The sequence below is a fragment of the Pseudomonas sp. S3(2024) genome (genome assembly GCF_036861315.1).
GTDB lineage: Bacteria > Pseudomonadota > Gammaproteobacteria > Pseudomonadales > Pseudomonadaceae > Aquipseudomonas > Aquipseudomonas putida_A.
The window spans coordinates 482,801-539,117 of sequence record NZ_JAZAQQ010000004.1 but is presented as its reverse complement, the minus strand read 5'-3'; the positions used below and the strand labels follow the sequence as shown (position 1 = coordinate 539,117).

At 62.0% G+C, this 56,317-nt stretch carries 52 protein-coding genes (1 of these 52 only partly in view); 21 read left to right on the top strand and 31 right to left on the bottom strand.

What is annotated here, in order from left to right:
- The first annotated feature begins 366 nt into the window (after window positions 1-366).
- From VLA07_RS14115 to VLA07_RS14105, 3 genes are all read left to right on the top strand, one after another.
- On the top strand, window positions 367-1,440 hold the full coding sequence (locus tag VLA07_RS14115) for a BMP family ABC transporter substrate-binding protein (RefSeq protein ID WP_333989486.1): 1,074 nt from the start codon (window positions 367-369) through the stop codon (window positions 1,438-1,440).
- 144 nt (window positions 1,441-1,584) lie between these two features.
- Window positions 1,585-2,550, top strand: coding sequence for a 2-oxoglutarate and iron-dependent oxygenase domain-containing protein (locus VLA07_RS14110; RefSeq protein WP_333989485.1), 966 nt, complete (start codon window positions 1,585-1,587; stop codon window positions 2,548-2,550).
- Window positions 2,551-2,632: 82 nt separating this feature from the next.
- A complete protein-coding gene (locus VLA07_RS14105; RefSeq protein WP_003221371.1) occupies window positions 2,633-3,586 on the top strand; it encodes an adenosine deaminase in 954 nt (317 codons plus the stop codon).
- A 118-nt stretch (window positions 3,587-3,704) separates the two neighbouring features.
- Here VLA07_RS14105 and VLA07_RS14100 read toward each other — a convergent pair whose 3' ends face one another.
- The 3 genes from VLA07_RS14100 to VLA07_RS14090 form a co-directional block, all read right to left on the bottom strand.
- Window positions 3,705-5,087: an MFS transporter gene (locus VLA07_RS14100; RefSeq protein ID WP_333989484.1), complete on the bottom strand. Its 1,383-nt coding sequence runs from the start codon at window positions 5,085-5,087 to the stop codon at window positions 3,705-3,707.
- 125 nt (window positions 5,088-5,212) lie between these two features.
- A complete protein-coding gene (locus VLA07_RS14095; protein ID WP_097089938.1) occupies window positions 5,213-5,944 on the bottom strand; it encodes an ArsR/SmtB family transcription factor in 732 nt (243 codons plus the stop codon).
- 315 nt (window positions 5,945-6,259) lie between these two features.
- Window positions 6,260-7,189 (bottom strand): LysR family transcriptional regulator, encoded by a 930-nt coding sequence (locus tag VLA07_RS14090; RefSeq protein WP_007962958.1) that lies wholly within the window; start codon window positions 7,187-7,189, stop codon window positions 6,260-6,262.
- A gap of 118 nt (window positions 7,190-7,307) precedes the next feature.
- Between VLA07_RS14090 and VLA07_RS14085 the strand changes: the two genes are divergently transcribed.
- From VLA07_RS14085 to VLA07_RS14075, 3 genes are all read left to right on the top strand, one after another.
- Window positions 7,308-7,601 carry a putative quinol monooxygenase gene (locus tag VLA07_RS14085; protein WP_096794850.1) on the top strand — a complete coding sequence of 98 codons (294 nt, stop codon included), beginning with the start codon at window positions 7,308-7,310 and terminating at the stop codon, window positions 7,599-7,601.
- 32 nt (window positions 7,602-7,633) lie between these two features.
- Window positions 7,634-8,647, top strand: coding sequence for a zinc-binding alcohol dehydrogenase family protein (locus tag VLA07_RS14080; protein WP_027613632.1), 1,014 nt, complete (start codon window positions 7,634-7,636; stop codon window positions 8,645-8,647).
- 153 nt (window positions 8,648-8,800) lie between these two features.
- Window positions 8,801-8,974, top strand: coding sequence for a hypothetical protein (locus tag VLA07_RS14075; RefSeq protein WP_166496092.1), 174 nt, complete (start codon window positions 8,801-8,803; stop codon window positions 8,972-8,974).
- Between the two features lie 5 nt (window positions 8,975-8,979).
- Here VLA07_RS14075 and VLA07_RS14070 read toward each other — a convergent pair whose 3' ends face one another.
- Window positions 8,980-10,182, bottom strand: coding sequence for a multidrug effflux MFS transporter (locus tag VLA07_RS14070; RefSeq protein ID WP_027613631.1), 1,203 nt, complete (start codon window positions 10,180-10,182; stop codon window positions 8,980-8,982).
- Between the two features lie 217 nt (window positions 10,183-10,399).
- Complete coding sequence (locus VLA07_RS14065) at window positions 10,400-10,600, bottom strand: heavy-metal-associated domain-containing protein (protein WP_027613630.1); 201 nt, start codon at window positions 10,598-10,600, stop codon at window positions 10,400-10,402.
- Between the two features lie 148 nt (window positions 10,601-10,748).
- On the opposite strand from VLA07_RS14065, the gene VLA07_RS14060 reads away from it, so the two are divergent.
- The 3 genes from VLA07_RS14060 to cueR all read left to right on the top strand — a co-directional run bounded on the left by VLA07_RS14060 (window position 10,749) and on the right by cueR (window position 14,130).
- Entirely contained in the window at window positions 10,749-11,132 is a 384-nt protein-coding gene (locus VLA07_RS14060) for a hypothetical protein (protein WP_027613629.1), read from the top strand.
- Between the two features lie 194 nt (window positions 11,133-11,326).
- Window positions 11,327-13,720, top strand: a complete 2,394-nt coding sequence (locus VLA07_RS14055) for a heavy metal translocating P-type ATPase (protein WP_333989483.1) — start codon at window positions 11,327-11,329, stop codon at window positions 13,718-13,720.
- Entirely contained in the window at window positions 13,717-14,130 is a 414-nt protein-coding gene (gene cueR / locus VLA07_RS14050; RefSeq protein WP_027613627.1) for a Cu(I)-responsive transcriptional regulator, read from the top strand. Before VLA07_RS14055 ends, cueR begins: the two co-directional genes overlap by 4 nt.
- Here the strand turns inward: cueR and VLA07_RS14045 are convergent.
- The 3 genes from VLA07_RS14045 to VLA07_RS14035 form a co-directional block, all read right to left on the bottom strand.
- Window positions 14,084-15,286: an MFS transporter gene (locus tag VLA07_RS14045; RefSeq protein WP_333989482.1), complete on the bottom strand. Its 1,203-nt coding sequence runs from the start codon at window positions 15,284-15,286 to the stop codon at window positions 14,084-14,086. The genes cueR and VLA07_RS14045 overlap by 47 nt on opposite strands.
- A 230-nt stretch (window positions 15,287-15,516) precedes the next feature.
- Window positions 15,517-16,413, bottom strand: a complete 897-nt coding sequence (locus tag VLA07_RS14040; RefSeq protein WP_003221347.1) for a PA4780 family RIO1-like protein kinase — start codon at window positions 16,411-16,413, stop codon at window positions 15,517-15,519.
- Window positions 16,414-16,649: 236 nt separating this feature from the next.
- Window positions 16,650-17,927: an acetyl-CoA C-acetyltransferase gene (locus tag VLA07_RS14035; RefSeq protein ID WP_183783578.1), complete on the bottom strand. Its 1,278-nt coding sequence runs from the start codon at window positions 17,925-17,927 to the stop codon at window positions 16,650-16,652.
- Window positions 17,928-18,162: 235 nt separating this feature from the next.
- Between VLA07_RS14035 and VLA07_RS14030 the strand changes: the two genes are divergently transcribed.
- The 4 genes from VLA07_RS14030 to VLA07_RS14015 all read left to right on the top strand — a co-directional run bounded on the left by VLA07_RS14030 (window position 18,163) and on the right by VLA07_RS14015 (window position 24,060).
- Window positions 18,163-19,515: a 3-oxoacyl-ACP reductase gene (locus VLA07_RS14030; protein WP_333989481.1), complete on the top strand. Its 1,353-nt coding sequence runs from the start codon at window positions 18,163-18,165 to the stop codon at window positions 19,513-19,515.
- Between the two features lie 2 nt (window positions 19,516-19,517).
- Window positions 19,518-20,372 (top strand): MaoC family dehydratase, encoded by an 855-nt coding sequence (locus tag VLA07_RS14025; protein WP_333989480.1) that lies wholly within the window; start codon window positions 19,518-19,520, stop codon window positions 20,370-20,372.
- Window positions 20,373-20,674: 302 nt separating this feature from the next.
- The gene (locus VLA07_RS14020) at window positions 20,675-22,255 is read left to right on the top strand and encodes a collagen-like triple helix repeat-containing protein (RefSeq protein WP_333989479.1); all 1,581 of its coding nucleotides are present in this window, start codon (window positions 20,675-20,677) and stop codon (window positions 22,253-22,255) included.
- A 134-nt stretch (window positions 22,256-22,389) separates the two neighbouring features.
- The gene (locus VLA07_RS14015; RefSeq protein WP_333989478.1) at window positions 22,390-24,060 is read left to right on the top strand and encodes a ShlB/FhaC/HecB family hemolysin secretion/activation protein; all 1,671 of its coding nucleotides are present in this window, start codon (window positions 22,390-22,392) and stop codon (window positions 24,058-24,060) included.
- Window positions 24,061-24,229: 169 nt separating this feature from the next.
- Here VLA07_RS14015 and VLA07_RS14010 read toward each other — a convergent pair whose 3' ends face one another.
- The 9 genes from VLA07_RS14010 to cpaB all read right to left on the bottom strand — a co-directional run bounded on the left by VLA07_RS14010 (window position 24,230) and on the right by cpaB (window position 34,318).
- The gene (locus VLA07_RS14010; protein WP_333989477.1) at window positions 24,230-26,635 is read right to left on the bottom strand and encodes an autotransporter family protein; all 2,406 of its coding nucleotides are present in this window, start codon (window positions 26,633-26,635) and stop codon (window positions 24,230-24,232) included.
- A gap of 226 nt (window positions 26,636-26,861) precedes the next feature.
- Window positions 26,862-27,134 (bottom strand): DUF3613 domain-containing protein, encoded by a 273-nt coding sequence (locus VLA07_RS14005; protein WP_333989476.1) that lies wholly within the window; start codon window positions 27,132-27,134, stop codon window positions 26,862-26,864.
- A gap of 17 nt (window positions 27,135-27,151) precedes the next feature.
- Window positions 27,152-27,874, bottom strand: a complete 723-nt coding sequence (locus VLA07_RS14000) for a tetratricopeptide repeat protein (protein ID WP_333989475.1) — start codon at window positions 27,872-27,874, stop codon at window positions 27,152-27,154.
- A 23-nt stretch (window positions 27,875-27,897) separates the two neighbouring features.
- On the bottom strand, window positions 27,898-28,782 hold the full coding sequence (locus VLA07_RS13995; RefSeq protein WP_096794837.1) for a type II secretion system F family protein: 885 nt from the start codon (window positions 28,780-28,782) through the stop codon (window positions 27,898-27,900).
- Between the two features lies 1 nt (window position 28,783).
- Window positions 28,784-29,668: a type II secretion system F family protein gene (locus VLA07_RS13990; protein ID WP_330207397.1), complete on the bottom strand. Its 885-nt coding sequence runs from the start codon at window positions 29,666-29,668 to the stop codon at window positions 28,784-28,786.
- An 18-nt stretch (window positions 29,669-29,686) separates the two neighbouring features.
- Complete coding sequence (locus VLA07_RS13985) at window positions 29,687-30,955, bottom strand: CpaF family protein (RefSeq protein WP_330207398.1); 1,269 nt, start codon at window positions 30,953-30,955, stop codon at window positions 29,687-29,689.
- On the bottom strand, window positions 30,952-32,142 hold the full coding sequence (locus tag VLA07_RS13980) for a pilus assembly protein (RefSeq protein WP_333989474.1): 1,191 nt from the start codon (window positions 32,140-32,142) through the stop codon (window positions 30,952-30,954). The genes VLA07_RS13985 and VLA07_RS13980 overlap by 4 nt, the downstream gene beginning before the upstream one ends.
- A complete protein-coding gene (locus tag VLA07_RS13975; protein ID WP_096794833.1) occupies window positions 32,139-33,362 on the bottom strand; it encodes a type II and III secretion system protein family protein in 1,224 nt (407 codons plus the stop codon). Before VLA07_RS13975 ends, VLA07_RS13980 begins: the two co-directional genes overlap by 4 nt.
- Window positions 33,363-33,382: 20 nt before the next feature.
- Window positions 33,383-34,318, bottom strand: coding sequence for a Flp pilus assembly protein CpaB (cpaB, locus tag VLA07_RS13970; protein WP_333989473.1), 936 nt, complete (start codon window positions 34,316-34,318; stop codon window positions 33,383-33,385).
- A 336-nt stretch (window positions 34,319-34,654) separates the two neighbouring features.
- On the opposite strand from cpaB, the gene VLA07_RS13965 reads away from it, so the two are divergent.
- From VLA07_RS13965 to VLA07_RS13955, 3 genes are all read left to right on the top strand, one after another.
- The gene (locus VLA07_RS13965) at window positions 34,655-34,861 is read left to right on the top strand and encodes a Flp family type IVb pilin (RefSeq protein ID WP_095138203.1); all 207 of its coding nucleotides are present in this window, start codon (window positions 34,655-34,657) and stop codon (window positions 34,859-34,861) included.
- Between the two features lie 117 nt (window positions 34,862-34,978).
- Window positions 34,979-35,191, top strand: coding sequence for a Flp family type IVb pilin (locus tag VLA07_RS13960; protein WP_096794831.1), 213 nt, complete (start codon window positions 34,979-34,981; stop codon window positions 35,189-35,191).
- Window positions 35,192-35,257: 66 nt separating this feature from the next.
- A complete protein-coding gene (locus tag VLA07_RS13955; protein ID WP_095138201.1) occupies window positions 35,258-35,665 on the top strand; it encodes a response regulator in 408 nt (135 codons plus the stop codon).
- Between the two features lie 59 nt (window positions 35,666-35,724).
- On the opposite strand, the gene VLA07_RS13950 is transcribed toward VLA07_RS13955, so the two are convergent.
- Window positions 35,725-36,510, bottom strand: coding sequence for a response regulator transcription factor (locus VLA07_RS13950; RefSeq protein ID WP_096794830.1), 786 nt, complete (start codon window positions 36,508-36,510; stop codon window positions 35,725-35,727).
- Window positions 36,511-36,628: 118 nt separating this feature from the next.
- On the bottom strand, window positions 36,629-37,099 hold the full coding sequence (locus VLA07_RS13945) for a prepilin peptidase (protein ID WP_097089922.1): 471 nt from the start codon (window positions 37,097-37,099) through the stop codon (window positions 36,629-36,631).
- Window positions 37,100-37,174: 75 nt separating this feature from the next.
- On the opposite strand from VLA07_RS13945, the gene VLA07_RS13940 reads away from it, so the two are divergent.
- Both VLA07_RS13940 and VLA07_RS13935 read left to right on the top strand, forming a co-directional pair.
- Window positions 37,175-37,621, top strand: a complete 447-nt coding sequence (locus VLA07_RS13940; protein ID WP_007963015.1) for a TadE/TadG family type IV pilus assembly protein — start codon at window positions 37,175-37,177, stop codon at window positions 37,619-37,621.
- Window positions 37,618-40,365: a PAS domain-containing protein gene (locus VLA07_RS13935; RefSeq protein WP_333989472.1), complete on the top strand. Its 2,748-nt coding sequence runs from the start codon at window positions 37,618-37,620 to the stop codon at window positions 40,363-40,365. Before VLA07_RS13940 ends, VLA07_RS13935 begins: the two co-directional genes overlap by 4 nt.
- On the opposite strand, the gene VLA07_RS13930 is transcribed toward VLA07_RS13935, so the two are convergent.
- From VLA07_RS13930 to VLA07_RS13910, 5 genes are all read right to left on the bottom strand, one after another.
- Window positions 40,362-42,362 (bottom strand): pilus assembly protein TadG-related protein, encoded by a 2,001-nt coding sequence (locus VLA07_RS13930; RefSeq protein WP_333989471.1) that lies wholly within the window; start codon window positions 42,360-42,362, stop codon window positions 40,362-40,364. The two genes, VLA07_RS13935 and VLA07_RS13930, sit on opposite strands and share 4 nt — an antisense overlap.
- 252 nt (window positions 42,363-42,614) lie before the next feature.
- Entirely contained in the window at window positions 42,615-43,172 is a 558-nt protein-coding gene (locus VLA07_RS13925) for a DUF4136 domain-containing protein (protein ID WP_333989470.1), read from the bottom strand.
- Between the two features lie 50 nt (window positions 43,173-43,222).
- Complete coding sequence (locus tag VLA07_RS13920; protein WP_134785349.1) at window positions 43,223-43,831, bottom strand: DUF4136 domain-containing protein; 609 nt, start codon at window positions 43,829-43,831, stop codon at window positions 43,223-43,225.
- A gap of 12 nt (window positions 43,832-43,843) precedes the next feature.
- Window positions 43,844-44,593 carry a methyltransferase gene (locus VLA07_RS13915; RefSeq protein WP_222016751.1) on the bottom strand — a complete coding sequence of 250 codons (750 nt, stop codon included), beginning with the start codon at window positions 44,591-44,593 and terminating at the stop codon, window positions 43,844-43,846.
- A complete protein-coding gene (locus tag VLA07_RS13910) occupies window positions 44,593-44,895 on the bottom strand; it encodes a MazG-like family protein (protein ID WP_007951009.1) in 303 nt (100 codons plus the stop codon). Before VLA07_RS13910 ends, VLA07_RS13915 begins: the two co-directional genes overlap by 1 nt.
- A gap of 160 nt (window positions 44,896-45,055) precedes the next feature.
- Between VLA07_RS13910 and VLA07_RS13905 the strand changes: the two genes are divergently transcribed.
- Together VLA07_RS13905 and VLA07_RS13900 are read left to right on the top strand one after the other, a co-directional pair.
- A complete protein-coding gene (locus tag VLA07_RS13905) occupies window positions 45,056-45,349 on the top strand; it encodes a hypothetical protein (RefSeq protein ID WP_007963021.1) in 294 nt (97 codons plus the stop codon).
- Window positions 45,350-45,506: 157 nt separating this feature from the next.
- Window positions 45,507-46,856, top strand: coding sequence for an MATE family efflux transporter (locus tag VLA07_RS13900; protein ID WP_333989469.1), 1,350 nt, complete (start codon window positions 45,507-45,509; stop codon window positions 46,854-46,856).
- On the opposite strand, the gene VLA07_RS13895 is transcribed toward VLA07_RS13900, so the two are convergent.
- The 7 genes from VLA07_RS13895 to VLA07_RS13865 all read right to left on the bottom strand — a co-directional run bounded on the left by VLA07_RS13895 (window position 46,850) and on the right by VLA07_RS13865 (window position 54,418).
- A complete protein-coding gene (locus VLA07_RS13895; RefSeq protein WP_115988290.1) occupies window positions 46,850-47,725 on the bottom strand; it encodes an alpha/beta hydrolase in 876 nt (291 codons plus the stop codon). The two genes, VLA07_RS13900 and VLA07_RS13895, sit on opposite strands and share 7 nt — an antisense overlap.
- Window positions 47,726-47,737: 12 nt before the next feature.
- The gene (locus VLA07_RS13890) at window positions 47,738-48,532 is read right to left on the bottom strand and encodes a DUF4123 domain-containing protein (protein ID WP_333989468.1); all 795 of its coding nucleotides are present in this window, start codon (window positions 48,530-48,532) and stop codon (window positions 47,738-47,740) included.
- Window positions 48,529-49,866: a contractile injection system protein, VgrG/Pvc8 family gene (locus VLA07_RS13885; protein ID WP_115988292.1), complete on the bottom strand. Its 1,338-nt coding sequence runs from the start codon at window positions 49,864-49,866 to the stop codon at window positions 48,529-48,531. Before VLA07_RS13885 ends, VLA07_RS13890 begins: the two co-directional genes overlap by 4 nt.
- 230 nt (window positions 49,867-50,096) lie before the next feature.
- On the bottom strand, window positions 50,097-52,010 hold the full coding sequence (gene speA, locus VLA07_RS13880; RefSeq protein WP_003221289.1) for an arginine decarboxylase: 1,914 nt from the start codon (window positions 52,008-52,010) through the stop codon (window positions 50,097-50,099).
- Between the two features lie 219 nt (window positions 52,011-52,229).
- Complete coding sequence (locus VLA07_RS13875) at window positions 52,230-52,601, bottom strand: translation initiation factor Sui1 (RefSeq protein WP_007914613.1); 372 nt, start codon at window positions 52,599-52,601, stop codon at window positions 52,230-52,232.
- Window positions 52,602-52,789: 188 nt separating this feature from the next.
- On the bottom strand, window positions 52,790-53,347 hold the full coding sequence (locus VLA07_RS13870; RefSeq protein ID WP_333989467.1) for an NUDIX hydrolase: 558 nt from the start codon (window positions 53,345-53,347) through the stop codon (window positions 52,790-52,792).
- Window positions 53,348-53,350: 3 nt separating this feature from the next.
- Complete coding sequence (locus tag VLA07_RS13865; protein WP_007963034.1) at window positions 53,351-54,418, bottom strand: DUF2333 family protein; 1,068 nt, start codon at window positions 54,416-54,418, stop codon at window positions 53,351-53,353.
- A gap of 426 nt (window positions 54,419-54,844) precedes the next feature.
- Here VLA07_RS13865 and gcbA point away from each other — a divergent pair, with 426 nt between their 5' ends.
- Window positions 54,845-56,317, top strand: the 5' portion of a protein-coding gene (gene gcbA, locus VLA07_RS13860) for a diguanylate cyclase GcbA (RefSeq protein WP_027613596.1). It continues 198 nt past the right edge of the window; only the first 1,473 of its 1,671 coding nucleotides appear in the window; the start codon lies at window positions 54,845-54,847; its stop codon lies off the right edge, out of view.

The window sequence follows — 56,317 nt, the reverse complement described above, 5'->3', positions numbered from 1 at the left end:
AGTGTTCCAGCGGATAAGCGATGCACGCGGCAATCACCGCCAGCAGCAGAAAGCTTTCTTGCTTGAGGATCGTGAGCATGGCGGGCCTTTTTGCAGAGAGATTCGAATGAGCTACTGACTGCGGCGCGGCGCTAACGTTTCGTTACACCTTAGCGCACCAACCGATTGCAGCTGGTTTCAGGCATGCACTTTTATCGTTCCTGCCGGCCTCTTCGCGAGCAAGCCCGCTCCCACAGGGAATCGCATTCCAATGTGGGAGCGGGCTTGCTCGCGAAGGCCGCGCCTCGGTTTCGGATTGTTTGTTGTCCTGTTGGTCAGCAATTTGCATTGCCCCTGACCACACACAACAAAATGGAGCTCCAATTCATGCAAATACGTCCGCTGCACAAACTGCTGTGCGCCGCCATCGGTCTGGGGATCAGCCTGAGCGCCAGCGCTGCCGATCCGCTGAAGGTCGGTTTCGTCTACATCGGCCCGATCGGCGACCACGGCTGGACGTATCAGCATGAACAGGGGCGCAAGGCGCTGGCGGAGAAATTCGGCGCGCAGATCAGCACCAATTACGTCGAGAACGTGGCCGAGGGCGCCGACGCCGAGCGGGTGATCCGCAACATGGCCAAGGACAATTACGACCTGATTTTCACCACCTCCTTCGGCTACATGAACCCGACGCTGAAAGTCGCCAAACAGTTTCCCAAGGTCACCTTCGAACACGCCACCGGCTACAAGCAGGACAAGAACCTCGGCACCTATCTCGCGCGCACCTACGAAGGTCGTTATGTCGGCGGTTTCCTTGCAGCGAAGATGACCAAGAGCAAGAAGGTCGGTTACGTCGCCTCGTTCCCGATTCCGGAAGTGATCCGCGACATCAACGCCATCCAGCTGGCGCTGAACAAGTACAACCCTGGCACCGAGATCAAAGTGGTGTGGGTCAACTCGTGGTTTGACCCGGGCAAGGAAGCCGACGCCGCCAACGCCCTGATCGATCAGGGTGTGGACGTAGTGTTCCAGCACACCGACAGCCCGGCGCCGATTCAGGCCGCCGAACGGCGTGGCGTGTACGCCGTGGGTTACGCCTCGGACATGGCGCACTTCGGCCCGAAAGCGGTGCTGACTTCGATCGTCAACGACTGGGCACCGCACTACATTCAGGCGACCCAGAGCGTGATCGACCACAACTGGAAATCCCAGGACTACTGGGGCGGGCTGAAGGAAGGCACGGTTGAACTGCCGATCAGTGATCTGGTACCGGCACCGGTGAAAGCCGAGGCCGAACAAATTATCGCCGACATCAAGAGCGGCGCGCTGCAACCGTTCACCGGGCCGATCAAGGATCAGGCCGGCGTGGAGAAGATCCCTGCTGGGGTGAGCGCAACCAATGCCGAATTGGCGTCGATGAACTATTACGTGGAAGGGATGAAGGCAGAGATGCCGAAGTAATTCCGGCCCCACCACCATTCCCCTGTGGGAGCGGGCTTGCTCGCGAAAGCGGTGTATCAGCCAACGCATGTATTGACTGACACGGCCCCTTCGCGAGCAAGCCCGCTCCCACATTTGGATCTTCAGTGTTCTCAAGGATTGTGTATGGATCAGCTCCCGATCATCGACATCAGCCCGCTCTATTCCACCGACCGAAACGCCTGGCCCGCCGTCGCCGCGCAGATCGACCAGGCCTGCCGCGAATGGGGCTTTTTCTACATCACGGGCCACCCGATTTCCGCGCAGCGCATCGACGCCGTGCTCGATCAGACTCAACGTTTTTTTGCTCTGCCCTCAGCGGAAAAACTCAAGATCGACATCACCCAGACCCGCCACCATCGCGGCTACGGCGCCATCGCCACCGAACAGCTCGACCCGGACAAACCCAGCGACCTCAAGGAAACCTTCGACATGGGCCTGCACTTGCCGGCGGATCATCCCGACGTGCTCGCGGAAAAACCGCTGCGCGGGCCGAATCGTCATCCTGCACAAGCTGGCTGGGAGGCGCTGATGGAGCAGCATTACCTCGACATGCAGGCGCTCGCGCAAACCCTGCTGCGGGCGATGACGATTGCGCTGGGGATCGAACGCGACTTCTTCGATTCGCGCTTCGTTGAGCCGGTCAGCGTACTGCGGATGATCCACTACCCACCACGCCACACCGCCAGCAGCGCCGAACAGCAAGGCGCCGGAGCGCACACCGATTACGGCTGCATCACCCTGCTCTACCAGGACAGCGCCGGCGGCCTGCAAGTGAAGAACATCAACGGTGAATGGATCGACGCGCCACCGATTGACGGCACCTTCGTGGTCAACCTCGGCGACATGATGGCGCGCTGGAGCAACGACCGCTATCGCTCGACCCCGCACCGGGTGATCAGCCCGCTGGGGGTGGATCGCTATTCGATGCCGTTCTTCGCCGAGCCGCACCCGGACACCCGTATCGAATGCCTGCCCGGTTGCCAGGACGCACAGCATCCGGCGAAATATCCGACCACCACCTGCGCCGAATTCCTGCTGTCGCGCTTCGCCGATACCTACGCCTATCGGCGCGAGCCGCAAGCGGTGTGATGGATCGCTTGGTCAGGTTTTGCCAATTGTTTCGGCGCGCATCTGTAGAATGGCCGCCATCTGCACCTGATGAGAAAAGAATATGTACGATTGGCTCAACGCCCTTCCCAAGGCCGAACTGCACCTGCATCTGGAAGGCTCGCTGGAGCCTGAGTTGCTGTTCGCCCTGGCCGAACGCAACAAGATCGCCCTGCCGTGGAGCGATGTCGAAACCCTGCGCAAGGCCTACGCCTTCAACAACCTGCAGGAATTCCTCGACCTGTATTACCAGGGCGCCGACGTGCTGCGCACCTCGCAGGACTTCTACGACCTGACCTGGGCCTACCTGCTGCGCTGCAAAGCGCAGAACGTGATTCACACAGAACCGTTCTTCGACCCGCAGACCCACACCGACCGGGGCATCCCGTTCGAAGTGGTGCTCAACGGCATCGCTGCGGCACTCAAGGATGGCGAACAGCAACTGGGCATCACCAGCGGTTTGATCCTGAGCTTCCTGCGCCACCTGAGCGAAGACGAAGCACAGAAAACCCTCGATCAGGCGCTGCCGTTCCGTGATGCGTTTGTCGCCGTCGGTCTCGACAGCTCGGAGATGGGTCACCCACCAAGCAAGTTCCAGCGTGTGTTCGACCGCGCCCGCCACGAGGGTTTCCTGACCGTCGCCCACGCCGGTGAAGAAGGCCCGCCGGAATACATCTGGGAAGCCATCGACCTGCTGAAGATCCAGCGTATCGACCATGGCGTACGCGCCATCGAAGACGAGCGCCTGATGCAGCGGATCATCGACGAGCAGATCCCGTTAACTGTGTGCCCGCTGTCGAACACCAAGCTCTGCGTGTTCGATCACATGTCGCAGCACAACATCCTCGACATGCTAGAGCGTGGGGTGAAGGTCACCGTCAACTCCGATGACCCGGCGTACTTCGGCGGCTACGTCACCGAGAACTTCCATGCGCTGCATGAACACCTGGGCATGACCCAGGATCAGGCCAAGCGCCTGGCGCAGAACAGCCTGGATGCGCGTCTGGTAAAACCGTAAGTACAAAGCAAATCCCCTGTGGGAGCGGGCTTGCTCGCGAAAGCGGTGTGTCAGTCGACATATTGGTTGAATGACACACCGCTTTCGCGAGCAAGCCCGCTCCCACAGGGTGCTGTGTTCAGCCAGCGATCTCTGCTTCAGTCAGCTCTTCCAGGGTTTTACCGCGCGTCTCCATCCCGAACAGCCACACCACCCCCGCCGCAATCGCAAAGCACAGCGCCCCCAGCGCAAACACCCCGCCCTGCCCGGTAATCGGGAACACCAGCCCGGTCACCAGCGGCCCGAGCAACGAGCCGACACGGCCAATCGCCGAGGCAAAGCCCGAGCCTGTGGCGCGCGCCGAAGTCGGGTACAACTCAGGCGTGTAGGTGTAGAGCACCGCCCACATGCCGAACAGGAAAAACTGCATCAGCAGCCCCGAGCTGATCAGCAACGCGACGTTGCCGCCGAACACCGCACTCTGCCCGTAGAGAAACGCCATCACTCCGCCGCCGAGCAACGTCACGATGCACACCGGTTTGCGCCCCCAGCGTTCCACCAGCCACGCGGCCATCAGGAACCCGGGAATCCCGCCCAGAGAAATCAGTACGGTGTAATACACCGACTGGGTCACGGCGAAACCCGACTGTTGCAACAACGCACTGAGCCACGATGTCAGCCCGTAGAAACCGAGCAAGGCGAAAAACCACAGGCTCCAGATCATCGTGGTGCGCTGGCGATATTGCGGCGACCAGATCTGCTTGAGCGCCGAGAAGAAGTTGCCCGGCGGCGTCACTGTTCTTGGCAGGCGCACCGGCTCCGGCAGCGTCGCCCCCCCGAGCGACGTGCGCACGCGCGTCTCTATTGCGCTCAGGACCTTGTCCGCCGCCTCAAGGCGTCCGGCTTGCTCCAGCCAGCGCGGTGATTCGGGGATAAAGAAACGGATCGCCAGCACAAACACCGCCGGCACCGCCAACACCAGGAAGATATCGCGCCAGCCAATCAGCGGCAGCAGAAAGTACGACAGCACCCCGGCGGCGACGAAACCCAGCGGCCAGAAACCGTCCATCAATGCAATGTAGCGCCCGCGCCGCTGCGCCGGGATCAACTCCGAAAGCATCGACTGTGCAATCGGAAACTCCATGCCCATGCCGATCCCCAGCAGGATCCGGAACAGCGTCAGGCTCTCGACCGTTTGCGCGGTCGAACACAGATAACTGGCCACGCCCCACAGCACGATGCTCCACTGAAACACCGGTTTGCGCCCGAAACGATCGGCGAGCATCCCCGATAAAGACGCCCCCAGCACCATGCCGAAAAAACTCGAACTGGCGAGCAGGCCGGCTTGTGCACTGCTCAAGCCGAACTCGGTTTTGATCGAGCCGAGCAGGAACGTCATCATGGCCAAGTCCATGGAGTCGAAAAAGAACGCCAGGGCAATGATGATGAAAATAACCCGGTGATAACCGCTGAGCGGCAGCCGTTCCAGGCGTTCTGCCGCGCTGAAGTCTCGCGTATCCATGCCCATCCCCTCCGCAATGTGTGCGGATCGAGTGTGCGCGATAACGCCTCAGCGCTTTTTCTGGATACGACCTGTTCGCAGTCACAGGCGACGCCAGCGCGAAGTGTCGGTCGGCGAACGCTCTATCACGCCAATTCCAGCTCGGTTTCCTTGGCGAACCGCTGGATTTCCCGCTGCCCGGCCGGGGTCACTTGCAAGGCTCGGGAGTCCTTGGGCAGCACCAGCCAGCCGGACTGCATGAACAGTTGCAGCACCGCCGCGCCGAGTGAACCGCCCAGGTGCGGGCGACGTTCACTCCAGTCCGGACAGGCGCACGCCACCTGAGCCTTGCGATGAGCGAGGGCCTGGATGAACACACCGCGGTTGGCCAGTTGAGTCGAGCCTTTGAGGGTCACCACGACCCGCTGCTCGATCTGTTCGAGCCAGCCGGCATCGAGCAGACGCTGATACAGATCGGCGGCCAGCGTGCCACCCAAATGATCATCGCAAAAGCGCGCACGCAGCAGTGAAGACGGCGCAGTCCGGGGATTGGCGCTCGGTGCCGAGCGTTTGAATACGTGAGGAATTTCCCGCGGTGCGCTGGCGATCGTGGCACTGGCCAACGCTTCGATGGCCGCCGCGATCTCCGGGGCTGCCAGACGGAAAAAGCGCTTGCGCCCACGGACCTCGACTTTCAACAGGCCCCCGGCGGACAAACGCCCCAGATGCGCACTGGCCGAAGATGGCGACAACCCTGCCAGCAGCGCCAGCTCTTCGGTCTGGCGTGCCGAGCCATCCATCAACGCCCACATCATCGCACTGCGCTTGGGGTCGGCCAGCAGCGTGGCGATCTGGCTGATGCAAGGTGCATGTTCCATGTATTCACTCCCTGTTGAATCGTATCGTCTACTGCTCGAAGACATCTTGACCAGTAATGGGTCATCGGCCAAGACGGGTAAAACGCCATGAACCGGAGCAAGCCAGGCCGGTGCTGCGGCACCCGTCAATGGAGTGTCCGCGGCGTTTGTGCAGCACTCGCCCGGCTCTGAAAAACCGGCCGGATTCAGTCCTGACCGGTTATCGGTGCAGGTTTGAGGCGGTCGCTAGTATAAGCGGGATGCACGCTGCTTCCTGCGCCGTGGCTGACACGAATGGTGATAGTTCCTGAGTGAAATTTCGCTAATTGCCTGCGACTAATGATCAACTTTCGGGAAATGGGGAAATTGACTACTCAATTCGGCGCATCGGCTGGCGAGCATTTCCCTCAAAAGGTTCACCGGCTTACTCAATTGTGCGCGATGGGCGCACAACAGATTCAGCGGAGCACGCTCACAGAGCAGCTCTGGCAGCAACACTTTGAGGCGCCCGGCGAGCACATCCGCGCCGACATCGAGCCACGATTTGTAGGCGATGCCCGCCCCCGCCACCGCCCACAACCGGACGACGTCGGCGTCATCACTGAAGCGATCGCCACTGACCGTCAGGCCGACTTCACGTTTGCCGTCATGAAAACTCCAATGGTCGTGCACGCGGCTGCCGAGCATGTACAGCAGGCAATTGTGCTGCGCCAGTTGTTCGAGCTGACGCGGCTCACCGTGGCGCGCCAGGTATGCCGGCGATGCGCAGAGCACGCGGCGATTGTCCGGGGCGATGGGCAGGGCCACCAGGCTCGAATCCTCGGGTTCGCCATAACGCAGGGCGATGTCCACCGGCTGGCGGAACAGGTCGGCGATCCGGTCACCGAGCAGCAGGCGCACGGTCAGCTTCGGATGCTCGCGCTGAAACTCGTCGAGCCACGGCAACAGCAGGTTGCGCCCGAAATCCGAAGGCGCCGACAACTGCAGGATGCCGCTGACCTGATCCTGCGCGCTGGAGAGAAATCGCCGGCCTTCGTCCAGCGAACTCAACGCGGCCCGCGCGTATTCGAGGAAGCCTTCGCCCTCGGCGGTCAGACGCAGACTGCGGGTCGAGCGCGCCAGCAAACGCACGCCCAGTTGCTGTTCGATGCGTTTGAGCGCGGCGCTGGCCACAGCGGCGGACATGTCCATCACCCGCGCCGCTGCCGATAGGCTGCCCAGATCCGCCGCGCGAACGAACAACTGTAAATCGTCGAAACGCAGCATTCTCAGCCTCGATTATCAAAAAAATATTGAAAGAGACTGCTCTTTTAGCCGGTTTTATCGCGCCGAGAAATAGCCAATGATGGGTTCAAGCAAATTTATCCCGCGACTGGAGCCGCACATGTCCCAAGCATTCACCGCCATCGCCACACTGATCGCCAAACCCGGCCAGCAGGACACCCTCGAAAACGCCCTGCGCGCACTGGTTGAGCCGAGCCGCGCCGAGGAAGGCTGCAGCCAGTACGACCTGCACCGCGACCTCGCCGATCCGCTGACCTTTTATGTGATCGAACACTGGGCCAGCGAGGAAATCCTTTCGGCGCACAACGCCAGCGCGCATTTTCAGAACTTCCAGGCCGCCGCCGGCCACTGCATCGAACACTTCCAATTGAAACGTCTGGGCGCCATCGCCTGAGCCCTTCTTCTATTACCGTTACGGAGCAAGTCATGAAAGCCATCGCCTATTACGCCTCCCTGCCGATCAGCGACGAAAAATCCCTGCAAGACATCGAACTGCCGGAGCCGGTCGCCGGCCCGCGCGACCTGCTGGTGGAAGTCAAAGCCATCTCGGTCAACCCGGTCGACACCAAGGTGCGGCAGAACGTGGCGCCGGAAAACGGCGCAGCAAAAGTACTGGGCTGGGACGTCGCCGGTGTGGTCAAGGCCGTCGGCAGTGAAGTGACGCTGTTCAAGGCCGGCGACAAAGTGTTTTACGCCGGCTCCATCGCCCGTGCCGGTGGCAACAGCGAGCTGCACGTGGTCGATGAGCGCATTGTTGGCCACATGCCCAAATCCCTCGGTTTTGCCGAAGCCGCCGCGCTGCCGCTGACCGCGATCACCGCGTGGGAACTGCTGTTCGAACGCCTGCAGATCCGTGAGGGCAAGACCGATGAAGGTCAAAGCCTGCTGATCGTCGGCGCCGCTGGCGGCGTCGGTTCGATCCTAACCCAACTGGCCAGCCAGTTGACCGGCCTGAAGGTCATCGGCACCGCGTCCCGCGCACAGACTCGCGACTGGGTGACCGAGCTGGGCGCCGACCTGGTGATCGACCACAGCCAGCCGCTGAGCGAAGAACTGAAACGCGCCGGCATCGATCACGTGACCCACGTCGCCAGCCTGACCCAGACCGATCTGCACCTGGAGCAACTGGTCGAGGCGTTGGCCCCGCAAGGCAAACTCGCGCTGATCGACGATCCGAAGTCGCTGGACGTGAGCCAGCTCAAGCGCAAGAGCCTGTCGCTGCACTGGGAGTTCATGTACACCCGCTCGCTGTTCGAAACACCGGACATGATAGAGCAGCACAAGCTGCTCAACCGAGTGGCCGAGCTGATTGATGCGGGGACGTTGAAGACCACCGTCGGCGAGCATTTCGGCACGATCAACGCGGCGAACCTGCGCCGGGCGCATGAGCTGCTGGAAAGCGGCAAGGCCAAGGGCAAAATTGTTTTAGAAAGTTTCTGAAAACCCGGACGTCGTAATCAGCGCCAGTCCTTTCAAGGGCTGGCGCTATTTTTTGCCGTCAGTCAGATGCTTGATCGTTGTCACAAATCCGATCGTATTCAGGTCTACACTCGAAGCCTCTGCGATGCATCTTTTACACAAGGGAGGTCAGTAATGAAGATCCTGATAAAAGAAGTGGCAAAGTCCCAATGGCAGGTTCGCCTGGACCAGCACGCCGTGACCTTTCGCAGTGAAGCCGAGGCGCTCGCCTTCACCCGCACCCTCGAAGCGCGCCTGCACGCGCCCCATCGGATTCCCGACCCCGGACAGCAACGCGCCGTCGGCTGAGGCAGTCAGGCTTCGGCCTGTGCTTGCGCCAACGCCCGGGCATTCTGCAAATGCCGGGTGTACATCGCGACGCTCACCACCAGCAACCCGCACAGGCTGATGACCATCGCCATCGGCATGGCGCTGCCGTCGTGCAGAACGCCCACCAGCGAAGCCGCGCCGGAAGCCACGCTGAACTGCAGGCAGCCCATCAGTGCCGACGCACTACCGGCACGCGCACCCTGGCCATTCATTGCACACGCCGCTGCGTTGGGCAGGATGCAGCCGAGGCTGGCGATACACACGAACAACGGGATCAACAGCGGCCACAACGCTTCGGTGTGCAGCGAGCTGACCGCGAGCAAAGAAACCCCGGCCAACAGATACACCCACACCGCCCGTGCCAGCAGGAATGCCGGACCGCGCTTGGCCAACAGCCGTGCGTTGACCTGGGCCACCAGAATGAAACCCGCCGCATTGGTGCCGAACAGCCAGCCGAAATGCTCGGCCGGTACGCCGTAGAGCTTGATGAAGACGAACGGCGAACCGGCGATATAGGAAAACATCCCGGCGACCGCGATCCCACCGGTCAGGGCGTGCCCGAGAAACACCCGGTCGCCGAACAACCGGCCGTATTGGCGCAACGCACCGGACAGTGGTTGGCGCGGCACATGGGCCGGCAGACTTTCTGGCAGCCCCAACGCCACAGCCAGGCCGGCCAGTGCGCTGAAGCCCGTCAGTGCGAGGAAGATCGACTGCCAGCCCGTGGTGTTGACCAGCAGACCGCCGAGCAACGGCGCGAGAATCGGCGCCAACCCCATCACCAGCATCAGTTGCGAAAAGACTTTCGCCGAACCGACCGCATCGCACTTGTCACTGACCACCGCCCGGGAAATCACCATCCCCGCGCAGCCGCCCAGCGCCTGAACGAAACGCGCGCCGATCAGCCATTCCAGATTCGGTGCATAAGCACAGGCCAGCGAGGCCAGGGTGAACAGGCCGACACCGACCAACAGCGGCAGGCGCCGCCCAAACCGGTCGGCCACCGGGCCATACAGCAGCTGCCCGATCGACAGACCGGCGAAATAGGCCGCCAGGGTCAGTTGCACATGCTTTTCATCAGTGCCAAAGGCCAGCGCCATCGACGGGAACGCCGGCAAATAGAAGTCGATCGCCAGCGGACCGAAGGCGCTCAGGGCACCGAGAATCAGAATGGTACGGAAGTTCATCAGGCATCCAGGTGGGATAGAAGTCGGCAGCCCGACAGTCTAGCCGCGCTGAGACACCTTGAACATTCCGATAGCTCGCTAACTATTAGAAATCAGATGACCTACACCTGAAATCTGCTCCCGCTGGACTGCGCAGCAGGCCCAGTGTTTTTCAATTGAAAAAAGGGCCGCTTCGCGCCCCGGCGGCAGCAAGCTCCCTCGCCACAGGGGTCTATCGTTAACCGGCCAATTTCACCGGGTAGCCCTCATCCTTGATGACCTCGATCACCTGCTCCGCGCTGAGCGAACTCTCGACGCCGACTACTTTGGCCGCCAGATCGACTCGCACGCTGGCCGCCGGATCCTTCGCCTGCACGGCGTTGGTGATGGCTTTGACACAGTGGCCGCAGGACATGCCTTGAACGTTGAACACTTGCATGGATGGACTCCTTTGAGTGAGGTTGCCCGCAGTGTCGAGCTTGCCACCATGGCAAGGTCAAGTTCTGCAGAAAACTGCCGGGCTGGCAATCGGCGTCGCGCTCAGCCAAGCTGCGTGCATCAATGACTCAAATTCAGGAGATTCAGCCATGCGCTGGTCAGCTTTCAGCCTGTTTGGCTTGCTCAGCCTCTTTGCCGCCCTGCCCCAGGCCAACGCGACCGGTGAGGACTACGCCGTTCTGATCATCTCGCGCGAGCGTCTGGAAGTGCCGACTCCCTGCGAGATTGGCGTGTACGTCAATGATGAACTGGCAGCGCGCCTGCTTCAGGAACAGACCACTTCGTTCAACCTGCCCCACGGGACGATTTCCATCCGTCTGAAACAATTGCCTGGCCAAGTGCCGGGTTGCCAGGCAGGCATGCTCGCGCCGCCGGCGCAGGAGATCTCGCTCAAGGCCGGCGATGTGCTCAAGTACCGGATCGCGGCAAATGCCAAAGGCTTGTACCTGCGACCTGCCGCCCTCGAATACTAAGCAAAACTCCAAATGTGGGAGCGGGCTTGCTCGTGAATGCGCTGTGTCATTCAGCGATGATGTTGACTGACACACCGCATTCGCGAGCAAGCCCGCTCCCACACTGTTTTTGTAGTGAGTCAAATATTGGCGCTTGACCTTGCCCGCGTGGCAAGGTTGATCCTTGTAGGCATCTTCTACAGGGAGTAAGACCGATGTCCGATTCCATCACTTTCGATCTGCCGATTGCCGGCATGACCTGCGCCAGTTGCGCCGGGCGTGTCGAGCGGGCGTTGCGCAAAGTCAGCGGCGCCAGTGCCGTCAGCGTCAATCTCGCCACCGAACAGGCCCGCGTCCAGGCGCCTGGTGACAGCTTGCCGGCGTTGATGGCGGCGGTTGAACGCGCCGGTTACAGCGTGCCGCAGCAGACGGTGGAGTTGAGCATCGACGGCATGACCTGCGCCTCGTGCGTCGGTCGCGTCGAGCGCGCCCTGAACAAAGTCCCCGGGGTGAAGAGCGTCAGCGTCAACCTCGCCAACGAACGCGCACACCTCGAATGGCTCGGTCAGGTCGACATTCAGTCGCTGCTCGATGCTGTAAGCAAGGCCGGTTACTCGGCCAGCGTCTGGCAAGCCGAACACCCCGCCACCGATAACCAGCAACAGCGCCTGCAACATGAACGCTGGGCGCTGATCTGCGCGATCGTCCTGGCGTTGCCGCTGGTGTTGCCGATGCTGCTGCAACCGTTCGGCACTCACTGGATGCTTCCGGCCTGGGCGCAATTCGCCCTCGCCACCCCGGTGCAATTCATTTTCGGTGCACGTTTCTACGTGGCCGCGTGGAAAGCCGTGCGCGCCGGCGCCGGTAACATGGACTTGCTGGTGGCCCTCGGCACCAGCGCCGGTTATGGCTTGAGCCTGTACGAATGGGCCACCGCCGCCGGGCGCATGCCGCATCTGTATTTCGAAGCCTCGGCGGTGGTGATCGCCCTGGTGCTCCTCGGCAAATACCTGGAAAGCCGCGCCAAACGCCAGACCGCCAGCGCCATCCGCGCCCTCGAAGCCTTGCGTCCGGAACGGGCGATTCAGGTCATTGACGGTCGCGAGCAAGACGTGGCGATCAGCGCTCTGCGCCTGAATGATCAGGTGCTGGTCAAACCCGGCGAACGCTTCCCGGTCGACGGCGAAGTGCTCGAAGGTCAGAGCCACGCGGACGAAGCGCTAATCAGCGGCGAAAGCCTGCCGGTGCCAAAACAGCCGGGCGACAAAGTCACCGGCGGCGCGATCAACGGTGAAGGTCGCTTGCTGGTGCGCACCACCGCCCTCGGCGCGGAAAGCGTGCTGGCGCGGATCATCCGTCTGGTAGAGGACGCTCAGGCGGCGAAAGCGCCGATCCAAAAACTGGTGGATAAAGTCAGCCAGGTGTTTGTGCCCAGCGTGTTGCTGATCGCGTTGGCGACACTGATTGGCTGGTGGCTGTACGGCGCGCCTATGGAAACAGCATTGATCAACGCGGTCGCTGTGCTGGTGATTGCCTGTCCATGTGCCCTCGGCCTCGCCACGCCGACGGCGATCATGGCCGGCACGGGTGTGGCTGCGCGTCACGGCATTCTGATCAAGGACGCCGAAGCGCTGGAACGTGCCCATGCAGTCGACAACGTGGTCTTCGACAAGACCGGCACGCTGACTTCCGGCACCCCGCGTATCGCCCATTTCAGTGCGCTGGATGGCGATGAAAATACTCTGCTGACACTGGCCGGCGCCCTGCAACGCGGCAGCGAGCATCCGCTGGCCAAAGCCGTGTTAGACGCGGCCGCCGAGCGTGACCTGAGCGTGCCGGATGTCAGCGACAGCCAGGCCCTGACCGGGCGCGGTATCGCTGGCACGCTTGATGGTCGGCGCCTGGCGCTGGGCAATCGGCGCTTGCTGGAAGAAAGTGGCCTGAGCGCCGGCCACCTCGCCGAGTCCGCCAAGGCCTGGGAAAGCCAAGGCCGGACCTTGTCGTGGCTGATCGAGCAAAGCCCGGAACCGCAAGTGCTCGGTTTGTTCGCCTTCGGCGACACGCTCAAGCCCGGCGCACTGCAAGCCGTGCAGCAACTGGCCGCCCGCGGTATTCACAGCCATCTGCTGACCGGTGACAACCGTGGCAGTGCGCGCGTGGTGGCCGAGGCGCTGGGCATTGAAAACGTTCATGCCGAAGTGCTCCCCGCCGACAAAGCCGCGACCGTCGCCGAACTGAAGCAAACCGGGGTGGTGGCGATGGTCGGCGACGGCATCAACGACGCCCCGGCACTGGCTGCTGCCGACATCGGCATCGCCATGGGCGGCGGCACCGACGTAGCGATGCACGCCGCCGGCATCACTCTGATGCGCGGCGATCCACGGCTGGTGCCGGCAGCGCTGGAGATCAGCCGCAAGACTTACGCGAAGATCCGCCAGAACCTGTTCTGGGCCTTCGTCTACAACCTGATCGGCATTCCGCTGGCAGCGCTCGGCTTCCTCAATCCGGTGCTGGCCGGTGCGGCGATGGCGCTGTCGAGCGTCAGCGTGGTGAGCAATGCGCTACTGTTGAAAACCTGGAAACCGAAGGATCTGGAGGAGCACCGATGAACATCGGCCAAGCGGCCCGGCACAGTGGCCTGAGCGCGAAGATGATCCGCTATTACGAGTCGATCGGCCTGCTCAAGGCTGCCCATCGCACCGACAGCGGCTACCGGGTCTACAGCGACGATGACCTGCACACCCTGGCGTTCATCAAGCGTTCGCGGGACCTGGGATTTTCTCTGGAAGAAGTCGGCAAGCTGCTGACCCTGTGGCAGGATCGCCAGCGTGCCAGTGCCGATGTGAAAGCGCTGGCGCGTCAGCACATCGACGAGCTGAACCGGAAGATCCGTGAACTCGGCGAGCTGCGCGACACCCTGCAGGATCTGGTCGAGCACTGTAATGGCGACCATCGCCCCGATTGCCCGATCCTCAAGGAACTGGCGTCGGGCTGCTGCGCGCAACCCGCCCGCGCCTGAGCGCCAGCAGCTTCACGGTCAACAGCGTACCGAGCGGGATGCCGTGGAACAGCATGACCACGGCACCCGGCGTCCACCAGCCGTAAAACGGCGCGGCAACCAGCATGCCGACGCCGAACCCGATCATTTGCAGCAAGGTCAGGAAACTGAAAATCGGCAGGCGCAAATGCTCGGGCTCACGTTGCAGGCGCGACATCAGGCTGACTTCGGAGACGCCATCACCCAGCCCCGCCGGCAGGGAAAACAGCAGCAGACCGAGCAGGCTGTGCTGCTGGAACATCAGGATGAAACCGCAGGACATCAGCGCCACGCCGAAGAAATACCGTCGCTCCAGATCACGGTTATCCGTGCCTTTGAGGCGACTGGCAATCCGCGCACCCAGCAGTTTGCCGCTGGCCCACACCGCCAGCATCAGGCCCAGCGTGGTGCTGGCCGAATCGGGTGTGAGCAATTTGGAGATGATCGGGAATCCGACGTTATGCGCGGCACTGCCCAAGGTGTCGGCCATGGTCACGGCAAGCATCGCGGCGATCACCGGAGCGCTGCGCAGGCCTTGTTTCAGAGCTGACCATTCGCCGCGTTCGCTGGTCGATTGTTCGCTGACTTCTGCAGCGGCGAAGCGCAACGGTGCAATCAACAGCGCCGCCAGCACATAGGTCAGTGCGTTGAGCGCGAAGACCGTTTCGAAACCGAAGGCCGCCACCAGCAAGCCGGACACCAGGCTGCCGCCGACCATCGCTGCGGATGACGCCGAGGTGATCCAGGCATTGGTTTTCAGTAGCTGCGCCGGGTCGATCAGCCTCGGCAACTGGCTGTTGAGGCCGATGGCGAACATCGAATTGCCAAAACCCAGGCCGAAAGCGATCACCGGCAACAGCAACGCCTGCTGGCTCAGCGGCAGGATCAACAGCAGGCCAAGCAAAGCCGCGCGCAGCAGATCGAAAGCGATCAACGGCACCCGGCCATTCCAGCGCCGATAGAAGCGCGTACCGATCAGACTGGCAAAAATCCCCCCGCCGACCCGGCTGGCGAGGAACACCCCGACGCTCATGGCGCTGTTGCTTAGCAGGTAAACGTAAGTCGCCAGCGCGACCATGTTGAGGAAAGCGCCGAAGTCGGAGATCAGCCGGGCGGTGATGATGAGGCGGGCGTTCACATTCAATCCTTGAGTGTGCGAGGGCTGACAAGATTCCCACACACATTTCAAGAACACCACAAATCCCTGTGGGAGCGGGCTTGCCCGCGAAGGCGGTGTGTCAGCCAACAAGGATGGCGGCTGATACGGCCCCTTCGCGAGCAAGCCCGCTCCCACAGGGGATCTGCGGTGGTTCTGGAAATGCGGCAGGCACAAAAAACCCGGCCGAAGCCGGGTTTCTGTTCATGCGCTTACTGCATCCACGGTGGCGGCGGCGGTTCGTCGGACTTGCCTTTGGGCTCGTCATCCGCCGCACGGATCGCCTGCTTGCGCTCTTCGTCGAGCCGCGCCGCTTCGATCTCGCGCAACACTCCGCCAACGTCGGCCAGGTCTTCAGGATCGTCGAACTCGCCGGTGAGCACGCTGTTGGGGTGCAAGGTGCCGGCTTCGTACAGCGCCCACATTTCTTTCGCGTAGCGGGTCTGCTTCAGCTCCGGGGCAAAGCGCCCGAAGTACGAAGCCATGTTGCCCACATCGCGCTCGAGCATGCTGAACGCGTGGTTGTTGCCAGCGGCATCCACCGCCTGCGGCAGGTCGATGATCACCGGGCCGGTCGGGGTCAGCAGCACGTTGAACTCCGAGAGGTCACCGTGCACCAGACCGGTACACAACATCAGCACGATCTGCGAGATCAGGAACGCGTGATACTCGCGGGCCTGATCCGGCTCCAGCACCACATCGTTCAGACGCGGGGCGGCATCGCCGTATTCGTCGGCCACCAGTTCCATCAGCAGCACGCCATCCAGAAAGTCGTACGGCTTGGGCACTCGCACGCCGGCACCGGCCAGACGGAACAGCGCCGCGACTTCGGCGTTCTGCCAGGCGTCTTCGGTCTCTTTGCGACCGAATTTCGAACCCTTGGCCATCGCTCGCGCCTGCCGGCTGTTACGCACCTTGCGGCCTTCCTGATACTCGGCTGCCTGGCGGAAACTGCGTTTGTTCGCCTCCTTGTAAACCTTCGCGCAACGTAACTGGTTACCGCAGCGCACCACATAAACAGCTGCTTCTTTACCACTCATGAGTGGGCGCAGCACTTCGTCGACCAGACCGTCTTCGATCAGGGGTTCAATGCGTTTTGGAGTCTTCATCAGCTTTTATTGTGGGTCCTTTATTACCAAACACGCGAATGTCACTCGTTATACGGCAATCCTCGCGCTACGGGGAGGGGTTGCCGACCTGTGAACCCTGTGGATGCACACACTGTGCCGAAATAATCGACCGTTGCCGATCATAGCTGAGCCCGTTTGAAATGTTGGCAATCAGCGTCGAGGGCATTTGCGACAGAATCTGACATTGGCATTCATTTCCCCCTATGGGAGCGGGCTCAACGTTCGATGATCGCGGTGACACCCTGGCCGCCCGCCGCGCAGATCGAGATCAGCCCCCTGCCCTTGCCGGCCGCATCCAGCAGTTTTGCCAGGTTGGCGACAATCCGCCCTCCGGTCGCGGCAAACGGATGCCCCGCCGCCAGCGAGCTGCCTTTCACATTCAGCCGGCTGCGGTCGATCGAACCCAGCGGTGCGTCCAGCCCCAAACGCGTCTTGCAGTATTCGGGGTCTTCCCAGGCCTTGAGCGTGCACAGCACCTGCGCGGCAAACGCTTCGTGAATTTCGTAGTAATCGAAGTCTTGCAGGGTCAACCCATTACGCGCCAGCAGGCGCGGCACTGCATACACCGGCGCCATCAACAGGCCTTCGGCGCCGTTGACGAAATCCACCGCCGCCGCTTCGCCATCGCGCAGGTAGGCGAGGATCGGCAAACCACGCTCCTTCGCCCATTCCTCGCTGCCCAGCAGCACCACCGAGGCGCCGTCGGTGAGTGGCGTGGAGTTGCCCGCTGTCAGCGTGCCCTTCGCGCTTTTTTCGAAAGCGGGTTTGAGCGTGGCGAGTTTTTCCAGGGTCAGGTCCGGACGCAGGTTGTTGTCGCGGGTCAGGCCGAGGAACGGCGTCATCAGGTCGTTGTGCCAGCCTTCACTGTAGGACGCGGCGAGTTTGTGATGGCTTTCGAGGGCCAGTTGATCCTGCTCCTCACGGGGGATGTTCCAGGTCTGCGCCATCAGTTCGCAGTGCTGGCCCATCGACAGGCCGGTGCGCGGCTCGCCGTTACGCGGGAATTCCGGGATCAGGTGCCGCGGACGCAGTTGCAGAAAGGTTTTCAGCTTGTCGCCGGTGGTCTTGGCGCGGTTGGCCTGCAGAAGGATTTTGCGCAAGCCTTCGCTGACGCTGATCGGCGCGTCCGAGGTGGTGTCGACGCCACCGGCAATGCCGCAATCGATCTGGCCGAGGGCGATTTTGTTGGCCACCAGCAGCGCTGCCTCCAGCCCGGTGCCGCAGGCTTGCTGGATGTCATAGGCCGGGGTGGCCGGCGACAGCCGCGAGCCGAGCACGCACTCGCGGGTCAGGTTCATATCCCGTGACAATTTAAGCACCGCACCCGCCACCACTTCGCCGATGCGCAGGCCGTGCAGGTTGTAGCGTTCGATCAGGCCTTCCAGGGCAGCAGTGAGCATCACCTGATTGCTGGCAGTGGCGTACGGCCCGTTGGAACGGGCGAAAGGAATACGGTTACCACCGATGATGGCGACGCGGCGCAGCTGACTCATGAAAAGCTCCTTGTTGATCCGAATTCATGGAAACCCTGTGGGAGCTGGCTTGCCAGCGATAGGGCCGGCACCTCCAGCATTTCCAGTGGCTGACACTCCGCCATCGCTGGCAAGCCAGCTCCCACAGGGACGGTGGTCTACTCTGCTGTTCTAGCGTAGGCCTTATTGCGTGGATCGAACGATTGATTGCCGTTGGTAGTCCACACTTTGAACCCCAACTTTTGGAGAGCGTTCCATGTCTGACCGCTATATCGACTTCGCCAACTCATCCATCGGCCACCGTCTGGTCGGGGCTTTGGGCCTGCCGTCGCCGGTGCGGCTGGAACGCTGGCAGGCCGGACGCCTGCGGCCGGTGGACGGCGCGCTGCTGATCGGTGGCGGGCCGCTGGCCGAGCGGGTCAATGCGTTCGCCAATCGCCTGACCGACTCGATCTACAGCTACGGCACCGAACCGTCGCTGGCCGCCGCGTGGATTCCCGGGCACGGGCCGAAACTCAAGGCCGTGGTGTTCGACGCCAGTGATCTGCAGCACACCGACCAGCTCAAACAGCTGCGCGAGTTCTTCCAGCCGTTGATGAAAAACCTCGACAGCAGTGCGCACCTGGTGATTCTCGGCCGCGCCCCGGAAACCCTGCGCGATCCGTTTGCGTCCAGTGCACAGCGAGCGCTCGAAGGCTTTTCGCGTTCGCTGGCCAAGGAGCTGCGCAGCGGCGGCACGCTGCAACTGATCTATGTCGGTGAGGGTGCCGAAGATCAGCTTGAGGGGCCGTTGCGGTTTTTCCTGTCTCCGAAAAGTGCCTTTGTTTCCGGGCAGGTGATTCGCCTGAGCCCGTGCGCCACGCCGGTCACCGATTGGACCCGGCCATTGGCCGGACGCAAGGCGCTGGTCACCGGCGCGGCACGCGGGATCGGCGCCTCGATTGCCGAGACCCTCGCCCGCGATGGCGCCGAGGTGATTCTGCTCGACGTACCACCGGCCAAGACCGATCTGGAAGCCCTCGCCGCGCGCCTCGGCGGCCGGGCGATCACCCTCGACATCTGCGCCGAAGACGCCGCGGCGCAATTGGTCGAACAGCTGCCGGACGGCCTCGATATTCTGGTGCACAACGCCGGGATCACCCGCGACAAGACCCTGGCCAACATGACCCCGGAATTCTGGGACGCGGTGCTGGCGGTCAACCTCAATGCCCCGCAAGTGCTGACCAAGGCGCTGCTCGACAGCGGCACCCTGCACGACAATGCGCGGGTGATTCTGCTGGCCTCGATCAGCGGCATCGCCGGCAATCGCGGGCAGACCAACTACGCCGCGAGCAAGGCCGGCCTGATCGGCCTGGCTCAGGCCTGGGCGCCGACGCTGCACGAACGCGGCATCAGCATCAACGCCGTGGCCCCGGGCTTCATCGAAACCCAGATGACCGCGCATATCCCGTTCGGCCTGCGTGAGGCCGGACGGCGCATGAGTTCGCTGGGCCAGGGCGGCTTGCCGCAAGACGTCGCCGAAGCCGTCGCGTGGCTGGCGCAACCGGGCACCGGCGCATTTACCGGCCAGGCATTGCGGGTCTGTGGACAAAGTGTTCTGGGGGCATAGGCATGAGCATTGAATGGCACACCCTCGACCGTGAACCGAGCCTGCCCGGCCTGTACGCGCGGGCCGCGACACGGCGCAAGATCACCGGCACCCGACTGCCCGACAGCGGTTTGCGCTGCTGGGTCGATGTCGACCCGCAAAAACTGGCGGCCTATCGCAAGGTCTGCGGCTTTACCGATGACGGCCTGCTGCCGCCAACTTATCCACACATCCTCGCGTTCGCCCTGCAGATGCAATTGCTCACGGCCAAGGCGTTTCCGTTCCCGTTGCTGGGGCTGATTCACCTGAGCAACCGCATTCGCGTGTTGCGGCCGATGGGCGGGATCAGTCGCGCGCAAGTCAGCGTCCGCGCCCATAACCTGCAGCCGCATCCCAAAGGCGCGACCTTCGAGGTGTTGACCAGCCTCGATGATCAACTCGGGCCGCTGTGGGAAGCCGAAAGCCAGATGCTCTGTCGCGGCGTGAAACTCGACGGCGAACCCGTTGAGCAACACTGGGAACCGTCCCAGGTGTTGACGCAAGTCGCGCAATGGAAAGCCCCGGCCGATATCGGTCGGCAATACGCCAAAGTCTCGGGCGACTACAACCCGATTCACCTGAGCGCGGCCAGTGCCAAGCTGTTCGATTTTCCCACGGCGATTGCTCACGGTCTGTGGAACAAGGCACGAACCCTCGCCGCGCTGGCTGATCATCTACCCAAGGCCAACCTTGAAATCGCCGTGCACTTTCGCAAACCGGTGCGCTTGCCCAGCGAGGTCTCATTGCTGGCGAGCGCGCCGGGATCCAGCGGCGAGTTGCGCCTGATCGGCAACGGCGATCTGGAACATATGGTCGGTCAGTGGCAACCGGTTGCCTGAGTATCCGCCCGGGCAAGCCTGTAAATTGTGTATATATCACTTAAGTTTTTCCGCGTTTGGCGCCGCACTCTGAAAAACTCCAGGCCTTGATTTTCAAGGCCTTTTTTTATGCGTCTATATCCTGGGTATTAGTCCTTAGGCACGGCGCGGCGCCTTATATATAAAGGCGTTAATACCAACTTGAGAATGGTGGAAAAGCACCGCGCGATCGAGATTGGCACCACGGACGAGGCATCACCGGCGACAGATCGGTGAGCCATCGAAAACGACGAATGTTGTTACAGGTGCAAGGAATCTCAATCATGAAAACTCAAGTGTGGTGCAAATCGGCAACAGCTCTGGCATTGATCCTCTCCCTTGGCCTCGCTGGCTGCAGCAGCGGCGGTGGCGGCCATCACAGCAGCTCCGGCAGCTCTTCGCCAGACAGCGCGACGTCGGGCACTGGTGGCACAGGCGGTAGCAGTGGCACTGGCGGTACTGGCGGCACCGATACCGCTGGCACAGGTGGTACCGGTGGCACTGGCGGTACGGGCACGACCAACCCGACCAATCCGACGAACCCGACCAATCCTACCAATCCGACAGACCCTACGGATCCAACCAACCCGACCAACCCGATTACCACCCCGCTGGTGACCACCACCCTGGTGCAGGATGTCGGCAACACCGTCGCGGGCGTCGGCAGTGGTGTCGGTCAGGTCGGCGACTCCTTGAGCACCGTTCCAGTAGTGGGCGGCGTGGTGCAAAGCGCAGTAAAAACCACAGGCAATGTGGTCACTACCCTGGGTGATGGCGTGGCCAACGGCATCGGCAAACTGGGCACGGTCGACAATGGCCTGGGCGTCACGGCGTCCTCGGTCGGCGGCGTGGTTTCAGATGTCGGTACCGGCGTCTCGGACCTGAGCGGCAAACTGGCGACCGCCACCGGCAGCGTTCCGGTCGTCGGCGGCGTGGTCACCAAAGTGGCACCGGTGCTCGACGGCGTCGGTGAAAAAGTCACCATGCTCGGCGACACCCTGAGCCTGGCCACCACCACCGGCCCACTGGGCTCGGTGACTAAAAGTGTCGGCAACGGTCTGGTGCCAGTGATTGCCATGGTTGAAAGCACCACCGACAAAGTAGGCGATGCAACCGGCCTCGGCGCTCCGCTCAATGGTGTCCTCGGCCAGGTCGGTGGCGCCGTCAAAGGCGTGGGTGGTCAAGTCACCGGTGCTGGCGGCGGCAACGCCTTGACCAACACCGTCGGCGGCGCCTTGACCAACGTCGGCACCGCCGTCGGCAAAGCCGGCGGGCTGGTGGACAACGGCACCAGCAGCGGTGGCGGATTGGGCGGTGGTCTCGGCGGCGGTCTGGGCGGTACCGGCTTGCTGCAAACTGTCGGCGGCGCCGTGGTCAACGTCGGCTCCGGTCTGAATGCCGGCAGCACCAACGGCGTGGTCAGCGCCGGCGGCGTCACGGCTGGCGGACTGGGCAACACCATCGCTTCGCTCAACACCGTACTCGGCGGCTCGGGCACTCCGATCACCGCCACCACCTCGCCACTGGCCACCGTCGGCGCCACCGTGGGTGCCGGGCTTAACCCAGTCACCAGTGCGGTCACCAGCGTCACTCAACAAGTCGGCGCCGCGACAGGTCTGGGCGCGCCGGTCGCCGGTCTCACTGGCCAGGTTGGCGGCGCCGTCAGCGGCATCGGCAACACCATTGCCTCCACCAACAACCCGGTCACCACCGCCGTGGGTGGTGTGGTCAGCAACGTAGGCGCCACCGTCGGTGCGGTCGGTGGTCTGGTCAGCGGCGGCACCGCCACCGGAGGCACCGCAACCGGAGGTCTGGGCGGTGTACTCGGTGGCCTGACCGGCGCTCTTGGAGGCAACAAACGCTAAATTGCACCTGGCCGATTCGACGGCCGCACCTACAGCGCCTACGCTTGGTTGAGGGCGGAAGATTCCCACGAGTCTTCCGCTTTTTTCTTAGGAAAAATTCAGCCCAGCGCTGTGATCTGACCATGGAGTGTCCTATGCGCGTAATGGCATCCCTGCTGTTCCTCAGTCTCAGTTCCGCCGCCCTCGCCGACACCCTGCCCAGCTTTCTCAACAGCAACGAAACCACGCGTAACCTGCCCGTGCCGAACCTGCCGGCAGATGCTTATCGCCCCGCCGCCACGCCCCTGCAAGTACCCGACCCCGGCGCGGCCACGACGCAGCCGCTGTTGATGGAAACCAAAATCAACCTGAAAACCGTGCAGATCGAAGGCGGCACGATCTACCCGCTCAACGAACTGGCCGAAGTCTACAAACCCCTGATCGGCCACCAGAGCAGCCTCGCCGACCTGATCGAAGCCACACGCGACATCACCCGGCGCTACCAGAAGGACGGCTATCTGCTGTCCTATGCCTTCCTGCCGCAACAGCGTTTCGACGATGGCGTGGCCCGGGTGGTGTTGGTGGAAGGTTATGTGCGCGATGTGCAGGTGCAGGGCGATGTCGGCCGGGTCAAAGGCCTGCTCGACGAACTGGCAGCCAAAATCCAGGCCGAGCGCCCGCTGACCCGCAAGACCTTCGAACGCTACACCACCCTGATGACCCGCATCCCCGGCGTGACCATCCAGGCGCAAGTACCGCCGCCCGGCACCACCGACGGTGCAACGACGCTGGTGGCCCAGGCCAGCCGCAAACCGTTCACCAGCACCATGAGCACCACCGAAGATAACCGCAACGGCACGCAGGCATTGCTGGGGGTCAGCAGCAACTCGCAGACCGCCATGGGCGAGCAATTGACCCTCAGCGGTCTGTTTCCACCGGGCGACGATCACGAGCGCTACTACCGTGTGGACTACAACCAGTTCCTCAATAGCGAAGGTACGCAACTGAGCCTGTTTGCCTCGCGCTACCGGGCCGATCCGGGCACCAATTTGCTCACCAGCGATGGCTTCGAACTCAAACCGCACAAGGAGGACGATCGTTACTCCATCGGTGTCAGCCACCCGTTCATTGCCGCCTCCAACGAGCTGCTTAACGCGGGAGCGCGGCTCTATGCAGTGGATGACAAAAACCGCTACGACGTGGTCGGCTATCCGCTCAGCATCGAAGAGCGCACCAACGTGCGTGCCCTCGCATTCGAGGGTGACTGGCGCAAGAGCGATGCCCGGCAACTGCGGATTCTCAGTGGTGGCGTGTATCAGGGTCTGGACAGCATGGGCGCGCATTCCAACAACCCGGCGCTGGACCTGAACTTCCTGCGCCTGCGCCTCTCCGGGGTGCAAAGCGACAAGTTCTTCGACAACTGGCAAGGCGTGCTGTCGGCCGCGCTGTACTGGAGTGATGACACCCTGCCTGACAGCGAACGCGCGGTGTTCGGCGGGCAGAATTTCGGCCGTGGCTACCCGGACGATCAGGCATCGGGCGACAAGGGCTGGGGTGCGGCTTACGAGGTCAACTACAGTTTCAATCGCGACGGCAACTGGGTGCGCATCCTGCAGCCGTACGTGGTGCTGGACCGTTCGAAAACCTGGTTCAACAAGCTGGCGGTGCAGAGCAATGACCTGTCATCGGCAGCAGTAGGCCTGCGTTTTGGCGATGCCAAGTACTACAACATTGCGTTGGAGGCCGCCAAGCCGATGTCCGATGAAGCGCTGGATACGTTCAATCGTCGGGCGCGTTACAGCATCAGTTTCAGCTATCAACTGTAGGGTGTCAGATCAATCAACTGAGCAGGCAGACCGCTTGCTCTCACATTGCAGCGCACATCACTGTGGGAGCGGGCTTGCTCGCGAAAGCGGTGGATCAGCCAGCATTTTTGCCGACTGACACTACGCCTTCGCGAGCAGGCTCGCTCCCACAGGTTTTACCCGATGTGGATCAGAACGCGTAACGCACCTTCGCGGTGAAACTGTCGGAGTCGAAACCGCTGGAGGTCAGATAGTTGTAAGAGCCGCCGACGCTCCACGCGCCCATGCGGTAGTTGGCGCCCAGGCCCAGTTCATAGCCGTCACGCACCGGCGTGGTACCGCGGCTGACGGACGACTCGCCCCCCAGCACGAAGGCCGATGTGGTGCTGACCTTGTCACCGATGAAATCATGCCAGGCCATCAGCTTCGCTTCCGGTTCCAGGCTGCCGCTGCCGACATCGAATGCCGCCGCCAGACGTGCACCGACGCCCATCTCACCGACTTCATAACGCTGACTGCCGACATTCAGCGACGCCGAGCTGCCCTTCTCGCGATACGCATCCATGCCCACGTTGGCATAGCGCGCGCCGACCTGTGGTTCCAGCACCACATCAGGCATCAGCCGCAGGCTGTAACCGGCCAGTGCGCTTACGCCGAATACATCACTGTCGTAATCAGCCTTGGCCTGAGTGCCAGCGATATAACGTTTGGATTCGTTATCGTTCCAGCCGTACATCAGCGTCGAGTCGACGAACCAGTTGTCATGCACCCAGTTGCTGTACAGCGTCAGCGCATGCCCGGTGACCTTGGTCTTGTTGCCGAGGTCGGATTTCACATCGGTATCGAGGTAGCTGTAAGCCAGACCCAGTGTGGTATCGGCATTCAACTGACCATCGGCACCGACCGCGATCCCGTGGCTGTCGGCGTCATAACCGGCGACACCGCGACGCTCGTCCTGATTGGCATCGCTGCTCAAGGCTTGCAGCCATACGCCTTTTTCCGGGGCGCCGGTGGCTGAGCGTGCGCGACTGGAGCGATCATTGATCACGCCCGAGACCAGCGTCTGACTGTTGGTCGCCGCGTGCAGTACACCACGGCTGACATCCGGGCTGAGGGTTTCACTCAGGCGCGCCAGTTCGGCATCGGTGCTCGCGTTGGCGAATGCCTGGAACACCGGATCCTGTTCATCGAGGCGTGCCAGCAGTCCTGGCACATGCCCGACCGCCGTCGCCGCGTTATCACTGCCGCCGACTGCCAGGGTGTTCTCGGCCAGCACCTCGCTCGACTTGGTCGTCACCACACTGGTGATGTCATTGCCGACCACACCGAAACTCTTCACATCCAGCAGCGCGGAGGTCGAGGTCACGGTCAGGTTGTTGCCACCGACCAGACTCCCCGAGCTGATCAGGGTGTAACGCGTTCCACCGGGGCTCACGCGAAAATCACTGGAGCGCGCCAGCAGACGCAGCTGCGCGCCCGGGGCGATATCGGTGGTGCCGGTGACTTTCAGCACAGGCAGCGCCGGGTTGGTGTCATTGCCCAGGTACATCTCCAGCAGCGAGTTCGACTCTTCCATATCGAAGTCGCCGATGAAGGTGGTGTGCGGCTTCATCAGGGTCAGCGTGCCCTCTTCGATGGTGACGTAGCCGGAGCGGATGGTCGAACCGTCGAAAGTCGCATCACCGTCGACCAGTACTCCAGACAGGCCGAGCAAGTCACCCTTCACCGCGCCGCCATAGAAATAAAAGTAGCTCGCGCCGTCATCGACCTGGATCGCCGCCTTGCCACCCTCGATCAACCCGTTCATTTGATAGATGCCGAAAGGCAGGGCGCCACTGGCCTGGCCGCTGACATGCACACCGATGTCCTCGCCGGAGATGGTTCCGCCGTTCCACAGCCTGGTGGAGCCGGAACCCGCTGCGCCGCTGAACTTGACGCCCTCGAACACCAATGCCTGGGCATTGGCACCGGTCGCACGGATAGTCCCGGTGTTGTTGACCGACTGGCTCAGCGTCGCACCATCGAGCAATACGCCCAATGCATCGGTACCGCTTGCATTGATGGTGCCTCGGTTGCTGAGCCCGGTCATGCTGGTATGCACCAGCAGCAGGCCACTGGCGGTCTGGCCGCTGACGTCGATGCTGCCACTGTTGCCCAACGAATCGCCCAGCGTGCTGCCGAGATCGGAAATACCGCTGGAGGTGCCAGCGTCGGCCAGACCGTGAACTGAAATAGAGCCTTCGTTGAGCAGCGCGCCGGCGATTTTGGTCGGCACCACTCCAGCGGTCCCAAGACTGATCCCGGTGCCGAACCTGGCGCCGTCAATCCGGATATTGCCGGTGTTGCGCAGTTGATCCGCCGTCACCCCCGAGAGCTGTGCGCCGTAGGTCGTACTCACCTGGGAAACGGGAGCGATATTGCCGTTACCGCTCAGAGTGATCAGCCCCCAGTTCTGCAGGTTACTGGTCAGCGGGCCGCTACTCAGATCGTGGTTCAGGCTCGCGCCGGCGGCGATAGCCATAGAGGTGTGCAAAGCGGCGGCGGCGGCGGAGATGGAGAGCGCCAGGGCAGAGCGGCGCAGGCATACGATAGTCACGCGAGATTCCCTTCCAAAACATGAGAAACAGTTTCAGCAGGGTTCGTTACATGATTCAGGCATCCCTACCGTCCCACCAGGTCGTCCTGGTTCGGGCGCGGGGAATGTATACGAGCCATCACTTTGATACCACACAAAAGTCAAAGTGATGGCGTCAATTTTCAAGACAATCCATCCAGTATCCGCTCAGGCCGCATCTCCTGCGCGCTTGAGCGTTGCGATCAACCTAGTTCTTGGTCTCGATCTTGCCGCCCGCATCCGGGTCGTAAAAATCCGGAATCTCGTATTTGTATTTCTTCAACCAGCGTTGCAGCGCCAGCTCCCGCTCCACCGCCGTGGCGGTTTGCGGCTTGGGCGAGGCGGCCTGGTTGCGACTTTGCAGCACCAGCCAGCCTTCGGTTTCCTGTTGCTGCGCCGAGGCCGGGCCGGCGTCGATCGCCTGGGCGGCGAACGGCAGGCTGAGCAGGGCCAGGCAATAAACACTGTGCAAGGTGTTCATGGTCATCTCCCGGAGTGTCACTTGAGCGTCGACGGTTGTGGGTCAGCCACCACCGCTACTTGATTACCAACCGCGGTCGGGGCCTTGGCCGGCACCTTGAGTTTTTCCGCGCGGGCCTGGGCGTCGGCGAACTGCTCCGGCGTCAGGTGCGCGCGGCTGACGATTTCGGCAGCTTGCTGCCAGTTGTTCTGGTACAGCAACAAGCTCACCAGATTCAGCGTGGCCAGTTGATCGTTCTGCTTGAGTTCAATAGCGGTCAGAAACTCGAAGCGCGCGTCTTCAAGACGCAACTGGTTGAGATAGACCACGCCGAGGTCGTTGCGGATTTTTTCATTGGTCGGCGCCAGACGTACCGCACGCTGCAAGTGCGCCTGGGCCTGGCCGTTGTCGCCACGGGCGGCATAGATCTGTCCCAGGCCATGTTCGGCATCCGCCGTCAGACAGGTGCCGAGCAAACCGCGATACAGCGGCTCGGCTTCACTGCGCCCGAGCAAGCGGTAGACCCTGGCCTTGCGCAGGCGTACCTCGACCAGTTTGTCGGGCAGGCTTTGCAGGTTGGCCAGGCTGGCGTGCAGTTTGCCGTCGTTGGCCAGATCGTCCGCCAGGTTCAGTGCCAGTTCCTGTTCGGAATCGAGTTTGCTGCAACTGGTCGGTGCGAGCATCGCCGACCACGGCGCCTGACCGTCGGTGGCGCAACCACCGAGCAACAACACACTTGCCAAGACAATCAGTGCTTTCATCAAACGCTCTCCATGAGCCAACGTCAGTTTGCAAACGCCCGGGTAATCGCGGTGAACCCCGGGCCGGCCAGTACGATCAGCAAGGCAGGAAACAGAAACAGCATCATCACCACCGACATCTTCGCCGACATCTTCGAGATGTATTCCTGCAGTCGGGTGAGGCGGCGGTCGTCGAGTAATTGTTTGAGCGCCAGCAGCGATTTCATTGCCCCGCCACCCTGCTGAATCAGTTGCTGCAGGATCACGCAGGTGTCGGTGAACTCATCGACCGCCAGCATCACCGAGGTCTTGTTCAACTCCTGTCCCAGCTCCAGTCCCGAGTCGACCCGGGCCAGAATCAGGCGCAGTTCGCGGGTCAGTTCCGGCAGCAGTTTCTGCCCTTCGGTGCTGAGCACGCGCAAGGCTTGTTCAACCGCCATGCCCGACTCGAAGAGGATGCGCAGCAGCGGAATGAACGTGGAGATTTCCACGGCGATGGTTTTCTGCCGACGCCCGGCGGCGTAAGCCAGCAGCCGCTTGGGTAACAGGTAACCGGCGCCGGTGGCGAGCATCGGCACGATCCAGCGGTTGGCGGCGTGCGGAAAAAAAACTTCCTGGAGAAAGATCGCCAACCCAAGCGTCAGCAGCGGCGTGCCGATCTGGCAGGCGGCGAACAGCGAGCGCTCACTGGCGCGGCGCCAGCCGAGGCGACTGAGCAGGGTCTGGGTTTCGCTGTCGATGCTCACCGAGCGCTGACCGAACCTGCTGTTACCCAGAGCCCGCAGCCAGTTACCGAAACGGTTCTCGCGCACCAGATGCCCCTGCAAACGCTGGTTGACCTGGCGCACCCGGCGGCGCTCGGTCAGCAGGTGATTGACCACCAGCAACAGCGCGCCGAGCAGCAGCATCAGAGCGGCGAGATAGACCATTTCAAATACTCCGCAACATGCGCCACAGCGCCAGGCAACCGGTCACTTGCAACACCACGGCGATGATCAACATGGTCCGACCACCGGAGTCGTGCCACATGCCGAGCATGTAGCCGGGGTTGGTCAGCATGAAGTAGCTCACTAGAATCACCGGCAGCGAACCCAGCACCCACGCGGTCATGCGTGTTTCGCCAGTCAGTGCGCGCAGTTGCCGGGCGCCCTGGTCACGTTCGCGGATCAGCTTGATCAGGTTCTCCAACAGCTCGCTGGCATTGCCGCCGTAGCGATGATTGACCTTGAGGCCGAGGGCAAACATGCGCAGTTCGTCCTGTTCGTAGAGTTCGGCGAAATCGCTGACCGCATCCGGCAGATTGACCCCCAGCTGCACGTTGCGCTGCACCCGGCCCATGGCTTTTTTCAGCGGATCCTCGCTCGATTCGATGCCGCCCATGACGGCGTCGCTCAAGGTGCGGCCGGACTTGAGACTGCGTACGGTGTAGTCGAGCATCTGCGGCAACTGCTCGATCATGCGTTTGATCCGCCGGTGGTACAGCCAGGAAATGTACAGGCGCAGGATCAGCGGCGGCGCCAACAGCATCGCCAGCAAACCGATCCAGTCCGCCAATAGATAACCCAGGACAATCGCCACGCCCCACAGGGTCATCCACAGCCCGAAACGCTCGCTGGGACGGCCAAGCCCGGCGCGCAAAAACATCCGTTCAAGCCCGACCCAGGTCGGCTTCTGCGCGGCCAGTTGCGGCTGCCCCGCCGCGAGACGATTGAGAACCCGTTCGTTGCTGGTCTTGTGGATACCGTGCACGAACAGCCAGATCGATAGCCCGAGCAGGATCAGACACAGGAGGATGAGAATGGCCGGTCCGATCATGATGCAAGTCCCATGCGGTCAGCCCAGGTGGGTCTCGTGGCGCAACTTGTCGCCCGCCGGATTGACCGCTTCGCGCAGGAAGCCGAAACCAGTGCGCCGATCAAGGCGAAACAAGGTGTTGGTGACGTAGACGTCTTCACGGATGCCGACCACTTCCACCACCTCGCTGACACAGCGGCGGCCGTCGGGCATGCGAGTCAGCTGGATGATCACATCGAGGGCGGCGCAGATCATCTGGCGCAAGGTGCGCTCGGCGATCGAGCGACCGGTCAGCCCCACCAGCGTCTCCAACCGCAGCAACGCATCCTGGGCATTGTTGGCGTGTACGGTGCTCATCGAGCCGTCGTGACCGGTGTTCATCGCGGTCAGCACATCGACCACCTCGACTCCACGAATCTCGCCAAGGATGATCCGGTCGGGGCGCATGCGCAGGGCGTTGCGGATCAGGTCGCTGGCCTTGACTTCGCCGTGGCCCTCGGCATTCGGCGGACGGGTTTCCAGGCGCACAACATGCGGGTGGCTGAGCTGCAATTCGGCGACGTCTTCGATGGTCACCAGACGTTCGTGGGGGTTGATCAATTGGCTGAGGATGTTCAGCAGCGTGGTTTTGCCGGTGCCGGTACCGCCGCTGATCAGCACGTTACAACGCTTGCCGACCGCCTCCTGAAGGAACTCGAAAATCGCCAGATCGATGGTCTGCATCGCCATCAGATCACTGCTTTTGAGCATGTCCTTGCGAAACTTTCGAATCGACAGGCAGGGGCCGTCGAGCGCGATCGGCGGGATGATCGCATTGACCCGACTGCCGTCCGGCAAACGCGCATCGACCATCGGCGAGGACTCGTCCAGGCGTCGCCCCAGTGGCGCGAGAATCCGTTGCATGACCCGTTCGACGTGGTGCGAATCGATAAAGCGCAGGTCACTTTGATGCAACACACCGTCGCGCTCGATGAACACCCGGTGTGGGCCGTTGACCAGAATCTCGGTCACCGACGGATCGCGCAGCAGTACTTCCAGTGGGCCGAAACCGGTGAGTTCGTCGACGATTTCTTCGGCCAGCCGCTCCATCTCGTAACGGGAAATCGCCAGGTGCAGGCGGGCGATGTATTCGGCGACCTTGTCGGTGACAAACTGCGCCAGCAATTGGCGCGAGCCCTCCAGCAGGTTTTTCCCCGACTCTTCGATGGCGTCGATGATGTAGCGGTGCAGGACCAGTTTCAGGCCTTCGTGATCGGTATTACCGGTCGCGCCGCGCTGCACCGCGCCGAACAGTTTTTCCGCGCTCATGAGGTGCCTCGCAAGCGGTCGAACCAGGTGACTTTGGGTTTGGCCAGGCCTTCGGAGCGCTTGGCCAGACGCTCACCGAGAGCACGCAGGCTTTGCGTGAGTTTTTCCCGCGGGGCCAGTTCGAACAGGCTGACGCCCTGGTTCTTGGCGTTCAGGCGCACTTCGGTGTTGGCCGCCAATACCGCGATCACTTCGAGGTTGAAGGTTTTGCCCAGGGTTTCAGCATCCGGGGCAACGCTGCCCAGATAGCCGTCCACCAGCAAACGCGCGTGGTCGAGCTTCATGCCTTTCTCGCGCCAAAGATTGAGCACGGCCAGGTTGCGGCGGCAGTTGAGCACGTTCTGATCGGTGTACCAGATCAGCTTGTCGCAGTGGCTGACAAAGGTGCGCAAGGCTTCACTGTCGGACTGCCCGGTGAGGTTCACGACGATGTGCTGGAAGTGTTGGCGCAAGGCGCTGAGCAACATGTACAGCTCGGCGGCGCTGGTGCCTTCCAGCGGCTCGTCGCTGCTGGCATACGCCAGAATCCGCAGCCCCGCTTCAGCGCTGGTGAAGGCACTGTCGATCAGGGTCGCGTCGAGCCTGCGCAAGTGACGCAAGGCATCGCCGAAGTGGAACGAACTCTCGAGCCCGAGCAACGCCAGGCTGTCGCCGCGCGGCAGCCCCAGATCCAACAGCAGGGTCTGTTGTCCGCTCTTTTGCACCACCTGCGCCATATGGTTGGCCAGCAGCGCGCCATCGCAATAGCTCTGCGTACCGTACAACACCGTGAGGCCGCCAAGATGCGTGTTGGCCGCCACCGGTGGCAGGCGCTTGTTCAAGCGCCGTACCAGCCCGGCGACTTCACTGGCCCGCGAACCGTAGGCGACGAAATCCCGGGCGCCGGCACGCATGGCGTTGAGCACCAGTTGGTTGTCCATGCCGTCGCCGAGCGCAACGATGGCAAGCATCGGCTTGGCTTCCAGCGCGCCTTCGATCAACGCACTCTGCGCCACCACATGGTCGCGATCGAGGCCGACGAACACCAGGCTGGCGAAGGTGACATCGACCAGCGCCAGCAACTCGTCCAGGCTCCCGGCCCCGGCGCTCACCACTTGGCCCAGCGGCGCGAGTGCGCCTTGCAGCCACTCCAGATCGGTGCTGTTACGGGTGATCGCCAGAAAAGTCTGGCTGAGGTTCTGGTTCATTGGGACAGCCCACTGCGTTTGTCGAAGTTGCCGTTTTCGAGGAAGAACATGCGGTAGAAATTCGGATCGTAGTTGCGCAGTTTTTCCCCCGGCAGCGATGGCAGTTGCGCGTCCGCCGCCAGAGGCTGCACCAGGTGCGGGGTGACAATCATCAGCAGTTCGCGCTCTTCGCGTCTGATCTGCGAGCCTTTGAAAAAGGCGCCGAGCACCGGGATATCGCCCAGCCCCGGAAACTTGTTCACCTGCGAACTGTTGGTGGTGCTGATCAGGCCGCTGATCACGAAGCTTTCGCCATCGGCCAGCGAGACGCTGGTGTCGGTACGGCGGATGGTCAGGGCCGGCACGGTGGTGCCGGCGATCTGCACGGCGTTGCTCAAATCCAGTTCGCTGACTTCCGGTGCGACTTTCAGCGCGATGCGGTCGTGGCTGATGACGGTCGGGGTCAGGGTCAGGCGGATACCGAACTCCTTGTACTCGATCGACACGTTGTCGCTGCCGGCGCTGGGCACCGGAATCGGGATTTCACCACCGGCCAGAAAGCTTGCGCTCTGCCCGCTCAACGCCACCAGGCTGGGGCGTGCGAGGGTGTAGGCGAAACCGCTGGTTTCCAGCGCGTTGATGATCGCCATGGTCTTGCCGCCGATCCACGAGAAATTGAACAGGCCGTTATCCACCGGTAGCCTCGGCGTCGGCACGCCGTCGATCGGTGGCAACGTACCGGGCGAACCAAACAGGAAATTGCCCCGTGTACCGATTAGCGAAGCGGTGGCTTCCTTGAGTTTGGTGCGGCTGACTTCGACGAAACGAATGTCGGTCTGCACTTGCGAGGGCAGCGTCGGATCATCGGAAGGCATTCTGCTGGCGCTGGTCAGTGCGGCAGTGGCACTGCCCTTGACGAACACCATGCTCTGGCGCGGCTCACTGGAGCACGACGTCCAGACCATCAGGCTGGTGGCGCCGGGGGCCACGCCGGTGAGTAGAAACGAGGCGCTGCCGGTGTCGTGCACATCAGCGATCTTCGGGTCGCCGATAGCCACGCGGGTGATTGCCACGGGCGACTGGATGTCCTGCTGGAAGCCTTCGCCGATCTCGATCACCGGCGGCATACGGCCGAGTGCCGAGCAATTGCCGGTGGCCGCGACGGCGGCGTTGATCGACAGTCCCATCAGTATCAAGGCCCGGACGACAGGTGTTAATAGCGGCCTGAATCGACTCTGCATGCACGTGGATCCTTGCTCAGTCATGGGGCTTGTTGGGAAAGCTGATTGCCGCGGATCACTTCCATCGGCCGCGCACCGCCATGGCCGCCAGCGGCCGGCGCTTTTGGCGCGGCACCGAGGGCCAGTTGGGTGAACTGGAAGAGCTGGCTGTTGGCGTTGTCCACGTGCGCCGGTGACTGGGTTTCACCGGCCCAGTACTTGGCCAGACGCTGTTCTTCGCTGCTGCGCACGGCCAGGCGCAACGTGCCGACCTGAGTGGCGAGCATCATCCGGCTGAGCAATTGTTCGGGCACCGCCAGCACCACGGTGCGTGCAGCGATCCGGCGTTGATCCTGTTTGAGTTTTTCGTCGGCGCTCAAGGCCGGGGTGGCGGGTTGGCCGTCGTTGGTCAGGCCGTATTGCTCACCGACACCGAGTACGCGCATGGCCGGCACCACGATCTGCGCCGACTGCTGCAGATTGCTCGCGTCCTGACGCAGGTAGAGCAGCACATCGACGTAGTCGCCGGGAATCAGTTGCCCGGCGGCGCCGATCACTTCATCTACGGCCACGGTCAGCGCGCGCTCATCACTGTGAATCATCCGCGCCAGTGAGCCACCGGCCTGAAAGCTTTCGTCGTTGAGCCAGGTGCCTGCGCTCAAGTGCCGCCACGGCGTGCGACCCACCGCTTGCTCGACACTGGAAAGGCTGCCGGCTGGCGCACTGCGCAGTTTCTCCACCGCCACATCGGCAGCCGTGAGCGGCGTGAACGGCGGCACATCGTGCAACAGCACGACCACTGGCTGGCGGGTCTGATCTTCGGCGGCGGCCAGGGTTTTTTCCATGGCGACTGCCGGGGCGGCAGGCACTTGGGCAACGGGAGCCGGTTGCCGACTGAGCATCAGGCCCCAGTAGCCGACGACGATTGCCCCCAGCAGCAGAACGGCTGCAAAACCCATGGTGACGCGACTGTTCATGACGGCTCTCCCTTTCCTCACTGCACCGACAGCCAGTACTTCCTGCCGAGAGAATTTTTCGCGATCAGGCAGCTATGAACATGCAACGATTTCGCTATTTCCAAGCTAGCTGATCCGAGCCAAAACGCCATTTCTGACAGGAAAATAACTCACTAAAGTATGAGTCCTGGCCAATTAACTGTAGGGTTTGGCTCGACTAACGTTCTGGTTAATCCTTTGTGATTAATCCGTTCTTACAGTTGTTGAGCAGGGGTTTGTTGACAATGCTCTGATAGCACGGTGAAAGCATGCCGCTGTAGCGTGGGATCGGCGCCAGAGGCGCAAAGGAGTGGACGTATGATTCTCGAATATCTGCTAGCCAGGGCCCGTCTGTTTCTCAAAAGCGAGGAAGGGGCGTCGGCAATCGAGTACGCAATCGTGGTGGCAATGGTAGCCGTGGTCGTCGTGGTGTTCGTGACACCTGTCGGCAACAAGGTACTGGCGATTTTCAACTCAGTTCTGACCAGTCTCGGCGGAACGGCGCAGGTCCGGCCTACGCCTTGATCCCCCCCGCTCGCCCCCTTTCAATGCCCGCGCGGGTGAGCAATCGCGCGTCCGGGCGTTGACGAGGCAAGTGAATTTCCAGCGTGTGGCCAAGGGCTGACGCAAAGGAGAATGCTCATGGTGGTTGAATATCTGTTGATGCGTGCGCGGGCCTTTCTGACCAGTACTGAAGGCGCGTCGGCCATCGAGTACGCGATTGTGGTGGCAATGGTGGCGGTAGTGGTCGTGGTGTTCGTGACACCGGTTGGTGCCAAGGTGCTGGCGATTTTCAACAGCGTGCTGGTATCCCTTGGCGGCACTGCGCAAACCGCTCCGGTGCAAACCCCCTGATGTGAGTCGCGTCCGGCGAATGTCGCGCTACACTCGATCTCACTTCCAGCTTTTCAGGGACTGCCCATGACTGCCTCCTCGCTCCCCCGCCAACAGTTGCTTCTGGTTGACGACGAAGAGGACGCGTTGCTTGAGCTGGCCGAGTTACTGGAGGGCGAGGGCTTTGTCTGTCACACCGCCACCTCGGTGAAACTCGCCCTGCATCACCTCACCCGCTTTCCGGATATCGCCCTGGTGATTACCGATCTGCGTATGCCGGAAGAGTCCGGCATGTCGCTGATCAAGCGTCTGCGCGAGCACACCTCACGCCAGCATCTGCCGGTGATCGTGACCTCCGGACATGCCGACATGGAAGACGTCAGCGACATGCTGCGCCTGCAGGTGCTGGACCTGTTTCGCAAGCCGATCTACCACGTGCGCCTGCTGGAAACCCTGGACAATCTGTTCCCCAAACCGAAGACGCAGGCCGGGTAATTCACTCAGGGTGTTTTGGAAGAATTGACTGCCTGCCCGCGAGGAACAGGCAATCAAGATCAGTGTGCTGTCACACGCTGACGGGCGGCCGAAGCACTCGGTGATAGCGCCAATGCCAACTGGGTGCGGTTGTGCATATGGGTCAGGCGCAAGACCTGCGAGACATACAGTTTCACGGTGTTTTCGGTGATGCCCAACTCGCAGGCGATCTGATAGTTGGTCTGCCCTTTGCCCACCAGCCGCGCCACATCCAGTTGCCGTGGCGACAGCTGATTGAAGATCGCCGGGATCTCCTGCTCGGCTTCGGCGCCGTCGCCGCCGAGCATGTCTTTGACCACCGCCGCCGGATTGCGCCGAACCTTGTCCAGGTCCTGGTAGAGATCATCGATGGATTCCGAGAGAAACTGCAGCTTCTGGTTCAGGTGCCCCAACTGGACATTCTTGTGCCGCTCTTGCAGGGCCGCTTCCTGACGCTTCACGCCTTCGAGCAGTTCATCCAGCTGGATCGGCTTCTGGTAGTAGTCGGCAATCCCGGCACGCAGGGCCTTGATCACGTCCTGTTTGTCGGCGCGCCCCGTGAGCATGATCGCTTCGAACACCCGGTGTTTGCCGCTGATGCGTTGCAGCTCCTGCACCAACTGAATGCCATCCATGTCCGGCATATGCAGATCGCTCAGCACCAGACCGATTTCCGCGTCTTCGCTGAACCGTTCGATCGCCTGCGTGCTGGATTCACACGGCACACAGCGGTAACCGCTGCTTTCGAGAAACTCGCACAACTCTTCGACAATCAACGGCTGATCATCGACCACGAGCACTTTTACCGCCGACGTAAGCTTGTTCACGAACCACTCCATTGCTCGGGCCAAAGCTGACTTTTTCTGCACTTTGGCGATGTAACGACTTCATTTGAAAGTAGACGCACTTTCCGACTATGTACATAGGACTAGTGGCATCTGGCGACTAATGGATCCAATGTATCGAAGCCAGTACACCTGCCAGCACGAACGGTGCAAATGGCAGCTTCTTTGACGCTCCTGGCTCTAAATATCGAAGACGTTCTCTAAGCCATTGACTCATATGAAGCCAGACTCTTGGCGCGACCAGCAGCCAGAGTAAACTGGCGATACCAGCGCCGATAAACGCACAAAGAATGAATAAACCGTTCGTCGCAAGGCCCATGGCTGTCATTAATTTCACATCGCCTGCGCCCATCCGGCCCATGAAATACCCAGGAACGGTCAACATCAGGGCGATCGCGGCGGCCCACCATCCCTGCTGCGCATCGGCTCCGAACCAGGTCGTGCCAGTCGCCAGCAAATGGATCAGCGCCAGCGCTCCTGCACCGAACGTCAGCACATTGGCGATACGCCGTTGCCGGGCATCCTGGGCGGCGCATAGGGCCAGCCAGATCAGGAGAACTAAACTCTGCATCCGGTTAAATCCATCCGATTTTGCTGAATGATTCTATGCTGATACTACGCAGTGAAAGTCAGGGTAGACGCACTCATGAAAACCGGCTTCGCAAAATCACAGGCAGGCGCAGTGGCGATCGAATTCGCCTTGGTATTCGTGATTTTTTTCGCCGTGTTCTACGCGCTGGTCAGCTACAGCCTGCCGTTTGTATTGATGCAGACTTTCAACGAGGCGACATCTGAAGCGGTGCGCCGCAGCGTCGCAGTCGACCCCAACACTCCCGGTTATGCTTCCGTGGTGGTGAGCACTGCCAACACCGCGTTGACCCAACAGTTGCAGTGGGTGCCATCCGCGCTGAACCTGGTGGTCGGCGTCGATACCTCGGCGGTGTATGACGCCACTCAAGGTACGCTGACGGTCAGAGTCGATTACCCCACCAGCAAGCTCAATCAGGTCATTCCATTTCTGGTGCTGCCGGGCGTGGGTGCAGTGCCGAGTCTGCCCGCCACCCTCTCCGCCGCGTCGAGCCTGAAATTTTGACCGCCGGCGACAATCTGTTCGGGCGCCTGCTCAAGCGCGCGCCACCGCCGGCCAACGAACTGCCCGATCATCTCGGCGCACCGCCGCTGGGCCTGCACCTGCAACTGAACCACGACGGCGGCGTATTGCAGATCGCCGGGCCGTTGCGCCACCAACTCGCGCAACAGCCACCCCACGACTCGCCGCTGCCGTTGTCGGCTTATTTACTCGCGCACAGTACGTTGGCAATTGAAGGCCGCCCGCAGGACTGGCAAGGGCAAATACTCGATCTGGATTTTCCCGGCCTCAGCGATCAGACCCTGCACCTGCGCGGTTGGGTGCAGCCTTCGGCCGAGGGCTGGATGCTGCAACTGATGGACATCGGCGACCTGCTGCTGGAGCGCCAGCAGTCGCGCAATCGTGAAACCTGTCAGGCCCTCGCCGGGCAGATCAGCGAACACCTGCGCGTCTGCAACCTGACGCGTTTGCCGATGGTGCTCAGCGAGCAATTGCAGGCCATCGCCCAGCGCTGGCATATCCCGTGTCTGGCCATCGCCCTGCTCGACGAACAGGCACAGGGCTGGCAGATCTACGAGCAATATCGCGCCCACGACGCGCCGCTGCTGTGGCAGGACGGCCAACGTCTGGGCACGCCGCTCGACAGCCTCAACGGCAGCGCGCCGCAACGCCTCGGCGCCCATCATGGCTTGTACGAACACGCGCGGGTGGAGGCCACGTTCGGCAACGCCGACGGGTTCGCCGTGCCCTACAGCGATGATCGAGGGGTGGTGGCGTGGCTGCTCTGCGGCTTCTACACCGTGGACATTGCCGCCCCGCACCTGAACGACCGCGACTGGATGGCCCTGACCAGCGCACTGGCCGGCCCGCTGCTCAGCCGCCTGCGAGAACAGCAGCATCATCAATACAGCGAACGCCTCGAATCGCTGCAGACCCTGCTCGGCACCGGTTGGTGGGAAATGCTTGGCGACGACATGCTGCTGGCGCCTACGCTGCTCGATGTGTTGCCGGCGGACCGTGCTCGCATCTCGCTGCAAGACTGGCTGGAACTGATTCATCCGGCCGACCGCGAAGAACTGCGCAGTCGTCTGCATGCCCTGCAATTGCACGGCGAGCCCCTGACCCTGTGCGTGCGCCTGCACCGCAGCAGCCCCGGACAAACGCCCTTGTGGTATCGCGTTCAGGGCCAGGTCGCCGGCACCGGTGAACAGCGGCGACTGGTGGGATTCATGCTCGACATCAGCGACACGCGCAACCAGCAGCAACGCGCCGAAGCCGCCCATGCGCGGCTGGATAACCTGATCGCCAGTTCGCCGGCGGTGATTTATGTGCAGCACTACGTCGAGGGTGCGCTGCTTTCCGACTTCTTCAGCGCCAGCCTGCAGCCGCTGCTGGGCTGGACGCCGGCCGAGGGCTGCGCCGCCGACTGGGTGCAACTGATTCACCCCGAAGACCGCGAGCTGTATTTCGCTCGCACCCGGCAACTGTTGCGCGAAGGCTCGGCGCGCGCGCGTTTTCGCTTGCGCGACGCACGCGGCGACTACCACTGGCTGCTCGACGAAGCCAAACTGCTGCGCAATGATCTTGGTCTGCCGGTCGAAGCCGTCGGGCTGTGGCTGGACGTCACCGAAGCGACCCTCGCCGCCGAACAGGTCAGACACAGCGAAGAGCGTTACCGGATTCTGGTGGAAGACTCGCCGGCGATGATCTGCCGTTATCGCCCGGACCTGACGCTGACCTTCGGCAATCGGCCGCTGGCGACTTATCTGGAATGCACCCCGGAGCAATTGCCGGGGGTCGATCTGGGCAGTTGGATGTCCGACGAACAACGCGCCGCCTTCGTCCAGCGTCTGGCACTGCTGACGCCGGAGCTGCCGGTGAGCACCGCCGAAATCAGCCTGCAATTACCCGGGCGCGAACATGCATGGTGGGTGTGGTCCGATCGCGGGGTGTTCGATGAACACGGGCGCCTGCTTGAGGTGCAGGCCGTGGGCCGCGATAACACCGAGGTGCGGCGCTCGCAGCAGCAACTCACGCAAAGCGCAAAAATGGCCACCCTCGGCGAAATGGCCACTGGTCTGGCCCATGAAATCAATCAGCCGCTGAACGTGATGCGCATGGCCATCGTAAACGTGCTCAAGCGCCTGGGTAACGGTGATGTGCAGATCGACTATCTGACCGACAAACTCAATCGCATCGACGCCCAGGTACAGCGCGCCGCGAAAGTGGTCGATCACATGCGCGTGTTCGGCCGTCGTTCGGAGATCGAGCAACAACTGTTCAACCCGGCCTCGGCCATCGAAGGCACCTTGTCGTTGCTGGCCGAAGGCATGCGCGGCAAAGGCGTCGACCTGCGGATCAGCGAAACCGCTTTCAGCGTGCAGGTGCGCGGTTACGTCGATCAGTTGGAGCAGGTGCTGATCAACCTGATGGTCAACGCCCGCGATGCGCTGCTCGGCAAACGCGAGAAAGACTCATCGTTCAAGCCATGGATCTCGATTTATGCCGAGCGCGACGAGCATAAGGTGCGGCTGTGGGTCGAGGACAACGGCGGCGGCATCGAGCCGCGTTTGCTGGAGCGGATTTTCGAACCGTTCTTCACCACCAAACCGGTGGGCGTCGGCACCGGGCTGGGGCTGTCGGTGAGCTACGGCATCATCGAAAACATGGGTGGTCATTTGAGCGTGCGCAACTCGCTGGAGGGCGCACGTTTCAGCATCGAGTTGCCGATTGCCCCGGACGCCTAGATCACCAGATAGGCCTTGCCGGTCTGGCCGCAGGTCATGTTGGCACCGACGTCGACGTCCATAAGGTTGATGCCCAGGCTTTTCAGCAGATTGTTGAGCAATGGGTCGAGCAAAGGTGCCAGCAAGTTAGTGACCACCGGCAGTAATTTGTTGGTGACATCGCTGATCAAAGAAGCGACCCCGGTGACGATAGAGCCCAAAGGATTACTGCCCTGCGGTTTGTAGACAGTCAGGTTGATGCCGGCCAGAGTCCCGGCGAGGCTGCCAACGATGTCAGTGGTTGGTGCCGCTGACTGCACGCTGGGTAGCAGCTTGAGGTTGGCCGGTGTATTGAACGGTGGAACGCTGGCGTTCACGCTGGAAAACAGCAGGTCCTGGGTGTTTTTCGCGACGCTGGTGTCGAGCATGATCCCGATTCCTCCGGCCCCGAACTGAACGTGGCTGCTCGCGTCGCAGCCGAATAGCCCGTAGCAAGTCTCGATGCCCAGATCAATCAGCGGCAACGGCGTGACCGTCGGTTCGGCGGACGAGGAAAAGGCGTTGGCCGGATCGATCTTGCCGAGTTTGAGATCGGCAATGGAGGTGATGGTATGGGCAGTCAGGCTCTTTACTCCAGTCGTACCTGTCGGACAACTGTAATCCGTGACATAGCTTTGAGCACCGCCCGCATCCAGACTGATATCGATTTCCGGAGAGGGCAGGAGTCTCGGGGCCAGTTGCTCGCAACCGGCTCCAAGCAGGCAGAGAACTGAGTTCAATGTGGCCGCCAGATCCAGGTGCAGCAGCGCATTCAAAGTCGGCGTCAAGGCACCCACTAATCCGAGCACGGCATTGGTCAACCCAGCCACCCCACTCAATACCGGCAGATTCACCGAGATGAAGGTGCGAATCTGCGCCGTGCGCACATAAATCCGATCCGCCCCCAATGGGTTGGCCTTGGCCCGCGCCGGATCACCAATCGCCGAGAACTGCGGCGGCTCGATCACCTTGACCCGCACCGTGACATTCGCCAGCCCCAGCACGCTGATCGGCAAGGTCGCGGCCACCGCGCTTTTGCTGTTGGCCAGTTGCACCACACCCTGAATCAGTTGCAGCAGTTGCAGGTTGGCATCCAGCCCGGCGGCGGTGGTGCCGGTCTGCAACTGCAGGATGTCGCCGAGTTTGACCGGCGCAGCATTGATCGCCGCAACCTGCAGCTGACCCAGCGCAGTGATCACCGTCGCGGTCGCGCCATTGAGCTGCACCACCGTCGCGGCCGCCTGAATCAGTTGGGTGACCGTGGCCTGGGTGTTGAGCAGTTGCGTGTAGTTGCCGGCGGCGACGTTGAGGTTGATCGCCAGTTGATTGAGGTAGCTGAGCAGGTTGATGTCGGTGTTGAGCAGACCGTCCCAACCCAGTGCCGTGAGGTTGACGTTGCCGCCGAGCAGCCCGGAGAACAGCGGATTGAGAATGTTCGACTGGGCGGTGTTGATGCTCGCCAGCGTACTGCGGATGTTCAGTTGCGCAACCGTCGGGGTCGGCTGCGCGGCGACGGCCGAGGCGTTGAGCGTGGTGTTCAGGCTGACCGCCGAGCCGCTGAACAAGGCCTGTACGCCGCCGGCAAAACTGGTGGTCACCGTGCGGCTGGCGACCACTTTGATCGCGCTCGACCGGGTGGCATCGACGGTAAACGCGCGCAGCCCGCTGACCGCGGTCTGCACACTGCCGCAGGTCGTCGCGAGGGTGTTGTTGCTATCGATGATGTAGCCATTGCGCACTGCGCTTTGCCCGGCATAAGTGGCTGCACTGAGGCCTGACTGACAATTGCCGCCGCGACTGACCGCTTCCAGCGCCGCACTGTCGACCACCCGCTGCAACTTGCGCTGCTCCATGTACAACCGACCGGTGTCGACCACCAACAGCATCAACACCAGCGCCAGACTGAGGGTGGCAGCCGCCATCAACCCGATCGCCCCGCGTTGCCGGGCCGGGCCGTTGAACTGCGTACGAGGCGACATGGCGCACTCCTTTGCCGGCGCGTTGCCGAGCGCTACCTCCGATGGTGGATTTGAGTGTAGACGGCGCTAATGGCAACGCGCCATTTGGTGCTGCACAAAACCCTGCAGACCTCGTCTTCTCGCGAATGCGCTGTGTCATTCAACATGGATGTGGCTGACACGCCGTCTTCGCGAGCAAGCCCGCTCCCACAGGGAGATTTGTGGTGGGGCAAAAAATGGGAGCCTCTTGGGCTCCCTTTTTTTTACAGCGAACTAGCGCGGTGGATAGTTGGCCAATATCCGGCTGACGGTTTCGCGCACTGCGTTGCTGCGATCCTGCGGGTTCGGCGTGCTGCTGAGCATCTGCTCATCGCTGCCACGCCACACCAGTTTGCCGTCCTTGCCATCGAGCAGATCGATCTGGATCGTTGCCACCTTGTAGGTGATGTTGCGGGTTTCGTTGTACATCGGCGCGCCCCAATACCCGTTCCACGGGCCACCCCAACCGCCGCCGTAGTTGGTGGTGACTTGCTGCTGACGGTCTTCGACGATCAGGTAGGTCTGCACGCTCAGGTCGCCCTTGGCTCCCGCAGCGGCAGGACGCAAACCGCGTTGATCAAGTTGATCGCTGACGGCTTGGCGGATGCGTTGCTCGGTCAGGTCACTCTTGATCCGTGGATCATCCGGGCGATATTGCAGCGCCGGTTCTTTCCAGCTCCAGCTGCGATAAGCGGCGAAGTCGCGGCTGGCGTCGAAGTCATGGTTGAGCTGATTGGCGGCGCAAGCACTGAGCAGCGCGGCCATGGCCAGTAAAGCGAGACGACGGAACATGGTTGTTCTCCGGTTGAAGGCCTGAACTGCGAAGCGTTCTCACATGAAGTCTAGCTCGGCGGATAGGCCGACAGGGCTTTTTCCAGAGCCTCGCGAATGGCGTCGGTGCGCACCAGTTGGCTACCCTGGTTGGCGGTCTCGGCGCTGGCGCTCCACACCGGTTGACCGGTGCCGGCATCGAACAGATTGACCTGCACCACCACGACCTGCTCCTGATAGGTGCGAACAATCGGCACAGTGTTGTACATGCCGTAACCGCGCCCGTAGCGATCATAGCCACTGTATCCGCCGTAACCGTAATCGTCCTGCACCTGCCGCAAGCGAGTTTCCAGACGCAGATTGGCGCTGACCAGCAAGTCGGCCGGACGGTTGTCGTGCAACGGACGCAACCCGCGTTGGTCCAGCGCATTGCTCACCGCTTCGGCCACTTGCGCCGAGTCGGCCCAGGCCGTGCCCGGCGGTAACTGCCCGTTGAGCCAGGCCCAACTGCGATAGCGCCCGTAATCACGCGGCGGCGCCGGGTAGGCGCTGCGATCGAAGGTGTTGGCCGCTTGCGGCGGCGCCGGCGGCAACGGCCGCGACTGCGCGACATACGGGTTGCTGCCCTGGCAGGCGGCCAACCCCAGACAGATCAGCAATAAACCGGATTGAGCTTTCATGTGGTGCTCCGATCAGATCGGCCGGCAGATCCAGTGCAAGTAACGCCCAAGCCCGGCGAAGCTTGGGTGGCGACGGTGAGCGAGCTCCATCTCCAGCAAATCCACGAGTTCGGCGCGGGCCTGGAATTCCACCGGCATGTAGTCGTGGAAAACCCGGATCCCGCTCTGGGTTTCGACCTGCCACAACCCTTCGAGTTGCGTTGCCAGCTCCCGCGGATCAAGCGGCTGCTGCGGGGTCAGGCTCTGCTTTTCACCGGCCATGGTGTTTTTGCGCATTTTCTTGAAATGGCCCTTGAGCAGGTTGCGGTAGATCAGCGCATCGCGGTTATAGAACGCCAGCGACAGCCAGCCACCGGGCTTGGTCAGTTGATGCAGCACCGGCAGGATTGCGTGTGGCTCGGCCAGCCATTCGAGCACCGCGTGGCAGATCACCAGATCATAGGGCTCGGTGAGCTGACCGAGCAGCTCCTGCCACGGCGCCTGAATGAACGTCGCGCTCTGCCCGGCTTCGGCGAAGCGCTGACGGGCGCCCTCAAGCATCGGCTCAGCCGGTTCGGTAAAGGTCACCTGATGGCCGCGCTCGGCCAGCCACAGCGACATGTGGCCCAGACCGCCACCGATGTCCAGCACGCGCAACGGCCGGTCCGGCAATGCTTCGGCCAGGTCGGCCTGCAACACCGCGAGGCGAATCGCGCCTTTGGCGCCACCGTAGATTTTTTCGGCGAAACGGGTCGCCAACTGATCGAAATGCCGGTCGCTCATCAGCTGAACCGCCGTTCGCTGTCGGCGAGCTTGCTGCGCACCACTTCATTCATGTCCAGCCCCAACTCGCTGCACAGCAGCAACAGATACAGGACGATGTCGCCGACTTCCTGCCCGGCATGCGCCAGTTTGTCCGCGGGCAACTGGCGCGACTGGTCTTCGGTCAGCCACTGGAAAATTTCCACCAGCTCGGACATTTCCACGCTGGCGGCCATGGCGAGGTTTTTCGGGCTGTGAAATTGCCGCCAGTCATTGCGGTCGCGAATGGCGTGCAGGCGTTCGGTCAGTTCAACAAGGTTCATCGGGCTCTCCTGAAGGCGTATAGCTTCGGGGGGATGTCGGCTGAACGCAAGCGGCCATGGCTCGCTCCCACACAGGATTGAGGCAAACCCTCTATAGTTGCAGGGAACTCGGCCACCCGCGTTGTGGCCCAAGGCTCAGCTCTTTCATCAGGATGCACACATGCAGGTAGAAAGCTTTTTCGAATGGCTCGGTCAGGCACTCGGTTCGATCATCCGTTTCATCGTCGACGGCCTCAGCGGCCTGTTCAACATTCTGAGCAACGCCGGCGGCAATTTTGTCGATGGCCTGGCGAAGACGCTGGGCATGGACACTTCGATCATCAGCATCCTCGCGCTGATCGTCGGCCTGATGCTGCTGTGGTCGGCGATTCGCGCGTTCATGAATGCGTCGATCATTGCCGGGATCATCTGGCTGCTGTTGGGGTTGTGGTTGTTGAGCTGGATCATCCACTGATACAGCTCCCTGTAGGAGTGAGCCTGCTCGCGATGGCGGTGGATCAGCCAAAACTGCTCTGAATGACACACCACTTTCGCGAGCAGGCTCGCTCCCACATTGGTTGCATCGCAGGCCGCACGAATCGCTACAATCCCCGCTCCCCCAAGGAGCCCGCATGTCCAACCTGATTGCCGACTGGCGCGACCGCCCGACTCACCGCAAGGTCTGGGCGCTCGCCGCGCCGATGATTCTTTCCAATATTTCCGTGCCGCTGGTGGCGCTGGTTGACAGCACCGTCATCGGCCACCTGCCCCACGCCCATCAGTTGGGCGCAGTGGCGGTCGGCGCCAGCCTCTACACGTTTCTCGCCTGGGCCATGGGTTTTCTGCGCATGGGCACTACGGGGTTTGCCGCCCAGGCCGCCGGGCGCAGCGACGGCGCGGCGTTACGGCAGATTCTGTTGCAGGGTTTGCTGCTGGCGCTGGGACTGGCGATCCTGCTCGGCACTCTCGGCGTGCCGTTGAGCGGTGTGGCCCTGCACTTCATGCAGCCGTCGGCCGAACTCGATCAACTGACCCGCGAGTTCTTCCACACCCGGTTATTCGGGCTGCCGGCAGCGCTGGCCAGTTACGCCCTGGTCGGCTGGTTCCTCGGCACCCAGAACGCCCGGGCGCCGCTGGCGATTCTGCTGAGCACCAACCTGATCAACATCGCTCTCAACCTGTGGTTCGTGATTGGTCTGGAATGGGGTGTGGTCGGCTCGGCCCGGGCCTCGGTGATTGCCGAGTGGAGCGGCGCCCTGCTCGGCCTGTGGCTGACCCGCGGCGCATTGCGCGCCTATCCCGGGCACATCGTCTGGGCAGCGTTGAAGGTGTGGCAGAGCTGGCGCCCTTTGCTGGCGGTCAACCGCGACATTTTCATCCGCAGCCTGGCGCTGCAATCGGTATTTTTCCTGATCACCGTGCAAGGCGCGCGGCTCGGCGATGCCACGGTGGCGGCCAATGCTCTGCTGCTCAACGGTTTGCTGCTGACCGCGCATGCGCTGGACGGTCTGGCGCATGCGGTCGAAGCGTTGTGCGGACACGCCATCGGCGCCCGCGACCGGCTCGCCCTGCGCCGTTCGCTGGTGGTGGCCGGCGGCTGGTCATTGCTGGCCAGCCTCGGTTTTGCCGCGCTGTTTCTGTTGGGCGGACACTTGTTCATCGAGATGCAGACCGACATCCAGAGCGTGCGCGATACCGCGTTCATCTACCTGCCGTATCTGGCGGTACTGCCGCTGATTGCGGTCTGGAGCTACTTGCTCGACGGCCTGTTCATCGGCGCCACTCGAGCCCGGGAGATGCGCAACGGCATGCTGCTGACCGTCGCCCTGCTGCTGCCGTTCGCCTGGGCATTACAGGGACTGGGCAATCACGGGCTGTGGATAACGTTCCTGCTGTTTATGGTCTTGCGCAGCCTGACCCTCGGCGCACTGGCCCTGTGGCTGCGGCGCAACGACGGCTGGTTCTGCGGTGCCGCTCACTGAGCCGGTGTGTGTTTGACGAACGCGACGACCTGATCGAGTACCGGCGCCAAGCGCCGCAGCGGACGCGACAGGGTCGCCACCAGCGTCACATGACTGGGGCGCGAGTAGTACAGATCCTGCACCGGTACACCCGCCTCGCGCAGTTTGCGCGCCAGGCCTGCGGTGTTGCGCGTCGGGTTGACCAGATTGTCCTTGGTCGCGGCGATCAGCAGTGCCGGAGGCTCGCCCTGCCTGACATGGTTGATCGGCTGCGATTGCGGCGGTGAGTCCGGCCAGAAGAATACCGGACGCACCTGCGGATTCTTGATGGGCAGAAAATCATACGGCCCGGCCAGGCCGATCCAGCCGCTGAGGTCTTTTGGCGTCATGCCCACCGCACCGAGCAGACCCGGATCCAGCGCCAGCATCGCCGCGTTGTAAGCGCCGGAACTGTGGCCCATCAGGTACAGGCGTTGCGGGTTGCCGGAGAACTCGCGGATATGGGCCCGGGTCCAGGCCACCGCCCGCGCCGAGTCTTCAAGAAACAACGGATAGCGCACCTGCGGGTAGAGCCGATAATCCGCCAGCACCGCGACAATTCCCCGCGACGCCAGCGCCTCGCCGACAAACGCGTAATCGCCACGATCACCGCTGTTCCAGCTGCCGCCGTAGAAGAACACCACCACCGGCGCGTCCTCCAGCGGCTGGCGCGGCACGTAGACGTCGAGCTTCTGTCGCGGATCATCGCCATAGGCAATCCCGGCGGTTTTGTGGAACGTGTCGTCGGGGGTCAGCGCATTGAGCACCTTGACCGGGGAACATCCGGTCAGCACCAGCAGCAGAAACCCGCCGAGGACTGCGCCGAACCGCTGCCACAGAGGATTTGTCATGGATGTCGCACCTCAAGATTGATCGTTCTGCCACTGTCGCCGCACATGCTCGAGACGTTCCTGCTGGCTCAGCCCGTCCGGCAGGTCTGGCAATACCGCTCGGGGATGCTGCAAGCGTAGCCACAACCAGCCATCCAGCACCGTACGGTCGCTGAAACCCAGGCTCAGCCCCTCCTGCACATGGGAGGCCATGCGCGCATAGTCGGTTCCCATTGATTGGCACCAGCGCCAGATGTGTTGTTCCAGCAAGCAGCTTTGCAAACGTTCGCGCTGACGATGGGTGAGGCTTTCGTCGATCCCCAGCGGCTCGACCACCCACTGCGGGTTGCGCAGTTGCTGCCAGCCTTGACTGCCGATGGCGAGGTCGGCCCAAGTGCCACCGAACCAGCGCACCAGGCGGATCGGCCCGAGCCAGCGGCTCAAGTCGGCGGCATCACAGGCGTCGAAAAAATAACTCGCTGTCTGTCGATTGTAGTAACCGAGCAAGGCGCGGTGATTGAGCCCGAACGAGACCGTCAGCATCCGTCGCAGGTGGCTCAGCATTACTGCCTGCGAGGCATCACTGGCGAACAACAACCCGCGCCAGGTCTGCGGATCATGCTGACACAGCGCCGCCAGTGCCGGGCAGTCATGCAGGTCGACCAGCAGCGGACCGTGCTCGCTTACCGCTTGAAACTCGGTGCCCTCGAACAGCCGCGTGCAACGTACGCTGGCGAACCCCAGGCGCAATGTCGCCATCGCCTGCTGCGCATCGGCACCATCGAGCAACAGCCACTGTACCTGCGGGGCAAAGCCGACGCCGCTCAAGCGGCGCCGTCCTGATCCAGCGACGCCACCAATCGGCAACTGCAGATCGACGCCGTGCAGTGGTTGTAACTGCCGCCGCCGGGCATCAGGCACATCAGCAACAGCGGTTCGGCAGACTTGAGCCATTGCGCCAGGCCCGCGCTCGGCAGCACGTCCGGCAGCGCCAATGGCGCTTCGCAGTCTTCGATCACCGCCGGCTCCTGCAGCACACCACTGATCACCGGCTGATCCGGATCGCCTTCATGAAAACTCACCACCACTTCAACGCCTTCGCGCAACGATGTCAGTGAGGCGTCGCTCAACGCTGCTGCGAGCGGCAGCCAACAGTGGCTGGCGGCAGCGCCTTCACCCTGATAAAGCCAGTCGAACTGCACCGCCACCGGCCGTTGATCGTCGGGCTGCGGTTCATCGACCGTCACTACCCATGCACGTTGCAGACTGTGCATGCGCGGCCTGGCACAAGTGCTCGTCAATGTCGGCAGTTGCGCCTGGGCGGCGGCGACGATCCGGTTGCTGTAAGCCGGCTCGCTGGCGGGATCAGCACGATGCTCGATCCGGCTCAGCAACCAGCGGCGGTTGCATTCGGCAAACGGATGCGCGGTCAACGCCAGCCACTGCGCGGCGCGCAAGGTCGGCAGATCGCTGTGGCCATAAGCTTTGCCGGCCTGCGCCGAACCCGCGTCCACATCGCTGGCGTCCACCTGCATCTGCCAGCGTCTTACCGCCGGGGTGCTCGCGCCATCGTCCACAGACGCCGCGCCGGCCACGGGTAAACGCCCTGGATCATCGACAAAGACCAGACAGTGTCCGTCCGGCCGGTGCTCGAAGTAGTAGTGGATCCGCGCCTGCGCGCACAGCCGCTGCACGAACTGCAGGTCCGACTCCCGGTACTGGGTGCAGAAAGTGTGCACCGGGTATTCGCACTGCAAATCAAAACGTCGTTGCGCACCAACGATCCCATGCTCCTTGAGCACCTGCGCGAGGATCTTCGGCACGCACTGGCTGCTGAAGATCCGCTGACTGAAACGCAGCGCCAGACAACTCAGCTTCGGTCCCAGCGTCACTCGACACAATCGGGCGCCCTGATCGTGCTCATGCTGAACGACACTCTGCAATTGCCCGCTCAGGCCATTGTGTCCGGGACCGAACTGCAGGAACGCCGAGCGGAAAAGCAGGCCGGCCAGGTCCAGTTGCGGATCATTGATCAACAGATCGATATCAAAGGCGAAGGGTTCGCTGATGCCCTCACTTCCGGTAAAGGCCAGCACCTCGAAGGGCTCGGGCAGCCCCGTTACATCGAGACGAAACGACGGCTCGTTGACTGATTCGAACATGGGCGGATCTCTACAGGAGGGGCGGCCGGGGATTCTCGCCGAGAGCCATGGCCGAGTAGAGAGCTGAAGTACAACTTAGGAAATGACCTACGCGAAAAGCAGACCGGATCACTTCTCCGGCTGTGGCAGGCAATTATTTCGCAGGGGATTTGGGAAATGTCCCACCGGGTCATCCGAATTTTCCACAGCTTGAGGGAAAATTTCAGACAACCCGGTGCAACAGACCTGACTCAGGAAGACAGGTAGGAGGAACGGGTCAGGCCCAGACGCAAGGCATCGAGGAACTGCGTACGCTCGCTGGCACTGATGCGGGCACTGGCGCACTTGTCGCGGTAGTGGGTCATCAGTTCTTCCGGCGACAAGTGCACGTAACGCAACATGTCTTCGATGGTGTCGTGGGTCTCGATACCGGCGTGGTACACGCTGCCATCGGCGTTCTGGTAGATGTTCACCGAGTCGGTGTCACCGAACAGGTTGTGCATGTCGCCGAGGATTTCCTGATAGGCGCCGACCAGGAACACGCCCAGCAGATAGTCTTCACCTTCGTTCAGACCGTGCACCGGCAGGCTGGTCTCGATGCTCTGCTCGTCGACGTACTGGTTGATCTTGCCGTCGGAGTCGCAGGTCAGGTCTTGCAGCACGGCGCGACGCAGCGGCTCTTCGTCCAGACGATGCAGCGGGATGATCGGCAGCACCTGATCGATCGCCCAGGTGTCCGGCAGGCTCTGGAACACCGAGAAGTTGCAGATGTACTTGTCGGCCAGCTTGTCGTTGAGTTCGTCGAGCACCTGGCGGTGCGAACGCTGACGTGCCTTCAGCGAGTTGTGCAGGCGACGGCACACAGCGAAGTAGCACTGCTCGGCCAGGGCCTTTTCCGCCAGGGTCAGTTTGCCGTCGGCGTACTGCGAAGCCACGTCGCTCATGTAGTGCGTGGCGCGCCAGTAAGTCTCGGTGACCATCTCGATATCGGTCGGGCCGAGCAGGTCCACCAGCCACTGCACGGTTTCCGGCAGGTTTTCCTTGTTTTCGATCAGCGGGATTTCGTCGTTGTGTTTCTCGACGTCGGTTACCTGCACCACCAGCATCGCGTGGTGCGCGGTCAGCGAGCGGCCGCTTTCGGAGAAGATGTGCGGATGCGGCAGGCTCTGCGCGTCGCAGAATTCCTTGAGCATGCCGACCACGACACCGGCGTAGTCGTCCATGTCGTAGTTGATCGAACTGGCATTGCGCGAGTGGGTACCGTCGTAGTCGACACCCAGACCGCCGCCGACGTCGATGTGATCGACCGGCAGACCCAGGTTGCGCAGCTCGCCGTAGTAACGGATCGCTTCCTTGAAACCGTGCTGGTAGTCAGCCAGGTTGGCGATCTGCGAACCCATGTGGAAGTGCAGCAGACGAATGCCCTGATCGAGGCCGGCCGCGCGGAAGCGCTCGACCACCGACAGCAGTTGCGCCGCCGACAGACCGAACTTGGATTTCTCGCCACCAGTGTCCGCCCACTTCGACGACGCCAGCGACGACAGGCGCACGCGCAGGCCGACCTGTGGCTTGACCTTGAGCGAGGCGGCTTCTTCGATCACCAGGCCGACTTCGGATTCTTTCTCGATGACGATGAACACGTTGTGGCCAAGCTTCTGCCCCATCAGCGCCAGACGGATGAACTCGCGGTCCTTGTAACCGTTGCAGACGATGGTGCCGCCCTTCGGCGCCAGTGCCAGCACTGCCAGCAACTCAGGCTTGGAGCCGGCTTCCAGACCGATGGAAACGTTCTGGGTGGCGATGATGTTCTCGATCACCGCTTCTTGCTGGTTGACCTTGATCGGGTACAGCGCGGTGTACTTGCTCTGGTATTCCAGGCGCTCGATGTTCGAGTCGAAAGCACCGGTCAGTTGACGGACACGGTCTTGCAGGATGTCGGGGAAACGTACCAGCAACGGCAGGGACAAGCCGCTCTTGCGCAGTTGGTCGACTTGTTCGAACAGGTCGATAGGTGAGCTGCTCGGGCCGTTCGGACGAACTTCGACGCGACCGGCGTCATTGATCGCGAAATACCCGGCCCCCCAATGGCGAATCCCGTAAACACTGCGGCTGTCCGCAACTGTCCATTGGCTGCCATCGTCTTTACGTGTGCGTCGTACGGACATCGAAGTCCCCTATAAAGAAGTCATAGTGCGTCGCCTGATCGCAGGCCGGCGCAGTCTAAAGAATGAAAATGACGGTTCGTCAGCGCGGCGGTAGACCGCGCTGACCGCGTGTAGTTTAGAAACCGGTCATGAACAGGCTCTGTGAAAACCATGGAGACGACGCCGGATCTGAACTGCTTCAGTGCCGGATCAAGCCGCAGATGGATTTCACAGAGGCTGCTAGCCGCCGGACTTCTTCGCTTTGAAACCGTGTTTGATCAGCTCAGCCAAGAGTAGCTCGACATGATCGCCCTGGATTTCGATGATCCCGTCCTTCAACGCTCCACCGGTGCCGCAACGTTTCTTCAACGTTGTCGCCAACTCCTTGAGGGCGTCTTCGGCCAGTGGCACGCCGGTGATGGTGGTCACCGTCTTGCCGCCACGGCCCTTGCTCTCGCGACGCACGCGGGCAATGCCGTCCCCGGCCGGGATCACGGTTTGTTTGCAGATACAGGCGTCCACCGGTTTACTGCATTCCGGGCAATGACGACCTGCGTCGGTGGAAAATACCAGGCCACCAAGGGCGGCGAAGGATGCGGCTTTTTTGGCCACCGGCAATCCTCTTGGGAGGACAAAGACTGATCGCGACCTTGGGCAAGGTCATCGACCGCGAAGCCCCACTCAGGCAGGGGCAGCGCTACTGCACCGTGCGCTTGAACAAAAGCAGGTCGGTGCAGCTTGAAAAGGTCGCGCAGTGTAACGGCAAAAAGCGCAATTGCTAAGAGCCAATCGGCGCCAATTTATGTGTTCTTTGCGACGCCGCTCTGCTGCGCCTGCAGATAGCGCTTCAACGCGGCCAGAGAGTCCGGGCAGTAAGGCTTTTGCTCGATTTCCTGCAGCACCTGATCGACCGGAATAAAGCGTGCTTCCAGCACTTCTTCCGGCTGCAGTTCCAGCGGGCCGTCCCACACCGCGGAAAATGCCGAGCACCACAGGCGATTGCCGGTGTCCTCGAAGAAAAAATGATCGTGGGCGGTCAGTTCCACCCCGCTCACCCCCAACTCCTCTTCCAGCTCGCGGGCCGCCGATTCGGCGTAGGTCTCATCGGCCTGCACCATGCCGCCGGCTGCCACATCCCAGTAACCGGGATAGATCGCCTTGCTCAGGGTGCGCCGGTGTACGCAGAGCTCACCAGCGGAATTGAACAACATGATGTAGGTGCCGCGCCCGATCAGCCCGCGCTCACGCAGATCGGCCCGCACCAGGGCGCCGAGCAAGTTGTCCTGCTCGTCGACCCAGGCGATCTGTTCGGCATCGGAGGCGGCGCGGTGCGCCGCCTCTTTGGCGCTATCGACCATGACTCAGCCCTGATTGAGCAGTTGACGCAGATCGATCACTGCGGCGTTGGCCCGGGAAATGTAGTTGGCCATGACCAGCGAGTGGTTGGCCAGCACGCCGAAGCCGCTGCCATTGAGGATCATCGGGCTCCAGACCGGCTCCTGCGATGCTTCCAGTTCACGGATGATCTGGCGCACGCTGACCGTGGCGTTCTTTTTCGCCAGCACATCGGCGAAATCGACTTCGATGGCGCGCAACAGGTGCGACAGCGCCCAGGCCTGACCGCGTGCTTCATAGAACACGTTGTCGATCTGCATCCACGGAGTCTCTACGACTTCCTCGTCAACTTGCGGGACTTCGCCAACCGCCGGCACTTCGGTTTTCAGCGCGGTGTTGAGTTTCACCCGGCCGACACTGGCGGACAGGCGTTGCGACAGCGAACCCAGACGGGTGCCGACATCGCCCAGCCAGTTGTTGAGGTTATCGGCGCGGGCGTAGAACAAGGCGTTTTTCTGCGTTGGATCAGACAGACGCGCCTGATAACGGCTCAGGGAGTTGATGCCTTCCTGGTATTCCGATTCGCTCGACGGCAGGATCCAGCTCTTGTTGTCGAAGTTGAAACGCGGTTCGGCCTTGGCCAGATCGGCATCTTCGGCCGACTGCGACTGCGAACGGGCGAAGTCTTTACGCAGGGCACGAGTCAGGTCACGCACCTGCACCAGCACGCCGTATTCCCAGCTCGGGGTGTTGTCCATCCACAGGCCAGGCGGAAAACGGTCGTTGGAAATGTAGCCGCCCGGTTTGTTCAGCAACGTACCGGCAACGGTCTTGAGGGTTTCGACCGTGGTGTAGCCGACGACCATCTGCTTGCCTTCTTTCTCGGCAGCCGCCTGGGCGTTTTGTGCCACCGGAAACAGCGCCGGCTCCTGGCTCCAGTACCAGCCCAGGCCGATGGTCACCAGCAGATAAATGCCGATCAGCGTGGCCAGCGCGCGGCTGAACAACAGCCCGCCCACATAGCTGCGGGTGGCCGACTTCGGCTCAGCGGCACGTTCAGGCGCGCTGCCCGCGCGGTTCTTCCAGTCCAGCATGGCGATATCCTTTCAATCACTTGGGTTCAACGGTTCGACCACAACCATACAACAACGTGCCAAGGCCGGCACCCGCCATTGAAGAGAAGCAGAAAATCCACGGAACGCGCGGCATCGACCCGCGAATTCTCTAGGGGTTTCCCTGATACAGCGCCATCAACAAAGCTGCGAAACAGGCATTTGCAGATTAGCGTCTGTCTGCAGCACAGCGTGGTGCACACAGGCTTGTTTACGCTTCAAGCAGCACCATATGCCCGGTTTACGGGAGGCTCACCGACGAACAGGTTCAATCCGATACCGCTCGGTCAGAAACTGAATTGTGCAGCACCGCAGATTATTGATGCACGACACTCATATAAGGGAAAAGAGGTGCTAGCATAGAGCCACCAGTCGATCTCAGCATGCGCCCTAACTAGTAGTCAGGATATGACCGAGCCAGAAGACCCCAGCCGTGAGCGCCTCAAGCACCACTTTGCCCAGCGGGTAATTCATCAGGCACGTCAGATTCTTGAGATATGGCAGCGCCTGCAACGCAGTGAGTGGTCCACCGCCGACCTCGCCGAACTGAGCGAGGCCAATCTGCGCCTGCTGCGTTTTGCCGAGCGCTTCGAGCAGCCCGAGCATACGCAACTCGCGCGTCATATCGGCCAGTCGCTGGAAGCGGTGGACGCCAATCGCGGACGCCTGAGCAGCGGCCTGATCACTGACCTCAATCGTTTGATGCAGCGTCTGTCGCGCACCGGTCTGCGCCATGGCGATCAACTCGACCAGACCTTCCTGCCGCCACTGCGCAAACCGATCTACGTCATGTTGCAGGATCACGACCGCGCCGAGCGGCTGGCCAAGCAGCTGGAGTTTTTCGGCCTGACCGCGCAGGCGCTGGACAGTGTCGCGGCGTTTCGCTCCTCGATGGTCGAGCGCTTGCCCGCCGCGATCGTCATGGACGTGGACTTCAGCGGCGCAGGCGTCGGCCTGCAACTGGCTGCCGAAGCTCAGGTTGGCCTGGAAGAACCGCTGCCGCTGCTGTTTTTCAGCCTGCACGAAACCGACACCCCGACCCGCCTCGCCGCCGTGCGCGCCGGCGGCCAGGAGTTCCTCACCGGCACCCTCGAAGCGTCGAGCCTGCTGGAGAAGATCGAAGTCCTGACCTGCGTCGCCCAGTACGAACCTTATAAAGTGCTGATCATCGACGACTCCCGCGCCCAAGCCTTGCACACCGAGCGCCTGCTCAACAGCGCTGGAATCGTCACTCGCACCCTGATCGAACCGATCCAGGCGATGGCCGAACTGGCGGACTTCCAGCCGGATTTGATCATCCTCGACATGTACATGCCGGCCTGCACCGGCACCGAACTGGCCAAGGTCATCCGCCACAACGACCGCTACGTCAGCGTGCCGATCATTTATCTTTCGGCCGAGGACGATCTAGACAAGCAGCTCGACGCCATGAGCGAGGGCGGCGACGACTTCCTGACCAAACCGATCAAGCCGCGGCATCTGATTACGACTGTGCGCAACCGCGCCGCCCGCGCGCGCAACCTCAAGGCACGCATGGTCCGCGACAGCCTCACCGGCCTGTACAACCACACGCACATCCTGCAATTGCTCGAAGACTGCTCGTTCCGCGCCCGTCGCGAGAACAAGCCGCTGAGCTTTGCCATGCTCGACATCGACCACTTCAAGCGAGTCAATGACAGTCACGGCCATCCGATGGGCGACCGAGTGATCAAGAGCCTGGCGCTGTTCCTCAAGCAACGCCTGCGCAAGACCGACTTCATCGGCCGGTACGGTGGCGAAGAATTCGCCATCGTCATGCCCGACACGGATATAGAAGCGGCGCACAAAGTGCTCGACGAGATCCGCCAGCGCTTCGCCGAAATCCACTACCCGGCGCAACCG

What these genes read in the sequence shown, in the direction of transcription:
- VLA07_RS13945 (WP_097089922.1), bottom strand. Translation starts at nt 37,099, where the DNA reads ATGCAGAGTTTAGTTCTCCTGATCTGGCTGGCCCTATGCGCCGCCCAG.
- VLA07_RS14040 (WP_003221347.1), bottom strand. Translation starts at nt 16,413, where the DNA reads ATGAAGACTCCAAAACGCATTGAACCCCTGATCGAAGACGGTCTGGTC.
- VLA07_RS13940 (WP_007963015.1), top strand. Translation starts at nt 37,175, where the DNA reads ATGAAAACCGGCTTCGCAAAATCACAGGCAGGCGCAGTGGCGATCGAA.
- VLA07_RS14105 (WP_003221371.1), top strand. Translation starts at nt 2,633, where the DNA reads ATGTACGATTGGCTCAACGCCCTTCCCAAGGCCGAACTGCACCTGCAT.
- VLA07_RS13870 (WP_333989467.1), bottom strand. Translation starts at nt 53,347, where the DNA reads ATGGTCGATAGCGCCAAAGAGGCGGCGCACCGCGCCGCCTCCGATGCC.
- VLA07_RS14035 (WP_183783578.1), bottom strand. Translation starts at nt 17,927, where the DNA reads ATGAGTCAGCTGCGCCGCGTCGCCATCATCGGTGGTAACCGTATTCCT.
- cueR (WP_027613627.1), top strand. Translation starts at nt 13,717, where the DNA reads ATGAACATCGGCCAAGCGGCCCGGCACAGTGGCCTGAGCGCGAAGATG.
- VLA07_RS14110 (WP_333989485.1), top strand. Translation starts at nt 1,585, where the DNA reads ATGGATCAGCTCCCGATCATCGACATCAGCCCGCTCTATTCCACCGAC.
- VLA07_RS14025 (WP_333989480.1), top strand. Translation starts at nt 19,518, where the DNA reads ATGAGCATTGAATGGCACACCCTCGACCGTGAACCGAGCCTGCCCGGC.
- VLA07_RS13915 (WP_222016751.1), bottom strand. Translation starts at nt 44,593, where the DNA reads ATGAGCGACCGGCATTTCGATCAGTTGGCGACCCGTTTCGCCGAAAAA.
- VLA07_RS13885 (WP_115988292.1), bottom strand. Translation starts at nt 49,866, where the DNA reads ATGTTCGAATCAGTCAACGAGCCGTCGTTTCGTCTCGATGTAACGGGG.
- VLA07_RS13900 (WP_333989469.1), top strand. Translation starts at nt 45,507, where the DNA reads ATGTCCAACCTGATTGCCGACTGGCGCGACCGCCCGACTCACCGCAAG.
- cpaB (WP_333989473.1), bottom strand. Translation starts at nt 34,318, where the DNA reads ATGAACAGTCGCGTCACCATGGGTTTTGCAGCCGTTCTGCTGCTGGGG.
- VLA07_RS13975 (WP_096794833.1), bottom strand. Translation starts at nt 33,362, where the DNA reads ATGCAGAGTCGATTCAGGCCGCTATTAACACCTGTCGTCCGGGCCTTG.
- VLA07_RS14000 (WP_333989475.1), bottom strand. Translation starts at nt 27,874, where the DNA reads ATGAAAGCACTGATTGTCTTGGCAAGTGTGTTGTTGCTCGGTGGTTGC.
- VLA07_RS14090 (WP_007962958.1), bottom strand. Translation starts at nt 7,189, where the DNA reads ATGCTGCGTTTCGACGATTTACAGTTGTTCGTTCGCGCGGCGGATCTG.
- VLA07_RS14115 (WP_333989486.1), top strand. Translation starts at nt 367, where the DNA reads ATGCAAATACGTCCGCTGCACAAACTGCTGTGCGCCGCCATCGGTCTG.
- VLA07_RS14055 (WP_333989483.1), top strand. Translation starts at nt 11,327, where the DNA reads ATGTCCGATTCCATCACTTTCGATCTGCCGATTGCCGGCATGACCTGC.
- VLA07_RS14085 (WP_096794850.1), top strand. Translation starts at nt 7,308, where the DNA reads ATGTCCCAAGCATTCACCGCCATCGCCACACTGATCGCCAAACCCGGC.
- VLA07_RS14060 (WP_027613629.1), top strand. Translation starts at nt 10,749, where the DNA reads ATGCGCTGGTCAGCTTTCAGCCTGTTTGGCTTGCTCAGCCTCTTTGCC.
- VLA07_RS14070 (WP_027613631.1), bottom strand. Translation starts at nt 10,182, where the DNA reads ATGAACTTCCGTACCATTCTGATTCTCGGTGCCCTGAGCGCCTTCGGT.
- VLA07_RS14020 (WP_333989479.1), top strand. Translation starts at nt 20,675, where the DNA reads ATGAAAACTCAAGTGTGGTGCAAATCGGCAACAGCTCTGGCATTGATC.
- VLA07_RS13995 (WP_096794837.1), bottom strand. Translation starts at nt 28,782, where the DNA reads ATGGTCTATCTCGCCGCTCTGATGCTGCTGCTCGGCGCGCTGTTGCTG.
- VLA07_RS13895 (WP_115988290.1), bottom strand. Translation starts at nt 47,725, where the DNA reads ATGACAAATCCTCTGTGGCAGCGGTTCGGCGCAGTCCTCGGCGGGTTT.
- VLA07_RS13965 (WP_095138203.1), top strand. Translation starts at nt 34,655, where the DNA reads ATGATTCTCGAATATCTGCTAGCCAGGGCCCGTCTGTTTCTCAAAAGC.
- VLA07_RS14030 (WP_333989481.1), top strand. Translation starts at nt 18,163, where the DNA reads ATGTCTGACCGCTATATCGACTTCGCCAACTCATCCATCGGCCACCGT.
- VLA07_RS13980 (WP_333989474.1), bottom strand. Translation starts at nt 32,142, where the DNA reads ATGAACCAGAACCTCAGCCAGACTTTTCTGGCGATCACCCGTAACAGC.
- VLA07_RS14015 (WP_333989478.1), top strand. Translation starts at nt 22,390, where the DNA reads ATGCGCGTAATGGCATCCCTGCTGTTCCTCAGTCTCAGTTCCGCCGCC.
- VLA07_RS13910 (WP_007951009.1), bottom strand. Translation starts at nt 44,895, where the DNA reads ATGAACCTTGTTGAACTGACCGAACGCCTGCACGCCATTCGCGACCGC.
- VLA07_RS14080 (WP_027613632.1), top strand. Translation starts at nt 7,634, where the DNA reads ATGAAAGCCATCGCCTATTACGCCTCCCTGCCGATCAGCGACGAAAAA.
- VLA07_RS13960 (WP_096794831.1), top strand. Translation starts at nt 34,979, where the DNA reads ATGGTGGTTGAATATCTGTTGATGCGTGCGCGGGCCTTTCTGACCAGT.
- VLA07_RS14095 (WP_097089938.1), bottom strand. Translation starts at nt 5,944, where the DNA reads ATGGAACATGCACCTTGCATCAGCCAGATCGCCACGCTGCTGGCCGAC.
- VLA07_RS13905 (WP_007963021.1), top strand. Translation starts at nt 45,056, where the DNA reads ATGCAGGTAGAAAGCTTTTTCGAATGGCTCGGTCAGGCACTCGGTTCG.
- VLA07_RS14005 (WP_333989476.1), bottom strand. Translation starts at nt 27,134, where the DNA reads ATGAACACCTTGCACAGTGTTTATTGCCTGGCCCTGCTCAGCCTGCCG.
- VLA07_RS13990 (WP_330207397.1), bottom strand. Translation starts at nt 29,668, where the DNA reads ATGATCGGACCGGCCATTCTCATCCTCCTGTGTCTGATCCTGCTCGGG.
- VLA07_RS13865 (WP_007963034.1), bottom strand. Translation starts at nt 54,418, where the DNA reads ATGCTGGACTGGAAGAACCGCGCGGGCAGCGCGCCTGAACGTGCCGCT.
- VLA07_RS14065 (WP_027613630.1), bottom strand. Translation starts at nt 10,600, where the DNA reads ATGCAAGTGTTCAACGTTCAAGGCATGTCCTGCGGCCACTGTGTCAAA.
- VLA07_RS13985 (WP_330207398.1), bottom strand. Translation starts at nt 30,955, where the DNA reads ATGAGCGCGGAAAAACTGTTCGGCGCGGTGCAGCGCGGCGCGACCGGT.
- VLA07_RS13930 (WP_333989471.1), bottom strand. Translation starts at nt 42,362, where the DNA reads ATGTCGCCTCGTACGCAGTTCAACGGCCCGGCCCGGCAACGCGGGGCG.
- VLA07_RS13925 (WP_333989470.1), bottom strand. Translation starts at nt 43,172, where the DNA reads ATGTTCCGTCGTCTCGCTTTACTGGCCATGGCCGCGCTGCTCAGTGCT.
- VLA07_RS14100 (WP_333989484.1), bottom strand. Translation starts at nt 5,087, where the DNA reads ATGGATACGCGAGACTTCAGCGCGGCAGAACGCCTGGAACGGCTGCCG.
- VLA07_RS14075 (WP_166496092.1), top strand. Translation starts at nt 8,801, where the DNA reads ATGAAGATCCTGATAAAAGAAGTGGCAAAGTCCCAATGGCAGGTTCGC.
- speA (WP_003221289.1), bottom strand. Translation starts at nt 52,010, where the DNA reads ATGTCCGTACGACGCACACGTAAAGACGATGGCAGCCAATGGACAGTT.
- VLA07_RS13955 (WP_095138201.1), top strand. Translation starts at nt 35,258, where the DNA reads ATGACTGCCTCCTCGCTCCCCCGCCAACAGTTGCTTCTGGTTGACGAC.
- VLA07_RS13920 (WP_134785349.1), bottom strand. Translation starts at nt 43,831, where the DNA reads ATGAAAGCTCAATCCGGTTTATTGCTGATCTGTCTGGGGTTGGCCGCC.